Here is a 57,671-nt window from a genome sequence, read left to right on the forward strand (position 1 = left end):
ATACCGCATCGCTGAAACGGACATTTCCATTATAACTGACTCTGGCTTTACCCGCTTTCCCTTTCTTGGTTTGAATCAGAATAACACCAAAAGCAGCACGCGCTCCATAAATAGAGGCAGAAGCAGCGTCTTTCAAAACAGAAACCGTTTCTATATCATTCGGATTCAACGAATTAAGATTACCTTCGATACCGTCAATCAACACAAGTGGAGACGACCCGGAACCATCACCGATTGTTCCTGCACCACGAATATTAAAACTCATCGAACCATCCAAGGCTCCACCTTCACTTCCTACCGTGAAGTTCAATCCTGGCACTGTACCCTGTAGGGCCTGCGCCACATTGGTTACAGGACGTGCAGCCAACACTTTCGCATCGACCATACCTACCGCACCGGTTACATTTACTTTTTTTTGTGTTCCGTAGCCTACAACGACTACTTCGTCGAGCTGTTCCGAATCTTCTTTCATAACGATATTAAGGGGTGTCCCATCAGCTTTCACGGTAATAGTTTTATAACCAATAAACGAAAGTGAGAGAACTGCTCCTTTGGGGGAATCGATAGAGAAGCGTCCGTTGAGATCAGTAACAGTACCTGTGGCAGTACCTTGCACCTTTACAGAGACTCCAATAAGAGGTTCTCCGTTTTCATCCACTACAACACCTGTAGTCTTTACTTTTTGCTGCTGTATATCAGCAGTTTCCTGTGTTTCATTAGTATTAGCTACTGCTTGCATAGGTTGTGTGCACCATAACAATAAAGTAGCAACTGCTGCCATTTTCAGGCAACGTGTTCCCCGTCCTTCCATAAAGGCCGGGCATCGGTTAGTTTTTCTTGTCATACTTTAATTTATTCAGTTAGACATTAGTAAGTTAGAATTTCTAAGGTTTTGTGGTGCCTTCATATATTATTTGACACCATGTTTCAGGCAATTTGTGTGTTTAGTTTTCCATAGGCTTTTCTATTTTTATCTTAGGTTAATATTTGCCAGAGTTCTTGACGAACTTGGTTTTACCTATGCTTGGAAATACAACTTGGAAGGACATTTTAGATAAAACAATCATCCATACACTCGCACAGTTTTGAGTTCGATACTATTTGTATGTAAATTGCTATATAATAAATACTTATTTTGGTACCGAAGGCAAGTTGATAAAACTGTTATCACATTTTTGTTGCCAGAAAGCACAACGATCCAACTATTTTATTTTAAAATATTTTAGTAGATTCACTTGCGTAATACTTTATTTTATTCTACTTTTGTTTTACTATAATGATATTCTGAACGATTATTTTGTTGTTATTAAGAATTAAAAATAATAAGGCATTCGTTTTCATATCAAAATAAAACCAAGTTCGTCAAGAACTCGGTTTTCATTTCTCTCTTTCTCTAATCGATATTGCAATATACACTACCCATTTCCTTTGACTAAATAACACCTATCTATCAATATCATTAACTTTATGGATAGAGAACTGATGATAAGAAGCTATTTTAACAGGTACTTATTTATAAATAAAAAATGGAGAAGAGTGGAGAAAAGGGTAGAAAACTGGAACCTGGTTCATAGTTATAAACTCAACACTAGATTTCTGAAAACGAATATACAACTATTAAGAAGCATTTAGAAGGTTCACAGGTTTCATTTTCAGTTTAACAACTATGAATCAACGTTTTACAGTGACATAAAGCACAAAATACAGAAGATATCATCTTTCACCATTAGGGTCTTTCATATAGATTAAGGACATATAGATCCAATATACAGGGCATATATACGCAATGTGTTGGATATATATATCCAACACATTGCGTATATATACTCTACAAATCAGGTATTAATATCCTAGGGATAGAGTATTAGTGCCTGATTACTTAGGTGCTAATTTCCGGTTGACGGCAGTTTTATTTGTTTTAAACCTGCGAACAGTTTGTTTCATGCCTCGAAACAGATTGTTTACCGGCATGAACAAGGCTTTTGATGCATCGGTAATTATAATTCAATCGCAGCCTTTAAAGGTAATTGATTGGAAGCCGGACCGACAAGAATCTCAAATACACCCTTTTCTACTACAAAGCGATGTTGATTCATATCGTAATAAGAAAATGCGTCTTCATTCAATACAATAGAAAGGCGTTGTGTCTCTCCTTTCTTCAAGAACACCTTATCATAGCCTTTCAGTTCTTTCAAAGGACGGGGAACGGAAGATTCTACATCATGCACATATACCTGGGCTATTTCCGAAGCATCCATTTTTCCTGTATTCTTTATATCAAAGCTAACCGTCACCTGATGTTCACCGGTTTTCTCCACAGCTAAATTACTATAAGCGAAAGTAGAATAAGACAACCCATAGCCAAATGGATAAAAAGGTTCTTTGCCCGAACGGTCATATCCCCGATAGCCAACAAAAACACCCTCTGAATAATCGACACGCTTAATTTCCGCTTTCAGATTCTCATAATAGCTGTCATGCACCGGATTATCTTCCCATTTCTTTTCGATAGAAATCGGCAACTTACCACTCGGAGAAATCTTTCCAGTCAATATTTCGGCTATTGCCTGTCCACCCTCCTGTCCGGGATACCATGCCATCAAAATCGCTTTTGCAGCCTCATGCCAAGAGGTAAAGTCAACTCCACCGCCAGCATTTAACACTACTACCAGATTCGGATGCAGAGAAGCTACTTTCTGAATGAATAATTCCTGATAATGTAACAGAGCAAACGGGCGATCGAACCCCTCTCCTTCTGTATTACTATTGAAACCGGTACAGAATACAACATTATCCACCTTTGCCAATCCTTGACGAAGTTTCTCTTCATTCAGCCTGGATGCTTTAAAACGGATAATTGCTGAAGAGATATTATCAAAAAACTCGATTCGGAAACTGTATTCTTTACCTGCCTCAACCGGCAGTTCCACTTCACGGCTTGAATATGAATGATTACCCCAATCGCCTGTAATATGCTTATCATTCACAAACAGGCGATAACCATCATCGCCACCAATGGATAGTTTTAATAATCCATCCTTTTGAGACATATAACTGGCTGTCCAACGGACAGAAAATCCATCTTCCGGAAAACCTTCCAGTGGTGCTCCATATTGCCAGTCATAATCAACTGATGCTTCTGTACGAGTGACCTCCGGTTGTCCTGAAAGCGTTTTATTCTTAAAATATTCGGCTTTAAATCCTTTCGTCTGCCGAGCGGCATCCGCATAAAATTCATGAAGAATATCCTCATAAATCACATCGTCCGTCAACTGAACGAGGTTCTTTTTTTTCAGTTTTCCCAGTCCCTCACTAACAGATACCGTAGAAAATGGAGTTACAAAACCACTTCCACCACCTGTAGGAATGCGGTCGGCATTGGGCCCCATCACAGCAGTCTTTCCTTTTAAGGGGAGTAGATTTCCTTCATTCTTCAGTAAGACTACACCTTCGCGTGCCAGTTCTAAAGCAGCCTGGCGGGAAAAAGGATTATCCTGCGCGATGTTACTGTCTTTCTGTTCCTTATCCAGCATGCCGTAAGCAATCAAGGTCTGCAAGATATGCTGCACTTTCAGATTGATGGTTTCTTCTGTCACCGTACCGTTTTTGATAGCAGGTATAAGATTGTCGACATTCATAAAACGTCCTTTCGGCATTTCAAGATCAAGTCCGGCATTAGCGGCTCCTACGGCAGAATATACGGAAGTCCAGTCCGACATTAAGATACCTTTAAATCCCCAGAGATTACGCAAGATATCAATATTCAACCATTTATGTTCGGTAGCATGGACACCGTTCAGAAGATTATAGCTGTTCATAACAGCACTTACATTCGCTTCCTGTACAGCTTTCCGAAAGGCCGGAAAATAAATCTCGTGCAAAGTACGTTCGTCTATGTCCGAACTGGCATGATGACGGCTCCATTCCTGATTATTAGCTGCAAAGTGCTTGATGGTGGCAATAACTCCTTCCGATTGCACGCCCAGGATATATTGTTTAGCCGTTTCACCCGTTAAATAAGGGTCTTCGCCAAAGTATTCAAAGTTACGTCCACACATAGGAGCGCGGTAGATATTTACTCCCGGCCCGAGCAGTATATTCACTCCTCTAGCTTTGGCATCCTGTCCCAATCCTTGCCCCAGTTGATAAAGCAGACTCCGGTTCCAGGTAGAAGCGGAAAGTATTCCAGAAGGATAGAGAGTGCTCTTGGGGGCATGATTACGAATTCCCTGCGGTCCGTCCGCCAGTTTTATTTCAGGAATTCCCAAACGGGGGATTGCACGAAGCGAGAAGCTGGTATATCCGGAGATATACTCTATTTTCTCTTGCAAAGTCATTTTAGATACAATTTCCCTGGCACGTTGTTCGGCTTGGGGAGTGATTGTCTGCGCACAGGTTAATATGCTCCATGCAAGCATACATAAACCTATGCCTCCTATTTTCTTTTTCATGGTGATTTTGTATTAATATAGCATATGTCAAAAACCAACTTGGCTATCAGCTCTTGACACACTTTTGTTCTTTACATTTTTAGTCTATCAGTTCTATTTTAACGGTCTGTCCCTGTACCAAAATATGATATTCTCCGGCTTCAAGGAATCGTTTACCATCCTCATTGACAAAACCGAAATCACGTTCCAGGTCTATGTCAAAACGGAAAGTCTTCGTTTCTCCGGCTTTAATCAACTGTTTTTCAAAATGTTTCAGTTCTTTCACCGGGCGGGTAATCGAGCAATACGGATCGGATATAAACCAATGAACAGTCTCTGCTCCATCGCGAGCACCGACATTGGTAACAGTCACTTCTGCAGACAATCGATCGCCGCGCTTCACTTTAGTAGCAGAAGGGGTAACGGTGCCATACTTAAATTCAGTATAACTTAATCCATGCCCGAACGGATACAACGGATCGCTTGTTATATCTTTATAGAATCCTTGATGCCCACGTCCGCTCTTGCGGCGATTGTAATAAATAGGAATTTGTCCTGTGGAATAAGGGAACGTCATGGCAAGTTTACCGGATGGGGTGATACGTCCTGATAATATACCGGCCATCGGCAACGCTCCATTCACACCCGGTTGCCAGATTTCCAGTATAGCATCGGAAATCGGTTCCAGACGATTCAATTCCAACGGACGTCCATTCACCAATACCAGTACAATAGGCTTTCCGGCTTTCTTCAGTTCTGCGGCCAGCTCTTCCTGAATCTGCGGCAATGCGATAGAAGAACGGGAAGCATTCTCACCACTCCAGGTCATCATCTCACCCAAACAAAGAACAACTACATCAGACCAGCGTGCAGCTTCCAATGCTTCTGCAAATCCTTCTCTGTTATCTCCTTTCGTAGCACAGCCTGCTGCATAACGCAATTCAGCTTTTCCTGTAAATTCAGTAGCCAGTCCATTATAGAGCATGGCAACATCCGTATCTTTTCCATGACCACACCAAGAACCCAACAAGTCCCAACCATTTTTTGCCATTGGTCCTACCACGGCAATCTTCTTTTTATCAGTCAGCGGTAATGTTTTGTTTTCATTTTTCAGCAAGACCATGGATTCCGCCGCAAGCCGGGCTGCAATATCCATACTTTGCGGACGGAAGAAACGTTCTTTCTCACTTGTTGCGGGAGTATAAGGACGTTCGAACAGGCCGAGACGGAATTTCAAAAGTAGAACACGACGTACAGCCTCATCTACTTGAGCTACCGATACTCTGCCCTCTTCTACCAACTCTTGCAAATGGCGGTCGTAAGCATGAGACATCATATCCATTTCAAGACCGGCAGTAAACGCATGCCAGGCTGCTTCTTTTTTGGTCGCTGCCAATCCCTGATTTTTCAACTGTTCGATGGCTCCCCAATCGGAAACAATAAACCCATCATGCCCCCAACGTTTCTTTAATATCTCGGTCATTATGTAAGGATTGGCCGAACCCGGCACACCGCTGATATCATTAAAGGAACTCATCAGTGTTGCCGCACCTGCTTTCACACCCATCTCGTAAGGGAGCAGATAAGTATCCCAAAGAGTTTGTTTGGAGATCTCGGTATAGACATAGTCACGCCCAGCTTCGGATGCCCCGTAACCTACATAATGTTTCAGACAAGCTGCCATACGTTTTTCTGCTGACAAGTCATCTCCTTGATAACCTTTGACGGAAGCTGCACCGAATACCCCGTTTGTATAAGGATCTTCACCATAACCCTCTGCCACACGTCCCCAGCGAGGATCACGAGCCACGTCAATCATCGGTGAGAAAGTCCAGTCCACTCCCGACATACGCGCTTCCTGTGCAGATACAGCACACGCCTGCTCTACCAAATCCGGATTCCAGGAACAAGCCTGTGCCAACGAAATAGGATACACGGTACGGAAACCATGAATTGCATCGTAGCCGAAAATAATAGGAATACCCAGACGAGACTCTTCCATCGCTTTTTTCTGCATACTATTACGCAGTGCGGGATTTGTTTCGAAGTAAATCAGAGAACCGATTTCTGCGGGCACTTTCTTCACTTCTTCACCTACATTATTCACATTGTTATTCCGTCCCAGGGTATATTGATTAAGCTGCATCACTTTCTCTTCCAAAGTCATGCGGGATAGGAGATCATCTACGCGTTTCTCAATCGGAGCCTTTGCGTCTTTATATAGTGCAACATCTTTTTTATCTTTTGCCGAAAGGGTGCATATAGAACCTAGCAAACATAATCCGTAAACCAATACTTTCTTTCTCATCGATGTTTTCGTCGGTTAATTAGTATATAAATATAGCTTTATCAGACAGCCACAACATGGCTTCTTTTTATTGTCTTTCAGATAAATCAGTCACCCTATACGGATGCTTCACTGCTGCATGAGCAGCTTTCTGGGCAACAGCTTTTCGAGCCTCATCCAGGCTCTCCGGGCCATAAGGATTTCCGATTACATTGCGTTTGAAGATACGTTCGAACCAAGTGCAGGCAGCAGTATAACGTCCGACTTTCACATCCAGATGATATCCGTCACGGTTCATATGATCGCCGATGAAAGAGGTACGGGCATTCTGTATGGCAGTGCCCGTAGGGATAATCATCTTAATCTTATATGCCTTACCTGCTTTTTTCACTGCATCTACAATTGCGTGATACATCGTCAGCTGATCGCGGTTGTAGTTTTTAAATCCATCGTGATTGGAAGTGGATGCATAGGCCCAAGTCTGGTGCAGCATCAACTTTGTTTTCTTGGGAATACGTGCTTTTACATACTCTATGAGCTCGGGAAGAGAGGCTTCATACGTCTCATACATTCCCGAAAAAGTACTTGCCTGTTGCAGGCTGACATAATCCCAGTCTTCATCCGCCAGTACCATTTCCAAAGACATCTTGCCTTTTTCCCGTTTCTTTCCATCTGTACCGATTTTCCGGTAGGCATAGGCAGGAGCATTTTCACGGGCATTCTTCACATGGCGTTCTAAGGAACAGCCACCAATAAACATATTGCCGATTATGGTTGAAATACCTTCGGCTTCCGCAAGTTCATGCAGATATTGCTCCACGGCATCTTGGGAAAAGCTATTGCCGATAGCCAATATCTTAACTACCTTTTGTTGTCCATATACCCCCTCCGTCAGAAGGAGCAATATGAACATACAAATCGCAACAATTCTATATCTCTTCATCACAATCAAATATAGCTAAACCTATTAGTTATTTCTTTTTTTCATGTAATAATCTCTCATAAGATACCATGCCTTCTTGCGCATTCCCTGATCGGATATTAACCCTTTGCGGTTCCAGCCATCCTGATTAGTGGGGTGGAAACGGAACGGAGAACGGAAGTCGAACAGAATCCAGGGAGATACTCCACGCAGGTTAGGGATATTGTCGAACATACGAATATTGTCTCTATACAGACGTGCCTGATACTCTTCACTCCAGGAGCTGACTACATTCTCATCGCCAGACTGACCGTACAATGCTTCACCACCAAATTCAGAAATAATCAACGGTTTGTGCGTCACTACTTCCCAAATTGCATCTTTCGGTTCAACAGGCCATGGATGATACCAGCCCATATATTTATTGATTGCTACGACATCTAATTGGGAAGTAAAGGAATCTTCCATTACCAAACGCTGTTTCTCACTGTTAAAGCGCACAAGGTCAAAAGCGGCGACATACAGACGGGTAGTATCCAGCTGTTTGCCTGTTTCAAGCAGGGAAGTCAAAAAATCATTCCGTTCTTTGGAAGGCTGTGTTTCATTGGCAACACCCCAGTAACCTACTGCACAACGATTCTGATCGCGCTTTATCATTTCAGAAAGCATCTTCTGTGCTTTCTTACGGGTATCTTTGTCTGTAAAGTCAATGCCTTGCCAAATAGGAGTTTCCTGCCAGAGAAGGAAACCCATCTTTTCTGCCAAGCGTACCGTGTATTCATTCTGCGGATAATGTGCCAGACGAATCATGTTCACACCAAGCGCCTTAGCTTCATTCAGCAACATGGATGCATCGGCTTCCGAGAAAGCACGTCCCATGCGCTGCGGAATCTCTTCATGGAAAGAGATGCAACACATAAATGTCGGTTTCCCGTTCAGGTAAATATCCGTTCCTTTCACTGTGATGTTACGGAAGCCTATTTGTTCCTCCACGCGATCGGTACTTGAAGAAATGGCCACGCCATAGAGTTTCGGTTCTTCGGGCGACCAGCGTTGCAGTTTCTTTGCATTCAATACGGTTTCCGCTTTTCCTTCCGCATCAGTAGTAAGTTCCGCATTGATTTTAAGTTCGGGAATGGCGACTGTCACCTTTTCACCCGCCTTTTTATCAGAAAGACGTACACGGGCAATGATCCGGTCGGGAGCGTTTTTATCCAGTTGGATGAAGTAATCTTCTATAAATGTGCGGGGAGTTTTCACCAGCAACACATCTCTTGTGATGCCGCCATAATTCCACCAATCGAACGCCATAGCAGGAATGGCGTCCTTGGTACGACGATTGTTCACTTCTATTGCCAGGAAGTTATCGCCGTCTTTCAACAGGTCCGTCACTTCTACTTGGAAAGGGGTGAACCCGCCTTCATGTTCTGCTATTTCTTTTCCGTTCAGGTAGACTTTGCAACGATAGCTGACAGCACCAAAATAAAGAAACTGACGCTTGTCTGCCAGACGTTTGGCATCAAAATGACGCGCATACCATACAGTACCCTCATAATATTTCAGTTCGGACGACTGCGAGTTCCAGTCTCCCGGGACATTAAGACGCAAGCCGCCTTCGAATGCATATTCGTAGAAATCAGTATTTCCTTTCGGTTGCTGATTTTCATAGATTTTCATTCGTTGTCCCTGGTCGTACAGGTCGATAATGGCATTCCATTTACCATTCAGTGAATGAATGTCACGACCGTAGACATTCGTTATCAGTTCCTGTGCCGCAACGCTTCCTGCAAAAGCGATCAGCAACAACAGACATAGATTTAATTTCTTACCTATTTTCATTTATCTATTAGTTTGTGGTATTTATACATTATTCGTTTCTCGATTCATTCTTCAGGAAATTCATCACCCAGTTCCAGGCAGCACTCCACTGCTCTGCATAGGCATAATGGGCAGTCGTTTCGGCCACGAACAACTCTTTCGGAGCATTAATCATGTTGTAAGCCGAATAAGTGGTGGTAGGCGGACAGACCATATCATTATAACCGAAAGTATAGAATCCCGGTACTTTAACCTGCCGGGCAAAGTTGACTACATCAAAATACTGGATGGTTTTAATCTTCTCCGGTGTCCGGTTCCTTTCATCCTTAAACATGTGCGGCCAACCTCCTGCACGACCATGAGCATAACCTGCAATATCACACAAAGCCGGATAGAAAGAAACTAATCCTTTGACACGGTTATCCAGTCCGGCAATCACTATGGAAAGTGCTCCGCCCTGGCTTCCACCGAAAGTTGCCAGATTACCATTAAATTCGGGAAGTGTGTAAATGAAATCAATGGCTCTTACACAGCCTGTATAAACCCGTTTATAATAATACTTATCCCGATCGTCCGTGTTGAATGAATGGTAATTCTTCAAGGCCCCGTTATAAAGTCGGTGATATACATCTCCCGTCAGGTTGACCGGAATGCCGTGAATGCCGATCTCCAAAATGATAAAACCATTTCCGGCACGTTCAGGCTCTCCGTTATATGCGCGGATACCTGCACCCGGTACTTTCAAGATGGCCGGATATTTTCCAGGAGCTTTCGGCACACAAAGGATGCCATACATACGGGATGCATAGTCATTATTCGCAAAAGAAACATGATATACATTCACTTTGTCCGTACACTTTTCCGGCAATAAAGTCATTATAGGTTCCAGCGCCCACTTTTCAGCGGCTTCTTTGGTGCTCTTCCAGAATTCAAGAAAATCGGCGGGCAACGGAGTAGTCGGTTGTAGCTTCTCCGGATCAAAGCCGACGGTAGCTACACCTTCATATTCACGCCCTTGATAACTGACAAAAGCACGGCAACGCAGGAAACCCTCTTTTTTCATTGTACCTGCATTAATTTCGAGCTTTTCATTCTTCAAAGGTTGTTTACCTGTCTGATGAGGTTTCATCATATCTTCCGAAATCTCATAACGCACTTCCAGATGATCCTGTGGAATATTGCATTTCAGTACAGCTACTTTGAATTTCACTTTTTCTCCCGGTTGATACAACCAATTGGTGTGGTCGGGAGTGACCAGCACTTGAATCAGCCTTTCCGCCGGTTGCCCGTACACAACGAATTGCACGGCAACAAACAAAGCAAGAAAAACAGAACGCAAACTTTTTATCATAATTCCATTATTGTTTATAGTCTTTTCATGGTTTTACCTGATATTGATAAAGAGTGAAAGAATTCTTATCATTCAGCTCGAAACTTACTTTACCCTGTACACCAACTTCAGCAACAAACTTTTTGCCATTTCCCATCAAAGGAGTAAAAGTTACCTTCTTGCCTTCCGGAAGCCAAGTATCAATGGTTCTTTTGGCTATATCATTGTCTTCGCGGTAAATAATGAGATAACCTTGCGTGTCAGAGACTATTGATTGAAATCCTGTCCACGAGCGTCCCGAAGGTTCTTCACCAATGGGTAATATGATGCCTTGATGAAATTGAAGTTGCAAGGGTTGATATTCCTTGAGCAGAGTTGCCGTAGCATAAGCCTCTTCGGGCAGGTTCGAAGCCTCCATCCAAGCCAATGGCTGTGCCGCCAGGGTGATGGCAAAGAGGTAGTCGAAACTATAACGAGCGGGAGCAAATGGATCGGTAGTGCTGTACTTATCGGCATTACGCCATTTATTAAGGAATTCTATCTGCATCTTCTCGGCCGGTACATAGCGAGACAGCATCCAAAGATTACGCAAGGTGCGATAGGGATAATAGTTGCCCCAATCGGTATAACGGTTTTCCAGGAAGATATTGCCATACTCATTCATATAATGATATCCACCGCGACGACCGGCAGTGGCATCGAGGTTGAAAATCACCTCATGGTTGGTTTGTGCTAACACGGCATCAAACAACCGGCGCAAATTCTGTTCGGCTGTTTTAGTAGGTATTTGTAAGCCATCTATCTTGAAACAGCAGATGCCATACTCCTTGTAAAGCCCGATAATGACTTGCGCGTCTTTTTGCCAATCGGCAAAATCATTCTGTATACTAGGATTGAACCATAATCCGATACGAATACCCAATTTCTTTCCTTTCTCTACAATGCGTTTCAGTCCATGAGGGAATTTCGTGGGGTTGGGCGTCCAGTAATCGGCATTTTTCCAAATATCTTTAAAGCTGCCTCCGGCTGTCTTTGAGTTGGGACTTTTTCCGCTCTGCCAACCATCGTCCAGTTGAAAGAGGGTGACACCCAGACGTGCGGCACGATCCAGCTCAGCCAGACAGAAAGCCTCATCTATTTTGGCATCCTGACTACGGTCACCCCAGGTATTGAGCATAATCATCTCATCCTGTGCGGCAGTGTGGTGGCGCAGTTGTTTTTGATAAAGGCGCAATGCTGTTAGTGCTTCTTGTTCATCTCCGGTATAGACACCGGTAACGCATCCATAAACACGAGTCCAGCTATCCGGTTTCACATCATCAGATGCAATGCCCAGACCCACTACCATAAAATCGCTAAAGTCGGCCACGAAGTCGGAACCATTATAATGTAATTGGGTACTGCTGCAAGGAGCCTCTTTCAAGAAAAAGAAACCTTGCCGGGTAGCCACATCGTGAGCAAAAAGCAGATTACCACGATAGGTATTGCGACGGTAAGGAAGCCAGGTACGTTCTGTCACCAGATTGTCGTTCCAATCAGTATAGTCGAAGAACTCTACCGTACGGGCACGCCAATGATTACCGGAGAGTTGCAATCTGTCAATCGTCGGAGTTTTCACCCCCGTAGTCATATCGGCTGTGTGCTCTATATTTTTACGATCGGCATTAGAACGATTGTCATCTTTATTCTGGTAAAGTTCTACTTGTCCTTTCAGATAGGTATCGCAGGCAATGGCGGGACAGTCTGCATAAATGCGATAGCGACGTTCTATACTTAGAGAACCGATGGTGCAAGCCACAGTGGCTTGCAGATAGCTGGCATGTATACCATTCGTTGGAATCTCATTCACAGTGAAAGTAGCAGCTGTAGAGATGCCTTTCACAATCGAGAAGTCGGGCTCTTTGCCTTGAGCCGGGATTATTTTTCCACATAGCTTATCGGTGAGGCTAATGGTGACAGGTGTACCATTATTCCACAGCATGGTACGCTCCATGTAGTTATTGCCCATACGTAGTGTATCACCTTTCAGGAAAGCATAATAGTGTTGTCCCCCCCAAAGCGGCAATCCCAATATGGTTGAGAGAAATATCGTGATAATACTTTTTTTACTCATAGTTTGTCTGCGGTTTGATGTAAGCCGGAGCCTCCAACAATTTGTTGGGTTCGTTGAAACGTTGGTTATCGGGTACATTGTGTTTGCCCAAGCCTGCCTGCATAAGCTGCTTTAATTCGGGCAGATGATGATGATAGATATCACGCGGTTCTACGCCATGCTTATGACAGAGTCCGGCTGCCATACCTACTACTTCGCCCATCATACCAGTAGTACGCATCACACGCACCGTACCCAAGGCTACGTGTGTGCAACTCATATTACGACCTGCCATAAAGAGGTTATCCACATTGCGCGAATAAAGACAACGATAAGGGACAGCGTAAGGATGAATCCAACGATGCACCGTTGCCGACTTGAATTCATTATCAGGAAAACGCACACTGTTCACGCTATCGGGGAAGTGGAGGTCGATACTCCAAGTGGTAGTAAACGAAGCATCCTCGTGCGCCACATTTTTGTCTATATCGTCTTGTGCTAACACATAGTCGCCCAGAAGGCGGCGAGATTCACGTTTACCGGAAACATACGCCACCCAATCGAGTGAACGGTTGGCATACTTTTTACGATCCGCATAGTGATTCTTCAGATAGCTCCAATTGGAATATACCACCAAAAGTCCATAGTCGCGTATGCGTTCAGCCTCGGTGATTTGATTACGGTTCATTCCTGTTTCCCATTTCCATTCGCCCATAGTTACAGGCTCGCAATTATCAGCGCCAAAGCGCATACCATATTCGAAGCGGGGGAAAGAGGTCTTCTTCTTCATGTCCTTGCTATACCATTGTACCGATGCGCCCATCACTAGCGAGTCGGGCTGCTCGGGAGCGAGACTTTCGCCATATTCATCGCGGCCTTCACGTCCCATAGTCCAATCGGCACCGGCTAAGTAGCCTATGGTAGCATCGCCAGTGCAGTCACTAAAAAGAGGAGCGGTAAGTTCGGTTTGTTCACCCGTCTCAATATGTTGAATAGTGACTGATGCTATGCGATCACCCTGCATCTTTACGGCCACAGCACGTTGCGAAGCATAAAGGGTGATATTCTTTTCGGCAGCTATAAAGTCTTCCTTTTTCTGATCTTCATAATAGTCACCCGGTTGGGCATTACCGGAACGTTCATGACCGAATTCGCGTATCATACGGCCTAACCCCTCGTTGGGCCCCTTTTCGATGATACCACCCAGGTGTACACGTATCTCCGACGAATTATTACCACCCAGTACAGGACGATCGTTCACTAATGCCACCCTACAACCTAACCGGGCAGCAGCCGTAGCGGCACACATGCCGGCTACGCCTCCTCCCACTACCACAAAGTCGTACTGATGGGTGGGCACCGTTTGTTGTTGTTGCAAGCGGGCACGAAGTGCAGCTGTCTCTGCCTCGCCCCATGCAGTGGGTTGCGCATTCATATCAGTCGTGAGATAGATGGCATCACAACGACCATTAAAACCTGTAAGGTCTTTCAAAGCAAGGGTGATAGTACCCGCCTTCAATACGACCTTGCCGGCGGACTGCCATTGCCAGGAATTACCGGTGTGTCCCAACGTAGTTTTCAGTAACTTACCACCTAAAGCCAGACGAAACTTTCCGGGCCCTTCGGCATCGGTCCAAGGTGAAGTCCAGTTGTAGGTGCGGGCATATACATAGTAAGTGCCCGCCTGGGGAATATTGATTTCTGCCGTAGCATCGGCCACAGGAATACCCATGCCATGTGCCATGAGATAGGGTGAACCCATTTGATCCATGAACTGCTGGTCGAGCACCCAGCCGCCTCGCTGGCTGAAGCTTTCTGCTTCGATGAGCAGTTCTCCGGCTACAGCCACAAGGCTACAGGCTACGGCTATGCATGTCAGTAAGATTTTTTTCATCATAGCACAGCGTTTTTAATTATTGAATAGTTATATCACCCACTTTCACCCAACCTTTGGAGGTTTGATACTCATCGCGGGCTGAAATTAAGATACCAATGGCATTCTCTTTGGTAGTATCTACCAATCCTACTGCCCAAATGTAATTCCCTGCGGCTACATCAGTGAGTTTGATATTAGTAGTGTAAGTCTTGGGAGCTCCCTTCATCCAAGTGGCAATGTTTGCTTTGTCTTCTATATAGATGCGGACGGGCTCCTCTGTATTCTTATCGAGCAGAGCGATAGCAAGTTTGTACTTGTCACCATACTGCGGCAAATTGGTAGGACAGTAACCCCAACCCAAGTTCGACCAGCGGTGAGTAAGTGATACACTACTGCCACTACGAGCTATAGTAGGAATAGACAGACGGTCGGGATAGAGACGGTAACCACCTTCGGCAATAAACTCCTTCACCAAATGGAAAGCTGTATTGAACCAAGAATGAGTTTCACCTTTGTTCACGTTGGTATCAAAGCGGAGGTCCATCATGTTGACATAACCACCCTTGGCTTCATCATATTCTCCCTGGCGCACCTCGGCAAAATTCTTGTAACCATCGCCGGCAATAGAACCACCGTGTGATGATTCTACCCAACCACCTTCCATAGTAATAGGTACGATACCATGATAGGTAGTACTGATGCCACGCTCCCAATCCTTATAATATTGCTTCATGCCGAAAGCATCGTGACGCAAACAGAAGCCTTTAGCTACGGCACGTTTCACCATATCGGCAGCTACATCGGTATCGGTATCACTAAACTCTTTGCCACTAAGCAAACAGCGATGATAATTAATCATGATAGGCACTTTAGTGAAAAGGCGTGACATTACGTCTGTAATCCATTCAAATACTGCTTGTCTAGGAGCTTCATCACCTGTAGAGTATTTCAGGGTGTGAGTCTCGCCCCATTTGCCTAATCCAAAACCACTCACAAATTGAGTGACATCAGGATCATTGTATTTGGCTGCAAAAGCAGTAAGGAACTCTTCATACTCCCTCTGGAAAATGGGATCGTCCGGATAAGGTGTCCATACGTTTACACTACCGGTAGTAGTGGTAAATCCTTCAGCACCGGCCTCTTTTACATAATCGGGACAGGCATCTTCATGTTTGTCACGACTATCACACACAAAGGTAAAGGCGAGCTTCAAGTTTCGTTCTTTAGCTCCTTCCACCAGCATACGAAAACGCTTGGCAGGTTCGGTCTGTACACTTTCATCCCATACATATTTGCCTTTTTCAGGATTAAAGTTACTCCAAAGACCACGTACGTAGAGCGTATTGCCATAGTCAGATACCTTCACAGTACCTTCTGACGACTCGAAGTTATCATAAAGATCCCAGAAATCCATCATCATACCACTTCCAATACCCGCGTAAATGACCCATCCACTCATAGGGTTACGCTGCAGTTGGTAGCGTTCGGGCATGATATTGACGGTCGTGTTGCCTTCAATGTTCCAACTATAATCGGTTATAGGGGCATCATCGTCTGAACAAGCAGTGCCAATGAAAGGCGTAGTAGCCAGCAGACACATCGACAAGGTCTTGATGCTGTTTTTTATTATTTTGTTCATAAAATATATCTCGTTTATTGTTATCATTTAAAGGTAGAATAAGAAGTGAAGTGATAAAAGCTCCACCTCTTATTCTTTCATTTTGGATTTATTTAATATCAAAGAGTACAGTGTTGTTCTCCAGGTCCACTACCACATAGTTACAGCCCTCCGGGATGAGGAAATAAGCATAGCGGTTATTGCCCTGACCTGTTACGGCTCCTTCTATCTTACCTGCTGTTACTGTAGTGTATCCATTGTAGCTATTACGAACAGCATCAGCAGTAGAACCAACGAACCATCCGTTATTAGCATATCGCAGCGTGCTGAAGTTCACCCAACCGGCATTTGTCTTCCCATAATTATCCTTATATTCATTACGTGGCAATACATCACCTTTATAAACGAATACTTTTGGATTGGCAACACTCTGAATAAGGTTATACTTCACTTGACAGTACTTGAAGCTTTTTCCGGTTTCTTCATCAATACCCGAATCGTAAGCAAAACTATTGAAACCACCATACATGTGCAGTACATTGACTTCCTGACTCCATGGGTTTTTCCCCAGTTCGGTATTGTTGAACGATACGGTGAGTGGTTTCAGATCGGTAGCGGTCGAATAGATGGTAATAGATTTCTCCTCCTTATTCAATACAATGCGGTAAGTTCCATCGGCCGGAATTGTCCAATATTGTTTATCCACTTTGCTAATGAGTACTTGTCCGAATGTTGACAATTGACCATCTTCGATGTCATGACTATCAGCTATTTCCGGTACAATGGCCATCGCTTGTTCACCTTCGAAGGTGAGCGGGATGTAAAGGTTACCAGCTTTCAGTGCACCACGCCAAGCATAGATCTGGTCATTTTCGAGGGCTTGAGCCATCTCAATCTGTTCCCCACCTACGGCACTACCAGCCAGGAATATCTGGTCGGCTTCAACTACAGCACCAGCTTCTACTATCTTCACCGTCTGTTTACTCATATTCACAGTGATACGATAGGTAGCTGCAGATGGAATTACCCACGAATTGGCTTCAGCGCGATCGGATATGACGCCTGCCATTTCACCTGTGGTGATGGGGGCATCGGCGGTTTCCGGGCCAATGGCATTCAATTCGTCGGCATAGTCAACGGGGAAGTTTATCTTACCGGCAACCAAAGCTCCTTCGTAACTATAAATTCTGTTTGTCTCGTCTTTCAACGTCATCTTAATATTATCATCGCCTACGGCAGTACCTCCCACATAAAGGTTATCAGCTTTATACTGTTTGGGGCCATAAGTTTTGAACTTCACCGTTGCAGTAGCAATATCGGGCACCATAAGACGGGGACCTTCAAAGTTGGCTGTAACAGTAAAAAGAACTTCGCCAATGGTACTGGTGGTAAGACCGAAGTAATCGACCAATATATCCTGCATCTCTTTGTTGGTGTACGAGCGAAGAAATTCACCATCATCATCAAATTCCTTGATATTTGCAACATCGCTACCGATAAGCTGCATCTCGTATTTATAAGTTGTGATATAATCTTCACCAAAATTGTGAGCGGTGCTCCACTTCAGCGTAAAAGCTGTCTCGTTGGGTTTACTTTCATCGAGCTTAATATATTCGCCCGAAGGAGTCAACTCAATCTCCGACTGGTTGCGTGAGGCAGTATTGTCTATCTCCTCTTCGCACGAGGTGGCAAGCATGCTCATCATTCCCACAGCCACCATTCCAAGGTTTCTATATAAATGCATTGTTTTCATGTTCGTAATAGTTTATAGGATTAATAACCCGGATTGTTGGGTAACAAGTTGGGACACAACTCCACATCATGTGTAGGCAGCGGCCACAAATATTCGCGTTCGGGGAAGATGCGTTTAGCACCCTGCGAACAATAACCGGCATTAAAGAGAGCTGCAAAGTCTGCTAAACCATCTTCGTCGATTTGCGGAGTCATTCCCCAGAACCAGAGGTTCTTGTTCACGATATTGTTCAGCAATTCTGTGGGGTCGATAAGCATGATGTAATTGTAACCATTCAATGCTTTTCCTGCCAATTTCCAGCGCATCAAGTCTTGCAGGCGTTGGTTCTCCATGGCAAACTCCATGCGGCGCTCTATACGCAGGGCACGTCGCAGTTCGGTTTGGTTGGTAGTGGTCACGGCAGGATAACTATCAGTAGCTGTTACATTCACACCATAAGCACGAGCACGTACCATATTAATGGCTTTCAGCACGCTGTCGTCAATCAGGTTCTGTTCTATCATGGCTTCAGCATAAATCAACAGTACGTCAGCATAGCGCATTATGATATAGTCTTGTTCTACCTTTTGGTCTACTGTCCACGTAGCATCAATACCTTTCTTCCACAACAATCCTGTATATGAACTATATTGATTCACGATACGGGTATCTTGGTTGCTTTGTGTCTTACCTGTGGTATAGTTCATTACAGTTTTAGCTGCAGGACTGGGGTCGTATTCGAAACCACAGTGCTCGGTATTGAATTCAACGATGGTCATTGTACAACGCGGGTCACGGTTCTTGAAAGGCTTGCGAGGATCAAACAACGGTGATTCGTCAATAGGTAGCCCGTCAGTACAGAGATATGAAGCCAAGAGGTCCCATGAGGGATTGTATGAGCCATATCCTCCGGCATTACGGGGAAGGCCGTTCTTCACAATCCAGGAATCGAGCATCACTTCGTTTTCAATAGAGCGAGGTATCACGAACACTTTCTCGTCGTTTAGTTTGGTGCTCTGCTTGAAAAGTTTAGCATAGTCAGGTTCCAAAGAATAGAGTTTAAGATCCATACAAGCTTTGGCGGCTTGTGCAGCTATCTCATAATCACCCATATAGAGGGCAAAACGCGCTTTCATAGCCAGGGCTGCTCCTTTGGTAGGATGGATATTTTCGTCTTTTCCATAGCTTTCAGGCAAACCGGCAATGGCTTTATCGAAATCAGCATACACCAAAGGAATCACTTCCGCTTTAGGTCTGCGACCACGTTGCAAAGCTTCGGAAATGGTTATAGTCTCTTCCTGATAGGGCACATCACCATAAAAGAAGATCAGTTCAGCATATTTACAGGCACGACAGAAATAAGCCTCACCGGCATAACGATTGTAAACTTCCTCTGTCACAGCACCCTTTGACTTATGAATATTTTCGAGCATTGTGTTGGTGCGGGCAATAAGTTTGAATGATTGCTGCCACAAAGCATATACTTCATACTGCTGGCCGTTCAGGGTTCCATCAAGCACAGTTCCACCACTTCCAGGGTTACGATTCGTCTGACGATAGGTTGTGTTGTCCGACCACTGTTCGGATGAGCTAAGAGGTTCTTGCCAATAACCTAAAATGTAGAAATCATTGGAAGCCAAACGCAATTCTGTTTCGGATGTGTACCAAGATTCTGTATTACCTTGCGATTTGGGTACCAAGTCCATGCTCTCGCAAGCAGCAAGACTCAGGCACATTCCGGCTAATAATATCTTTGTTTTCATATTCTATTCCTATTTATTTAAAAGTTAACTTGTATGCCCATTACTAAAGAAGTGGTAATAGGATAATCCGATGTACCCATTTCAGGATCCCAACCACTAGGGAAATTGCTCAAACAGAAAAGGTCACTACCGCTCACATAGAAGCGGGCACGGTTTATACCGGCTTTTTGTGTCCAACTCTTAGGCAGGGTATAGCCTAATGTGATATTCTTCAAACGGAAGTATGAACCGTTGAACATCCAGAAGCTAGAGGTAGCATAGTTATTGCTCTTCGACACATTTGAAAGGCGGGGATACTTGGCTGCTAAATTCTCTTCAGTAGTATTGAAAGGACTCCAATATTTACCCTCGAGAATGGCTGGTACGTTACCATAGTTATCACGCAAAGGTTGCACCATAGAAGTAGAGAGGTAAGAATTTTGCTTGCCGATGCCTTGGAAAGCAAGACTGAAATCAATGCCTTTGTACGAAGCGTTAAGGCTACCACCATACTGGAAACGAGGCAGTGAGTTACCCAAAGGTACACGGTCGTATTCGGGACTGATTACGCCATCGGGCACACCATCGGGACCACTGATGTCGCGATACTTCAAGTCACCTACTGTAACGGTAGTACTAGTGCGAGCCGAGTTGTTCACTTCTTCTTGAGTTTGATAGATGCCCTCGCACACATAACCATAGAATTCATTGAAGAGCACGCCGGCACGTTTAATCTTACCACCGCTGATTTGCTCACCATCATTCATATAATCAATCTTCGAAAGGAAGTCGGAGAAATTCACATTTATACCATACTTAAAATCTCCTATCTGATCGTTCCATGCCACTTCAATATCATAACCATGAGTAGACATCTTACCTGCATTCGTACTAGGGTTGTTATATCCCATGAAGTAAGGGATTTCAATATTCAGCAACATGTCCTTGGTCTCTTTCCAATAGTAATCGAAATGAAACTGCAGACGGTTGTTCAAAAAATTGACATCCAGACCTAAGTCAGTACTGGTAGTCGTTTCCCAAGTAATATCTTCTACAGCCAACACAGCAGGACGAGCAGTTTTATCAGAAACTACACTTCCATCAGCCATATAGAAAAGTGAATTACCAAAACTCATCAAAGCAATGTAAGGGAAGTAGTTGCTGCCGATACGTTCGTTACCTAACATACCCCATGAACCACGCAACTTCAAGAATGAAAGCCAATCCCATTTGAGGTTCTTCATGAACTTCTCTTCACTCGCTACCCAACCAGCTGAAAATGAGGGGAAAGTCCCCCAACGATAACCTTTGGCAAAACGTGAACTACCATCGTGACGCACGTTAGCCTGGAACAGGTAACGATCGGCATACGAATAAATAACACGGCCAAAAACAGAGTTTGAAGTATACTCTGAACCTGTACCGCTATTGGTTTGGAAATCTTCCGAACCGATATTGAGGTAAGGATAACCGGTCAGTTCATATTTATCGCGCGCAGCACCGAGACTTTCGCTCTTCATATAGTAGTTTTCGAAACCGGCCATTACTGTGAGATTATGACTGCCAAAGGTTCCCATATAGTTAGCAATTGCCTGGCTAGTGACATTATAATCATCGTTACGAGTTTCTGTGAGCGAATTGGTAGTCCAAGTGCTCCCGGAGTCGAAATAACCACCAAAGGTTTCGGGATCATCGGGCAAGGTGTATCCACATGAGTTTTTAAACGCTTTCTTCTTTTGATAGTTGATAAAAGGAGATACGATACCCGAGATGCTTAGTCCCTTGATAGGCTTGAAGGTTAGCGAACCTTTACCTGCCACCTGCGTACTGTGAGCTACCGAATTACCACCGGCTACAAGCAATCCATAAGGATTTGCACCACTCTTACCCGAAGCTAAACGACCATCATCCCAGGTTGCGGGGTAAATGGCGGGCATTTTACGCATGGTATCAAAAGGGTCATAGTTTGTGGCAGTACTCTTAGCATGACGGATATTTACGTCTATTTGAGCACTAAGTTTATCATTGATATTAAAGTCGTTGTTCGAACGGAACATGTAGCGTTGGAAACCACGACCGTCATAAAGACCGTCTACTTCGTCATACGAAAGGGTAGCTACCGACTTTACCGCTTTGTTACCGCCTGATACAGAGAGAGTATGAGTCATACGGGGAGCACTTGACTTCAAAATCAGATCAGTCCAATCGGTAATGGGGTAGTTGTTCGGATCAGTAGCATTATACTTCACCCAATTCTTGGTTTTGTCAGCCGTATATTCTTGGAAAAAACCACCAGTAGGGTTATCGTTGTATTTCAACTCGTTGCTCATCTCCAAGTAGCGAGTGACTCCCACCATACTAGGTTGTTTGGTAGGAATTTCCCAACCAAATTCAGCATTATATTTCAGATTGATTTTACCGGTATCGTTACCACGCTTGGTAGTAACTAAGATAACACCAGCAGCAGCTTTCGAACCATAGATACTGGCAGCCGCAGCATCTTTCAATACTGATATGCTCTCTACATCATTAGAATTCACATAGTCGAGCGAACTCTGCACACCGTCTACAATCACTAACGGGCTCGATTCACCCATAGTGGTAATACCACGCACACGAATAGAGGCGGCTCCTGCACCGGGAGCAGAGCTATTACGCGTCACCATCACACCCGAGAGTGAACCTTGCAATGCATTGGAAAGCATGGCTGTACGCTTGTTCACCAGTTCTTCTCCCTTCACGGCTGCCACCGCACCGGTAAGGTCTTTCTTCTTTACCACACCGTAACCGATAACAACTACTTCGTTGAGCGCTCTGCTAGCTTCTTCCATTACTATGGCATACATATTTTTGCTATCTATCCGCACGATTTTGTCCACAAAGCCCACATAGCTAATGAGTAATTCGCTACCCTCGGGAACGTCTATCTGAAACTTACCATCAAGGTCGGTGATAGTAGCTGCATCACTACCTTTCACACGAACCGTAGCACCAATCATCGGAAGATCAGTTGCATCGACTACCTGACCAGAGATGCGCTTCGCCTTTTTCACTTGAGTAGTAGCCTTTTTAGAAGGATTAGCAGTGATGGTTACTTGACGGTTCTGAATGGTATATTTCAAATCGGCTAGCCGACATACTTCCGTCAAAATAGCATCGATTGACTTTCCTTTCAACTCGATGTTCACTTTGTTGTTGAGACGATCTTTTACAGGTTGATCATAGACAAAAACATATTGGCTATGTTTTTCAATGTAGTCGAATACTTGTTTCACTGTCGAATCTTCGGTTTTAAGGATATACATCCCATTTACCTTTTCGAACGAAACAGTCGACGCGCTAGAATAAGCGGGCACAGACAGTAGTCCAGCCAAACAGAAAGCTTTTGCTAAGCTTACCACCGTAGTTGTGATTGTTTTTCGATTCATAATATAAGATTAATAATTAATATTTATTGCATAACGATTTATGAGTGATCTACCAGTTAGTCGTTGATTTTAAGTTTACCGACTTTGCACCATCCCTCAAATAGAAGATTCTTGTCGACCGCCATTTTCAAGCCCGGCTGGCATGCTTTGGTTGTATCAACCAAACCAATAAGCCAAGTGTAGTTTCCCTTTTGAAGTCCATCCAAATTGACAGTTGTGGTATAATGACCATCACGCCCTTGTACCCAAGTTGAGAGATCAGCCTCATCTGCAAGCTGTTTTTTCACAATGTTATGATTGTCATCCATCAAAGCGATGCAGACTTTATATTTTCCTTTCCATTGAGGAATATTGGTAGGACAGTATCCCCAACCTAGATTGCGCCAATTGTGTTGCACGCTCACACGCTCGCCTGAACGGGCTTTATTTACAAAACTTACCTCAGTGGGATAGAGCCGGTATCCTCCCTCACGTTCGAAACGCTTCACCAAATCGAAAGAGCTATTAAACCACGAGGCTACTTCATCACCAATGCGAAGATCCATCATATTGACATGGGCATTACGGCTTTCTTCGTACTCGCCCCAGCGCACATCTTCCGAATGCCCCTGGCGATACTTGCCACTAGGATCAATCCAGTAACGGTGGTGCGCTCCGGTAATCCATCCTCCCTCCATAATGATGGGCAAGCGAAAGCGGTAAGCACGGGCAAAATCTTTTTCCCACTGTTCGTAGTAACCAGTCATGCCAAAAGCGTCGTGACGAATGGTGTATCCTTTGGCAATGGCTCTTTCGAGCAATCTTTTACTATCAGGGTGTGGTTCTGCCCAGCTGATGGTATCCCCCACCAAACGATGGTAGTTTATCACCAATGGCACACGTTTGAAAGCTTTTGCATAGGTATCGGTAATCCACTCGAATACTTCTACTTTATTTGAGTAGTTATTATACTTCACGCCATGTGCTTCTCCCCATTTACCAAGCCCATAAGCATCAATAAAATCTACTTTATCGGGATCGTCAAAAGCAACAGCAAAGGCTTGAAGGAACTTTTCGTATTTCTGTTGAAACACAGCATCGTCAGGATAAGGCGACCATATTTGGGGATTATTAGGAGCTTGAAAACCTTTCGCACCGGCTTCCTTTACATAAAGAGGTGTGTTCTGTCCTTGGTCGCGGCTGTCTACATTGATACGGAAAGCCAGTCGCATACCACGTTCACGCACCGAAGCAAGCAATTTATAGATACGTGAGTCCGGATCGTTCCATACATAATCTCCCTCTTTACTCTCAAGCATATTCCAATTGATGCGAATGTAACATGTACCGGCGTAATCGCTCACGCGAACAGTGGAATCCCCACCATTTACGGGCATAGCATCATAATCGTGAGTTTGCCAAAAGTTTTCATCCCATGCACGTCCCAAATACATCACCCAACCTGTTAGGGGATTTTTGAGTACAGAAGTAGTATCAGGCTCGAAACAGACTGTTTGATCAAGCATCTTCACACCTTTAGTTATAGCTGATTTTGTATGTACAGAAGTCCATCTGCAGAGTGCTGGAACCGATATAAAAAGCATAAATGTGCATAACAAAGTGTATCTTCTCATCTTTCTCAATAGTATTAATGAGGTACAACATCTCCTTTCGAAAAAGGGGTGTAAATCTCCTCTGCCTTGCTATGAAGGCATTATAAATTGGTTAATAATAAGTTCCTATGTAATTATTTAATCCGGGAAAAACCGATAAAAAAAGCAGTTATTCCTTCACTAAGTAGATCGTATCACCATGAATTTCCATACGAGTTTGGGTCATGGTTTCAATGGCATGTAAGGTTTCATTCACATGATCACTAAGCACTAACCTGCCGTAAAATCTATCTGCCGACATCCCGTCGTCAAACATAATTGTCACCCCATAATAATGGCTGAGTCGTTGAGCCACGGACTCTACACTTTCGCCATCAAGGTTAATCATACCCTGCATCCAGCAAGTGTATTCATCAGTATTCACTGTTCGTTTTTCGGCGAAACTCCCCTCTTGCAAATTCACCAATTCATTTGGTTTCATACGAACCCGATCATTGTTTGCCGTTTTCAATTCTACCGATCCTTGAACCAATACCACTTGCGAATCCGAAGCATCGTAATTGTTCACATTAAACTTTGTTCCGAGTACCTTCACCCTAAAATTATCCGAATAAACCAAAAATGGATGTTCTGCATCGTGTGCCACATCAAAGTAGGCTTCACCCTTCACGTATATCTCACGGCAATCGCCCTCAAAACGTTTGGGATAACGAACAATAGTACGGGAATTGGCTATAATCTTAGTGCCGTCAGCTAACATCAACGTCATTTTTTCACCAGTAGGCACTTCCACCTCCTCATCGTATACATCAGCCATTAATTCCATAACTTCCGCACGGGGTAAACCGTCCATTGCATCCTCTGCAACTATATATCTAACACCTATTAAAAGAAGCAACATAGCAGCCGTCGAGGCAACATACATCAAAATGCGTCGCCGTTTGCGTTTACGTTCTTGTTGATGTATTTTCAGGAAAGCCTTTTTCTTAATAGCAGAAATATCTATCTCTACCGGAGTACTATGCTCCATAAACGACTTCAACTTGAGGTCACCCGGCAAATCCCCATATGTATAATCATTAATATCTTTATCCATTTTCAATTCTTTTTATCCTTTCAAAATCTTTTCCCTTTTACAATCTTTACCTTAGAAGTTCCTTTCTACTTATAAAGACGCAGAGGTTAGATTTATCTATAGGTTTAAATTCAACTTTTTTCTTTCAGGGCTCTTTTTTTTCAAATCACCCATTCACAAGTTTCTTTTTCAAGGCATTCATAGCATATCCTATATGATAATTCACAGTAGGAAGCGAAATTTGCAACATATGCGCAATCTCTGCATAAGGTATTTGTTCTAGTTTTGCCAAAAAGAATACGTGCTTACATTTAGGCGGTAAACTTTTAATCGCTTCATTCAAACATTGCATTTCTTCACGTGAAAGCATGTCGTCCATTGGACTCTGCATATCAGGGAAAGAGAAATCTTGGAGTTCCTCAAAAGATATTTCTTGATTACTTTTGATCTCTTTCCGTAAATAAGAAATTGATTTTCGATAAACAATCGTATTCAACCAGCTCGACATGCTAACAATTTCCAAAAGTGTCCTACGTAGTCTCCACACTTCAAGGAAGACATCACTCACCACCTCTTCAGCCATTTCTTTCTTACTAAGAATACCAAAGGCATGATAGTATAGTCTTCTCGAGTATCGATTCATGAAACTATTAAAGGCCAGTTCATCCCCTTTCGATATCAACAAAAGTTCTCTTTCCAGGTCTTCCATTTAAGATATATTAGATTACTACTTTATATATTGACACCTAAACTTCATGTATTATATAGGTATCGTTATACTAAATTAACATTTTCAATCGATTAATGCACATTTTAAAACGACTTATCTTTCAACAAATATTAAAATTAATGTGGAGTTACCTGACCATTCCCTAAAAAGCTTATTTCATCAAGATTCTATCCATTAAGCTATCGCGATATTTTTTCAATTACACAGGTATGATGAAATAAATTCATGCATGCCGCAAATGTATTGAAAATAAGGAAACACAGAAATATTTATGCCACGAAAATATTCGTTTTACTGATTATTTCTAATTTTAGTATGTTTTCTATGAGATTATTCTTTTCCAACAATAAGAAGAACCATATCAACACTCAAAAACAGGGTTTGATATGGTTCTTCTATACTCAATAATTACAATCTGAACTTTATAGAGTGGGTATTTTCAGTTTTGATACAATTTCCTTTTTATATAGAAATAAATCATTTCGCCATCTTGTAAATTTCATTACCTGCCATCAAGAAAGCACCTACTCCATAAACCTCCGTCATGTCACGGGTTACTTTCTTTGGATCAGCACCAATTTGCTGCACATAACCTAACTTTCCATTGGGTTCCACTGCTGAAATAAGAGCTTTCCATCCTTTTATCATCACTGGAAGATAAGTTTCTCTATCCAATAGCCCTTCATTAATACCATAAGCAATAGCATAAACTATAAATGTTGTACAACTTGTCTCCGGTGAAGGATAAGAAGCAGGATCTAACAAACTTGCATGCCAAAAGCCATCAGGATGTTGCAGCCCCCCAACTCGTGTAGCCAGTTTCACAAACAATTCCTCATAAAATTTACGGTTCTTATCCTTCTTAGGAAGCTCTTTCAGTATTTCAACTAAACCACCAAGTACCCAGCCGTTACCACGCCCCCAAAAGACTTTCTTCCCATTGGCCTCGCGTTTCCCAAAATACCGCCAGTCACGATAAAACAGGTTTTCCTCTTTGTCGAACAGATAATCATAAGTCGCTTTATACTCGCGATTCATAAACTTGATATACTTCTTATCACCAGTCAACATATACAGCTTGGCATATACAGGAGGAGCCATAAAGAGGGCATCGCACCAAGTCCAGCGTTCCAAAGTCTTCAAGTCGCCATCCACCAATTTGAAACTACCATTAGATGGATGATCAATAATCCATTCCGTGCGAGCCAGCGTAGGGATAATCATTGATTCATTTTTGTATTTGCGATATAGATCCAAAAAAGACTGTGATACAGCAACGTCATCAGCATGATAAAACCGTTTATCCGGCTGCCAGCAATTCCGGCGGCCAATATGAGTCAGCCATTTATAATAACTGTCATCATTGTCTTCTTTTTCGGCCAATTCAGCCCAATCGATCATGCCGACATAAAGAGCACCTTGCGGCCAGTTCAGGTCTTCATGCTCAGGGGCAGGATGTGGATTGGCAATCTGCCAATCTGCAACCTTTCGCATGATAGATTTGATCTCTGCTTTTTGAAAAGGAACTTCTGCTGCCATTATCAAAGCAACACATATCAGAGAAGTTCCCAATAAAAAAAATTTCTTCATTATATATTCATTAGTTTATGATTCAGTAGCTACTTCTACCTTTACTTTCTTATCCTTCACTTGTATGTAATATGTACCCGATTCAAAAAAACGTCTGCCATCTCCATCCACAAAACCCAGATCGTGCAACAAATCCACTTCGAACTTGAATATTCCAGTCTCACCTGCCTTCAGCATTCGCTTCTCAAAGTATTTCAATTCTTTCACCGGACGAGTAATTGTAGAATAAGGATCCGTAATGAACCAATGAACAGTCTCCATACCGTCTCTATCACCAGTATTGGTCACTAGTACTTCTACAGTTAGCTTATCTCCCGGACATAGTTGAGTAGCAGAGGCTTTGAGATCACCATACTCAAAGGTAGTGTAACTCAATCCATGCCCAAACTCATAAAGCGGTTCAATTGTAACATCCTGATATTTGCCTTGGTGAGGACGGGCACTCTGACGCCGATTATAATAAATAGGAATCTGCCCAGCAGTATAAGGGAAAGTAATAGGCAACTTACCGGAAGGATTGATTCTCCCCATAAGAATACCCGCAAGCGGTCTACCGCCAGCAATGCCCGGTTGCCAGATTTCGATAATAGCATCGCAAACCGGATCCAGACGGCAGAGTTCCAAAGGACGTCCGCTCGACAGAAGCAGTACAATCGGTTTGCCTGTCTTCTTCAGCTCCATGGCCAACTTTTCCTGTATTTTCGGCAAGGCAATAGAGGCACGCGAAGCATTCTCTCCGCTCCAGTTCCGCTTTTCACCTAAACAGAGCAGGATTACATCCGCCTCCTTTGCCGTAGCGACAGCTTCGGCAAAGCCGGATTCATCATTGCCTTCAAATTCACATCCTTTGGCATACAGCAATTGCGATTTATCCTTTAATTCTAATTCTAGTCCATCATAAATTCCTATCACATCACCATCTTTACCGTGAGCCGTCCAAGACCCCAATAAGTTCCAGCGATTTTTACCCAAGGGGCCAATCACCGCAACCCTCGTATCCACCGGCAATGGCAACCGATTCTCCCTATTCTTGAGCAATACAAAAGACTCTTCTGCCAGTTTCTCCGCCAACCTTATGTCTTCCGGCTGTAAAAAGCGCTCTTTCTCTGTAGTCTCTCTGATATAAGGGTTTTCAAACAAACCCAATCTGAACTTCAGACGGAGTATACGGCGAACGGCATCATTCACCACCTCTACCGGCACCTTGCCTTCCTTCACCAATTCAATCAGGTATTTGTCATATCCACGAGACATCATGTCCATATCCACACCTGCCATTATTGCTTTTTCACTAGCTTCTTTCAGATTAGCGGCAGCTCCTTGAGAAATCAGCTGAACAACGGATCCCCAGTCTGAAACTACAAATCCGTCATAATTCCAACGACCTTTCAACACCTCTCGCATCGTATAATGATTGGCAGAGGCAGGTACACCACTGATATCGTGGAAGCCACTCATCAGGGTAGCAGCCCCCGCCTTTACTCCCATTTCATAGGGAAGCATGTAGGTATCCCAAAGAGTCTGCGAAGAGATTTCCGTGTACACATAGTCACGCCCCGCCTCCGAAGCTCCATAACCGATATAGTGCTTCAGGCAAGCAGCAATATGCTCTCCATCTGCCAAGTCATCGCCCTGATACCCTTTCACGGAAGCTACAGCAAAGACCCCGTTCGTATACGGATCTTCCCCATATCCCTCGGAAACACGTCCCCAACGAGGATCACGTGCCACATCAATCATCGGTGAAAACGTCCAATCCAATCCAGCCAGGCGTGCTTCTTTGGCAGCCATAGCACAAGCCTTCTCCACCAAAGCCGGATTCCACGAACAAGCCTGTGCAATGGAAATCGGATAAACCGTACGGAATCCATGAATCACATCATGCCCAAACAGGACAGGTATACCTAATCGAGATTCTTCCATCGCCTTTTTCTGTATATCGTTACGCAGACGGGGGCTGGTACTATAATAAAGAAGTGCACCGATTTCCGCCGGAATATTCTTCACTTCTTCACCAATGTTGTTCGCATTCGTATTCCGTCCCGCAACGTACTGACTTAGTTGAAGTACCTTCTCCTCCATTGTCATGCGCAAGAGTAAATCCTCCACACGCTTCTCTGTCGGAGCATTTGCATTCTTATATACAGGAGACTTTTCTTTCTTTGCTTCAAGTGTACAAAGCATTATACAAAGGCACAACCCGCACACTACAAACCTTTTTGTCATCATTACTTCTTTCATTTAATTAAATATGGCTTTATCAGACAAGCGCATAATGCGTTTGCCGTTACTTTTCAGTTCAAAAACGATCAAAGAGTTTGTTCCCTTTTGCAATATATCTGCCGGTAGTTGTATGGATTGCTGCGCATTCTGTTCCCAGTAAGAACCCGCATAATGCCCATTCACCCATACTTCCCCCATTCCCCAGCCAGAAACATCCAAATATGTTTCTGCAGGCGTCTCTACCGTAAATAATCCTTTATAGAAACAAGGGATACCACCGTTCGCCTGTGGAGTGAAAGTCAGTTCACCGACCGAACATTCACGTACCGCCAAAGGAATCATTTTCCAATTCTCGATTTCCGTGCCTGACAAAGTTATGCTGCCAAAAAGCCCTTTGGAGTTATCCAGTATCTCCGGTCCATAGGTAATACGACCGATATTTTCCGCATACAACTGCAAGGTGTGTTCACCTGCAGACATTTGTAGGGCGATTGTTTTTTTCTCTTCGGTTATCCATCCCTGCAACCTTCCGTCTACATACACAGAAGCATAGTCCCTTACATTTTCCAATGCTAACACGGGATTCTTCTCTCCTGCCGTGACCGTTGTTTCATAAAGAGCGTATCCAAACTCTATCCCCAATTCATTCATTGGCAACAATTCCTGTGCTTCCTGCACTTCTCCGTAAATTTGTTCCAAAGAAGCCGTCTCCGACATCTGTATTTCCTGTGCTGATACAGATGTCATAAATAACAGACCTAGAATTAAACTAAAACTTTTCATCCTTTCTCTATTTTCTTAAGAATGATTCTATAAATGATTCCTCTACCTTCACCTGCGGGCTGAAGCGATCACTCTTTACATAACGATCGATACTAACCAACAGCTGTTGAGTAGCGGGACGTTTCTCCATTTCTTTCTTCGTATCTAACGCCAATACCACTAGCTTTCCGTTTCCTACTTTAGCCTCAAAACCAATTCCCAATTTGTGGTTGGTCTCATAACTATCTATCACTTGAATAAACGGACGTAACTGGCGTGGTGCCTCGTCCATCTCAATTACTTTAGCATGTGCCAGGATATCCCACCACTGCCAATCGAGATGTTTTTCCGTGACGAAATCATCAAACATGCCCTTGTCTGTATGAATCAGACAACCCAATGTCATCGGTTTCCACTTGAACATGATAGGATTCCAGAAATGATTATGAAAATTAGAACTACGCCCTTTCACTTTGGCCGGCATCGGACATAAAACAACTTTCTTCCCTTCTTCAAGGAACCGTTTAGCCTTAGCATCAAAAACCGTTGTATAGAGAACATCTGCTGTAGATTGCATCAATTCTTTCAGGTCCCGGCGAGGATATACCCAAATGTCCCAGCTATTATTTATTGTATGATTAACTGACAAATGGACAGTCAACTTTTGAGGAGCAGCGATGCCATTTAGTGCATAACGAAATTCTCCTGCAGGAAAAACACCATTATTACCGATATTCTGTGTCTTTAGTTTTCCGCTTTTCAATACTTTTCCATCTTTATCTGTCACCCACCATTTAAACTTGGCATTTTTTAGAGTAGAAAGGCTATAATTATAGATTTCCGCTTTTCCCGTGAACACTTCGTCATTGTAATACGAACGTTGCGGAAAACGTAGCAAAGCAACAGTCGGCGCACAGAATTCCCTGAATTTCTCTGGCGTAATTAATCCTTTGGAATTCCAGAAAGGATCGAGAATACCAACAGGAGCATACCCCTGCCCTGTAAAATCATTAATTGACAAAAGTTGGAAACCTGACTTCAACCAGGTACGTAGCTGGGCTTCAATCACATCTTTATATTCAAGTACGGTTTGCGCACCGGAAACCTGATAGAAATCATCAGCCTGATCCAGCATCCCATGTGCCTCCAACGAGTCACGATACACTTCAAAATTACGCGCCTGCACAGGACCTGTAAAATTAGGTATTTCTTTAAAATTAGGATAGATGCAACGTTGTCCCGACTCATGGGAAATCACAGGTACATCAATACCTAATTCTTTATTTTTGTCCCAATCAGTATATGGTCTTCCTTCATAAATAGCCATATGCCCTTTAGTTGTCTGATGAGTAATATAGAATTGGTCGGACTTGACGCGGGTACGGGCTGTCGAACCGCTGTATAATCTGCGGCTGTCATTTGTCCGTCCATAATGAGTAAGTTCCTCAATAAAGTCAAAGTTTCCGGTAATCTCATTACCATTACAATAAAGTACAAAAGAAGGGTGATTGCCATACTCCTTCAGTATGGCTTTCTGCTCACGACGAAAGAAATTGTAACGGGCCTCATCCGGTTCAGCATCTTTTCCCCACATCGGCATTTCTACTTCCAGGTAAACTCCCAATTTATCAGCTACCCTGAAGGCAGCCGCAGGCGGACACCAGGAATGAAAACGCATGTGGTTCATTCCATAGTCCTTCAAAATAGTCAATACACGTTCCCAGGAAGCATCATCTACCGGGGCATACCCAGTTTTAGGAAATACAGCGTTCTCTACCGTACCGCGTAAATGTATCCGGTGACCGTTGAGATAAATTTTATCTTTATCCACCGCTATCTCACGCATACCAAAAATGGTGGATTTACAATGCTGATAGTTTTCATTATCGGCAGTCGTAGCCAACTTGCACTGCAAGGTATAAAGATTGGGGGTAAATTCATCCCACAACTGAATATTTTTCCCTAATGCAATCACATCTTCCACATAAAAAACAGAATCATTACCACTGACTGCCATCTCTTTATTCAAATCATACTGATTGCCGGAGATTGTAAAAGTAGCTTTCCCGGTAACCGGTTTATGAGTATGATTCAATATCTTCATTTTTACTTTCACCGAACAGTCTGCTACATTCGGATATAACTGCATATCTTCAATATATACAGGGTCTATAGCCATCAACTTCATTTCACCCAGTATGCCATTCCAGTTAATTTGCGTAAATTCGGAATGGGCATGATCCCATTTGTGCGTATCGTACTGATAACGATTATCAATACATACTGTAAAAAGGTGCGCCTTACCCGGTTTCACAAAATCCGTCAATTCATGATTGTGAGGTACACTGACATAATCAATCTTACTAACTTCCTTCGTGTCTACATAAATGGAACTTAACCAATGTGTCCGTTCAAAGTACATGAAAATACGTTTCCCTTTCCATTCTTCCGGAATAATGATTTCACGTTGATACCAAGCCGGCCCCATATACTCATACACACGTGTCAAACGATCGATATGGCGATAAGGAGATTTGTAACCTATCTTATAATCATCCGTGATCCCCGGCAATACAATTGATTCTTGCAAACGATGCATATAACGAACATCCAGCGAGCCACGCCGGAAATCCATCACATCTGTCTGAAATCCCCACTTACCGGATAAGTCTATCTCTTGCGTCTGCGCCTTCATCGGTAATAATTGAACTACCATCGCAAATGCAATAAAAGCTAATTCTATCAACTTGTTTCTCATATAAATATCTATTAATGGTCTTTTTCCAAATGTTGGTGAGCAATATGATAGCCAGTACCTGATAACACGACTAGTTACCAGCCGACATCATAACTAGTTTTCTACTCACCAGCTTTTGTTTTATAATAATCCTTCATCAAGTACCACGCTTTCTTGCGCATCCCCTGATCCGAGATTAAGCCTTTCCGATTCCAACCATCCTGATTGGTCGGATGGAAACGGAACGGAGAGCGGAAATCAAATAAAATCCAGGGTGATACGCCTCGAAGATTTGGTATATTATCAAACATACGGATGTTGTCTCTATAAAGCCGGGCCTGATATTCTTCACTCCATGAACTTGCCACATTCTCATCTCCCGACTGCCCGTATAATGCTTCGCCACCAAATTCGGATATAATCAGCGGTTTGTCCGGTATCACTTTCCAGGCAGCATTTTCCGGCTCAATTGGCCAAGGATGATACCAACCCATATATTTATTGACTGCCACAACATCCAACTGTGAAGTAAATGAATCTTCCATCACGAAACATTTTTTTTCACGGTTAAAGCGCACCAAGTCGAAAGCTGCTACATACAAACGGGTTGTATCCAATTTCTTACCTGTCTCCAAAAGTGAGGTAAGGAATTCATTCCTTTCTTTAGATGGCTGTGTCTCATTTGCAATCCCCCAATATCCGACAGCACACCTGTTCTGATCGCGTTTAATCATTTCCGTCAGCATCCTTTGAGCTTTCTTGCGAGTATTATTATCAATAAAATCAATTCCTTGCCAAATAGGTATTTCTTGCCAGAGGATAAAACCCATTTTTTCGGCCAACCGAACCGTGTATTCATTCTGCGGGTAGTGTGCAAGACGGATCATATTCACACCAAGTGCTTTCGCCTCATCAAGCAGCATAGCTGCATCAGCTTCGGAAAATGCACGTCCCATACGTTGGGGGATTTCTTCATGAAAAGAAATGCTGCACATGAATGCCGGCTTACCATTCAAATAAATATCTGTTCCTTTCACCGTGATATTGCGAAAACCGATCTGCTCTTTTACACAATCACCAGCAGAGGAAATTATTACTTCATAGAGTTTGGGATTCTCCGGTGACCAACGTTGTAACTTCTTCACGTTGAACTTTCCTTCTGCCTTTCCTTCTGCATCAGTCTGCATATCAATGCTTGTTTTCAGTTCTGGAATAGCAATGGTAATCTTCTCACCCGGCTTCTTATCTGAAAGATGTACTTTAGCAATAATCTGATTGGGAGATTCCTTATCCAATTGGATGAAATAATCTTCCAGATATGTTTGTGGAGTAGTAACCAATAATACATCACGTGTGACACCACCATAGTTCCACCAGTCAAATGACATGGCGGGAATGGCATCTTTTGTACGACGATTATTCACCTCAACCACAATGAAATTATCGCCTTCATTCAGCAGGTCTGTCACTTCTATCTGAAAAGGTGTAAATCCCCCTTCATGACTACCGATTTCCGTTCCATTCAGATAAACGCGGCAACGATAGCTGACAGCTCCAAAATAAAGGAACTGACGCTTATCCACCAACCGTTTAGCATCAAAATGGCGTGCATACCACACGGTTCCTTCGTAGTATTTAAGTTCCGGCATTTGTGAATTCCAATCTCCGGGAACATTCAACCGCAATCCTCCTTTAAAAGAATATTCATAGAAATCAGTGGCACCCTTAGGCCTTTGATTCCTATATACCTTCATTCCCCGCCCCTGGTCATATAAATCAATGATGGCATTCCATTTACCATTTAAGGAACGAATATCCCGGCCATATACATTAGTCATCAAATTTTGAGCTACCATATTCCCTGCAAAAAGAATAAATAGCAACATACATACGATTGTCTTTTTACTGATTTGCATTAATTTATCTGTTTATGAAGTTAACATTTATTTTCGTAGCTATTAGCTATTTGTACCCGACTTATTGGATCTATATGCCCAGCGTGTTGGATATATAGATCCAACGTGTTGAATATATATGCCCAATACGCTAGATCTATAGATACAGCGAACAGGATAACTATCTTATCTCATACCGATACATCATAAAGTCATTACTCTCTGGTAGAGAGACTTTGATGGCTCCTTTCCTATCCACAGTAGTTGCTATCCTCTTCCCATTCCCCAACACCGGAGTGCATACCACTTCAGCACCTTCAGGCAACCAGGTTTCTATCCATGTCTCCTCCCGGTCATTATTTTCCCTGTAAATAAGAAGATAACCATTCTTTGGCTGACAAATAGATTGAAATCCAGTCCAAGATCGACCTGAAGGTTCATCGCCAATTGGCAAAATGGTTCCTTGATGGAAATCATATTGCACAGTTTTGTACTTCTCGATTAAATCTTTAATGCCCAATGCTTCTTCCGGCAAGTTTGAAGCCTCAAACCAAGCCAATGGTTGCCCTGCCATAGTGGTTGCAAACAAATATTCGAAAGAATATCGACCAGGAGCAAATGGATCATCTCCGTATTTTTTGATATTTCTCCAGTTGTTCAAAAACTCAATTTGAAGTTTCTCTGCCGGAACATATTTAGACAGCATCCACAGATTACGAAGCGTCCAGTAAGGATAGTAATTCTGCCAATCCGTATAACGGTTCTCCAAAAAGATATTTCCATATTCATTGAACATATGATAACCTCCCCGCCGACTGGCCGTTACATCCAGATTGAACATGACTTTATTATCGGTTTGTGCCAAGACTTTATCGAACAGGTTGCGGAGATTAATCTCTGCCTTTTTGGTAGGAATAGTCAATCCGTCAATCTTAAAAATACGAATACCATATTCATGATACAAACCTATCAATGTTTCAGCATCTTTCTCCCAATCAGCAAAGTCATTCTGCACACTTGGGTTAAACCACAAGCCAATCTCAATACCTAGTTTTTTTCCTTTCTTTACGATAGGAACCAGCCCGTGAGGATACTTCACAGGGTCTGGTTTCCAATAGTCCTTGTTATCCCAAATATTATTAAAGGAACCTTTGGCCACCGCAGAGTTCGGACTTTTGCCCACCTGCCATCCATCATCTATCTGAAAATGAGTGATTCCCAATTTAGCTGCACGCTCTAACTCTTGCAGACAAAACGCCTCATTGACTTTAGTATCCTGACTACGGTCTCCCCAAGTATTCATCATAATCATTTCATCACGATCCCGAAAGTGACGGCGAATATTCTTCTGATAATTGCGAAGAGCTGTCAGTGCCTGCAATTCACCTTCACCATATACCCCTGTAACACAACTGTATGTTTTTGTCCATTCCTCTTTCTGAATATCCTTTTCGGTAATTCCTAGTCCTGTAACCATGAACTTTCCAAATTCTGCTATAAAATCAACGTTTTTATAGGCCAACTGAACACTCGAACAAGGAGATTCCTTCAGAAAGAAAAAGCCGTTACCGTCTTCTCCGTTTCGCACAAAAAGCAAATTTCCACGGTAATTATTCTTACGATAAGCAATAATATCTCTTTCAGCCAACAGATTATTATTCCAGTCCGTCACATCCCAAAACTCAACAGCTTTAGCATGCCAGTGCTGTCCTTTGAGATACAATTGGTCGAGAATAGCCGTAACGGATTTGGATTTCATGTCTTCAACGAACTCAATGTTTTTCCGGTCAGCCGCATTTTCTTCCCGTCCGCCCAAAAGACTGTTAACAGTCCCTCGCAGATAAGTGTCGCATGCTATAGCCGGACAACCGTCATATATGCGATAAATCCTTTGTATATCCAATCCTCCCAAAGAAAATGTTACTGTCGTCTTCAAGTAAGCCGGATGAATATCGGTCGCAGCAACCTTTTCTACACAATAAGCCCCGTTGGAAACTTTCCGGATATCCCTGGAAATAAAAAAGTCCGGTGCTTGCTTTACTGTAAAAGTTGTTTTCCGGTTTACCTTATCGCTCAAACTATAGGTGATAAGATTACCGTCATTCCAAATAAATTTTCGTTCGATACACTCATTTCCAATCGCTAATGTATCTCCCTTCAACTCGCTATAACAAGTCTCCCGTGCGTAGAGCGAATATATAGTAGAGGCAACAACCAAAGTTGCAAATAGTCTTTTCATGGTTCATTAAGTTATTAGTATTTCTTTAAGGCACGCGGGACGGACAAGTGCTCATGTGCCTCATTAAATAGATCAGTAACATATATAGTGAGGTATAACCAATAACAGAATAGTCATTAGTTTCTTCATGATATCATTCGTTGTTATTGTGTTTGAACTGAAGAAGCCGAAGAAAAGATACACTTATAGAAAGTGTAACTTTCTTCCATTGACTTCTTAAAAATTAAAGATGTAAGATTGACTATACGGATGAATTACCTCACGGTAACTTCTTGCAACTTAGCCCACCCGGCACTTAATAAGTTTTCCGGCACAGCCATTTCCAAGCCAATCGTATTATCCTTGGTCGTATCGACAAGTCCCACTGCCCAATAATAGTTTCCTGGGACTACCCCCTTGAGACACAAGTCAAAAGTGTATACCGCAGGAATGCCCTGCATCCATTTAGACAGGTCTGTCTGTTTGTCAACAAACACTTTCTGCACTCTGTTTTGACTGTCCATCAGTGCAAAAGCCACTTTATATTTCTGGTTCCACTGCGGGATATTGGTAGGGCAATATCCCCAGCCAAGGTTGTTCCAGCGATGTATAATCCGAAGTTTCTGATTCTTCACTACATCTGTAGGTACGGAAATCATATCCGGATAGAGGCGATAACCACCTTCCGAAATAAACTGCTGCACAAGCGGGAATGTATTGTGAAACCATGATTCCGTTTCACCTACACGGAAGTCCATCATATTGACACGCGCCTCTTTACTATCATCAAATTCTCCCTGACGCACATCTTCAGGGTGTCCTTTCCGATAATTGCGGGGGTCAACCCAAAAACTGTGGATTTTGCCTGTAATCCATCCGCCTTCCATTAGTATGGGGCGAACACCAAAATATTTCTTGGCAAAGTCACGTTCCCATTCACCATAATACAACCCCATACCGAAAGCGTCATGACGCAAAGAATATCCTTTTTCAACTACATCATCAAGCAGAAACTCACTGTCAAGGTCATACTTGTTATCATCCCAGTCCTTACCGGCACCTACAAAGCGGTGGTAATTGATGACAACCGGAACATTCTTGAATGCTTTCAGATACAGATCCGACAACCAGTCGAGTACAGGTTTCCGGGGCATTTCATCTCCCGTAGAATAAAGTGTAGTGTGATATTCGCCCCATTTACCTAAACCCGTTCCATCAATGAAGTCTACTTCCTCCGGATTGCCGAAATCTTTAGCCAGTGCCCAGACAAACTTTTCATAATATTTCTGGAAGATAGGATCATCGGGATAAGGTGACCATCTTCCTCTCCACACAAAACCCTTTGTACCGGCTTTCCGTACGAAATCGGGAGTAAAATCGTAACCTTTGTCACGACTGTCTACAACTACCCGGAAAGCAAGACGCATATTTCTTGCACGTGCTCCCTCAATCAACATTTTCAACATGGGATCCGTATTCCATCCGTAAACATTCTCTTTAGGATTCAATTTCTTCCAACTGGTACGGATATAAAGGGTATGGGCATAATCGGACACCTTTACCGTTCCCACACCGGGCACCTGCATATGGTCGCACTTCTCCCAGAAGTCTTCTTTCACACCGGGGGTAGCATAGAGCACCCATCCGGTCTGCGGATTGCGCAACAGGCGTTGCCTATCAGGTTCTATTCTTATGATCTTGTTATCCCTCGCTAAGTTTTCTTTCAAAGCACTGGCAGGCTTCCCATCACCCAAATTGGCGGCTTGAAGCGCCATCGAGCCAAGAAATATAGATACAAGAAATCCAACTTTCATTTTACCTTTCATCATACTTTTCTTCTACATGTTTTACTTAATTCACCGTAATGGTCTTCAACTTCAACCAGCCGGAATTCAACAGATTATCATCCTGATTCACTGCCATTTCAAGTCCGATCTCATTGTCCTTGGTTACGTCTACCAGACCTACAGCCCATGAATAAGCACCTACGGAAACGCCTTTCATACTCAATTTGGTAGTATAGGTGGTCGGAGCTTCCTTCAGCCAAGTAGACAAGTCGCTTTGCTCGTCCACAAATATCTTTTTCACTTCATTATTATCATTCAGCAATGCAAAAGCCACTTTATACTTCTGATTCCAAGCCTTGATATTAGTAGGACAATATCCCCAGCCCATGTTGCGCCAGCGATGAACAATAGTGACATCCTGACCACCATTTACCGAGACAGGCAAAGAAACCATATCCGGATAGAGGCGATATCCCCCTTCCGCTATAAAGCGCTGCACATAAGAGAAAGCTTTTTCAAACCATGATTCTGTTTCTCCCAAACGGAAGTCCATCGTATTGACACATTCCAGCATGGAATCTTCAAACTCTCCTTTGCGGACATCTTCAGGATGACCTTCCCGATAACGATAGGCATCATCAAAATACCAATAACGATGCGTGTCGGTAACCCATCCACCTTCCATTATAATAGGAAGCTTATATCTCCATTTTCGAGCAATGCTTTTCTCCCAATCCTTGTAATAACCGCTCATTCCAAAAGCGTCGTGACGCAGGATGTATCCGTTATTGATGGCTATATTCAGTAACGGTTCTGCATCAGGCGGCACTGTCTCTTGCCATGAATCCTGGTAGGTATCCCCCAGCATACGATGATAGTTAATCACCAAGGGCACTTTCGTGAAACAACGTGCATACAATGCAGTAATCCATTCCATTACCGGAAACTTGTTCTCATTGTTGGCATAAACCATAGCATGCGACTCTCCCCATTTACCCAATCCGTAACCATCAATAAAGTCCACCTTATCGGGGTCATCATATTGGCTTCCAAAAGCTTCGACAAAATCTTCATAGTGTTTCTGAAATACTTTATCATCAGGATACGGACACTTATTATTTTCGTTATTATACCATTTGCAACCATCGTCGAACACAAATTCTGGTGTGTTCTGCGTCTGGTCACGTCCATCTACCAGTACACGAAAAGCAATACGTAACCCCCTATCATGTACACTTTTAATGATGCGTGAGATATCAGAGTTAGGATCGTCCCAGGCATATTTTCCCTTTTGGGGTTCCAGTGTCTTCCAATTCGTACGCAAGTAGCAGGAGGAGGCGTAATCAGAGACCTTCACGTATTTTGCCAAATCGGGCACATACATATGGTCGTAGCCTCTTTCTTCCCAAAATGTCTCGTTTTTCTCACGAGCCAAATACAGCACCCAGCCATTCAAAGGATTCCGAAGAACACGTGTCTTATTAGGGTTAATCCGCACCGTGACATTCTCAGCAAGCAAATCTCCATCACCAGTATTTTCCGTCTCACTTTCGCTATTCGAGCAAGCAATTGCTACCATAGCCCCGAAAAGCAACACGCCCAAAGGCATCATTATTCGTTTACAGTTCATTCTCATATAGTTATTCTTTAAAAAGGAGGATATGCCGCCCTAAAAACAGGGCAAGCACACCCTCTTCAATAAATGACTTTAATATTCGCTCATGTATATTCGCATATTTCTTAAGTCGACGATAGTCAGCAATGGTCTCATATACCATGTGAACATAGCCTCACGATACTGCTCACGGGCCTCACTTTCCGCATGGATAGGTGTCCAAGTGTTCAGCTTCAGTTCTTGCTTGTATTTCCATCGGCTATCACTCTGATCCAATGCAAGTATATCATCAGGAATTACAGGAACAAGACACCATGAGAAATGAGGACCACCGGGGTAACCGCCTTCGAAATGCGGGACATCAAGAACGAACTTACCGTTTTCTTTTTTATCCGAACCGCCTCCCCAGGCAGAAGTCCATGAAATCTTGCCGACAAGCAGTTGCGGATCGGCCAAACTCGGTTTGAAGCCGCCGCCCTTTAGGTCATTACCCCACATAGTAATGTCACCATATGCCCAAAGATTAGTAACCTCCACATCATGCCATCCATCCAGTTTATCCACAAAGTGCGCCTTATATGGTTCCAGCTTCTTATCCGGTGAGTAGATTTTCAGTTTCCGGGTTTCTGTATTCAATATTACACGATATTCTCCATCCTTAGGCAAGTTCAACATCGCAGGCTCATCTCCCAATACAACATCTACCTCTTCACCGTCTACCCAATTATCAACACCTTCTGCCAACTGAATATAAGTATCACCTTGCTCAGTTTCTAAAGTGATCCCTATCTCACCTTGTACCAAATCTTGTACAAATGCATACTGGAATTCATTCTCTACTGTCTTACTCATTACCAACTTGTCATTGTCGGTAGAAGTACCGGAGAGAACAATACGATCAGCTTCCCACACCAACGGACGATAAGGACGTACATTTACAGTAACAGTACGCACTTCGGGCATTGCATAACGAGGACCACCCTCCCACTTTGCAATGACACGGAACTGCACAGGCACTACTTTGGAGTAATTCTGCCCCCACTTATCCACCAGCAACATTTGCAGTTCTTCAGTGGTATAACTCTTATTGAACACCCCATAGTCCTCATCAACACGCACACAACTCTCAAACTCATGTCCTTCGATATCTATCTTGGTCACATAAGAGAGAACATATTCTTCGGGCATCTCACGAGCAGGCGTCCACTCAAAACTCAGTGCCACATTATTCGGCTTGTCTCTGTCCAGTTCTATATCCGTAGCCGAAACAGTCAGTTCCATTTTCTCACCAGGGTTGATGAGCCACGTCAAGTCTGCTTCCTTCTCCTCCTTACATCCGCCAAGGATAAACAGTACTACCAATGACAGATATTTATAAAATAATTTGTTTCTCATATTTCTTATTGATTTTATAGTGTTAATCAATTCATCCAGCCCGGCATCTGTTTTAGATTCGGATTCTTGTCTATCTCATCTTGGGGTATTGGCCACCAATAGCTGATAAACTTACGAGTCTGATAAGATACCCGTTTATAAAAGTCATCTCTATTGTCCTTTTCTGCCAACATATTCATACCATAGAAGTTGCCATTCAGCACATTCTCCGCCTCTTTCCAACGACGTAAATCGAACCAACGCAAACCTCCCTCACAATTCATCTCAACTCTTCTCTCGCGACGAATCAGTTTCCGCATCTCCTCCTCGTCGGCAGGAATTCCAAGACCAGATGTCCCATACTGAGGAATACCGGCCCTTTCACGAATCTTGTTGACGTATTTTACAATATCTTCTTTCTCCGAATTGTAAGTACCTTTGGCAATACTATACTCGAGTGCTGATTCCGCATAACTCAAATAAGCCTCGGCGAGGCGGTAAAGGATTCCCTGGCGTGACTTATAAGTACCCGTATTTGTTGAGTGAACAAAAGTTGGGTCCACGTGCTTACGAATCAAATAACCAGCCGACGGATTATCATGTGACGGCTGTCCGTCTTCCCCATTAAAGAAAAAATTTGTCGCTTTCCCTTTTCCCCAATGGTATTGTTCGTTGTAGACTACCGATATATAAAAACGAGGTTCACGATTGCAGTACATATTAAATGTATTCTTCGGGGCAACCACATGAGAATCACCACTAGCGCTGGCACCTGCCACAGCATAATGCCAGTTGGTGGCACGTACATCATCTTCGGTAGAGTAACCAGTTTCACTGTATTCAGTTTCTGCATTAATGACAGCTGTTTGTGTATTGCCACTATTGTTGTATCCTAAAATAGGCATTTTACCATCCTTCATAAAAAAGTCATCCACCAGTAACTGAGTAACACCTAGCGAACCTAAACCACCAGCACCACGAGGAAGAGCACAATCATCAAACCAACCTGCGTTATCTTTGGTACGCGGAAAGATAATTTCCGTATTGCCTTCTTTGTAAGTTTTCATCATCATGTTCTGATACGAAAGAAACGGATCTATGGTGACCCCATCAGACAGATATTCTTTATATAGAGTGTGCCCTGCTTTCTCTGCCTCTTCTATCAGCAATTTATTAGCATCTTTCGCCCTTTTCCAATGATTCGATTCGGGAGTTGCACTAAAGATTTTCACACCATCCACATTGGTCATCGCTTGCATTTCCGGATCAGGATTACCATTCACCAAATCGCTGGCGGCAAACGTCAGCAGGCGGGCACGAATAGCCAGGCAAATCAACGAGGTGATACGACCGTATTTATTGGCTTCATCATAAGAAGCAGGCAACTGGCGGGAAGCTTCCAATAACTCATTGGCAGCCCAGTCCACCACATCATAAAAAGGCTCTTGCTTCAACAACAAAGATTCACCGGATATCTCTTCTGCTGCCTCACGGATAATAGGCACTCCACCATAGGTCATCGCCATCATAGCGTGATAGTAAGCGATAAAGAAACGGCACTCTGCCTTCATGTAATTAATTTCCTTTTCAGATACATCAGGCAAAGGATGTGCATATTTAATGAGAGTATACGCCTGACGAATAGCCTGTGGGTACGTTGACCAATAAGTCACCACACCCGGATTAATAGGTGTCCAGTTTCCATTCTGATACTGAATTGCCTTAAAACCCTGTGATTCCCATCCTGTAGAAGGAGCCAATTCATCACCAATAGCATCCGGTCCGTCGTAAATATAAAATTCAGGCATTACAATGTAGAGATAGGATAACCAACGTTCCAAATTAGTTTTATTAGCAAATACATTCTCCAACGTCAGTTGATCGTCCGGTTGCTTATCCAAATAATCAGAACAGGACGCTAAAGGTAATATCCCCAAAACACCCAATAAAATATATGCAATAATTCTATTTTTCATATCATATTAATTTTAGAAAGTAATATCAAAACCTACCGACACAGATTTCATGGCTGGATATTTAGCACCGTCACCGGTTGCGAGCTCCGGATCCCACAAATCAAACTTGGAAAAAGTCAGCAAATTCGTTCCACGCACGAAAACACGAGCATTGGAAATCACAAATCCCTGTAACCATTTCTTCGGACAAGAATATCCCAATTCCACATTTTTCAGGCGCAGGAAACTCATATTACGCAGCCACCAGGTAGATTTCTGACTATTATTGGCATTCGGCCCGTAATCGGCACGCGGATAAAATACATCCTGACTTTGGTTATCCACTGTCCAACGATCCTGATAGTTGTCAAAGATATTATACATAGATCCCTTATTGGATGCTGGCATAATATTCGAAGAAAGAATACGCCAAGTACGTCCGATACCTTGAAACATAGCTCCAAAATCAAGATCTTTCCAACGTAAATTCACTCCGAATCCATAAACAATTTCCGGATTTTCAGTACCTCCGATAGCCATTTGGTCATAAGTGTCGATAACTCCGTTCTGATCCAAATCCACATACTTAATATCGCCCGGACGGACTTTTGCCGTAAAGGTCTGTGTAGGGATACCCTCTTTTAGCACCTGTTCTCCCGCAGCATTGGTAGTAAAATCATCTTCCGTAAACAGACGGTCGTGTACATACCCAAAGAGCTGTCCCACCGGATGACCAGTTTCAGCACGTGTCGTTCCGATTGTACCCAAAGGTTCGTCTTTATCAATAATTTCATTGTGAGCATAAGTGAAACTTCCCATCAAACCGAGGAAGAAATCTTTGCCAATTTGCTTGTTGAAGTTCAGCGTCACTTCCGCTCCTTGATTTTTCACCTTACCACGATTACTCCACGGTTTTCTATAAAAACCTGATGTAGCAGGAATTGAATTCAACTCTACAAGAATGTTATTACGGCGCTCATCAAACAAATCGACCTGCAAATCTACCATACCATTAAACAATCCCAATTCCAAACCAACGTTAGCCTTGTTCACAATTTCCCAAGTTAAATCAGGAATTCCGAAATCGCCTTCTACCATACCATTGCGTCCGTAATCCCCATCCAATCCCCAACGGTACAAATAAGGAACATCATCCCATTGATCAAGAATTGTGGAAATGTAAGCAAAACGACGCCCTTGCAGATTAGCGTTACCTACCTGACCGTAAGAAGCACGTAACTTCAATTTAGATATCGTATTGCGAAGCGGTTGCATAAATGATTCTTCTGAAACAATCCAACCAACAGCAGCTGAGGGGAAGAATCCGTAGCGTTTTCCTTTGGCAAAATTTTCAGTACCGTTATATCCAAAATTGAATTCGGCTACATACCTACCATTATACGTATAGGAAGTACGTCCTGCCAACCCCTGATTGCGATAAGGCAATGCAGCCCCATCATCATAATGACGGCGATTAAACAACAACATAGCCGAAACCGCATGCTTATTGACAAATGTACGATCGTAATTTAAGCTTGCTTCCATATAGATACTCTTGTTACCATACTCTGCCGATGTAGAGGTACCCAAGAAGTTACTTCCTTGTTGTTTTAGGGCTAGAATCAATTCTCCCTCTTCATTTCTACCGCTAGCGGCATTCCAATATTCTATAGTTTTAGAGCGAGTCACTTTACCTGTAGAATAACGATCGAACGAGAATGTTCCTCTCAGTTTCAAGCCAGGAGTTAAAAACTTCAAATCCTGCTCTAAAGAAAACAGTGTCTCAATTTTACTAGCACTAGAACGTGCGAAGCCTCTCTGAGTAGCCATTGCCCAAGGATTACCTTCTTCTTGCCATGCAGGAATTTCACCAGATGAATAGCGAGTGGGGAACATAAACGGAGTAAAACGGAACGCCCGACTGAAAATTTGATCTGTACTTTCAGGCGAGGAATTACGGTCCTGAAGATAACCACCGATGTTAAAACGAACTTGAGTAGTGGGAGAAAGTTTCAAATCTACATTGGAACGTACGTTGTAACGTTGTAGCTTGATAGTAGGGTCCCAGTCCAGACTCTTGTCACGTGTCAGAATACCACGTTCGTTATAAACTGCGGCCACAAACGAATAGCGTAAATTCTCCGAACCACCGGATACGTCTACTGTAACACGCTGGTTGGCAGCGTGATCTCTAGAAATAGCGTCAATCCAATTAACGTCCGGGTACAAGTCAGGATCATATCCTGCACGGGTTTTGGCAATCCGATCGGCATACATCGGAGACTGTCCGGTATCCACTAGTACATCATCCAGCAACTGCATATAATCGGCAGCACCAATATAATTAGGTAGCTTTATCGGCTGTGTGAATGCAAACTCCGACTTCACCACCACACGAGGTTTACCTACATGTCCGCGCTTAGTATTAATCAAAATTACGCCATTGGCACCACGTACACCGTACACTGCGCTGGCAGCTGCATCTTTCAATACGGAGAAAGATTCGATTTCCTCCACGTCAATGTTATCCAAACTACGTTCGATGCCATCTACCAGCACCAACGGGTCCTTACCTACATCCTGAAAGGTACTGATACCACGAATCCAGAATGAAGAGTTATCGTATCCCGGTTCTCCAGAACGTTGTACACCAATTACACCAGTCACTGTACCAGCCAAATTATTACTCAATGATCGTGAAGTAGAAACATTCAACTTTGCAGGCTCAATAGTCGTAATAGAACCGACTACAGATTCTTTCTTCTGCGCACCGTAAGCTACAACAACAACTTCGTCCAACTGACCGACATCTTCTACCATTATTACATTCAACACCCTACGATTATCGACCTTTTCGTTCTTCGGCACAAAGCCTATATAACGGAAAGAAAGTTCAGCATATTTATCCGGCACAGCAATACTATATGCACCATTCATATCTGTTATCGCATTTACCGTAGAATCTGTTTTCATGAAAATTGAAACACCAATTAAGGGTTCACCCTTCTCATCAGTAACGTTACCTACAACCTTAAAACCTTTAACCTGCTTTATCGCAGGAGCTTGTTCTGGCACTGAAATTGTAATCTGTCTTCCCGACATTTTATAATTTAGTCCTGTCTTTGAAAACAACTCATTGAGTATAGCATCTATTTTCTTATTGGAAACTGAAATGGAGACTTTATTATTCAGATTCTTCTGAACAACTTCTGAATATATAAAAATATATTTACTGTGTTTTTCGATATAATCTAAGATATCTTTAACTGTAGTATTCTCATATTGGACTGAGAATAAATCTTCTTCAGAGTTCCAACTAATAAAGCTTACTCCGAATGAAGATGTTGGAATCATAAAAAAGACATTTATTATGCAAAAAAGCTTAAGCCTTTTCTTTAGATGTAAAAAAATAGTTTTCTTTACCATAAAAATTTCTTTTTAGGTTAACAATTTTGGATTTATTGATTTAACTAAGGAATTAATATCGGATAAATACGCCAATATTTATCCGATTTTTTTTTGTGCGTCATAATATTCATTTGTTTCTCATAGGCAAGCGTATTTAAAAGATTAATTAAAAAAATATTATTTATTCAAGTATATACTAGTACTACTCTTTTCTACTTTAAATGGAAGTGTTTGTTGAATACATTCAATCACTTCATCTATATCATCTTTCAAGTCAAGTTTTCCGTAGACCTTCTCTTTACCAACAAGAGGATCACATTGAATAGACAGACCATAATAAATACTCAATCTTTGAATAATTTGAGACAAATCATTTCCATTCAATAGCATAATACCATCTACCCAACTTATATATTCTGCTACATCTACTTTCTTTTGAGAAGTTATTGTACCATTAGCTATATTCAACAAGTCATTAGGAGTCAGCTGTGCCTTTCTCTCATTTTTATCAGTTACTTCCACAGCACCTTCTACTAGCACGATATTAGTTGTTCCTCCTTTATAATTGGAAATATTAAATTTGGTGCCTAACACTCGCAAGCTAAAGTCTTCAGATTCAACAACAAAAGGATGTTTTTTATCATGAGCAACCTCTAAAAACACCTCTCCCTGAGCATATATTTTACGAATATCACCTTTGAAACGACGAGGATAAATTACTTTTGATTGAGAATTTACAATCAGGTGGGTACCATCCGATAATTCGATTCGTGCTCTCTTACCCGGCGGAACAAGCAATTGATTATATTCCTGTTCATCCTTAACTTTTTCCTCTTCCTCTTTGATTATTTGAGAATTGACTGCAACTTTCCCTTCTTTTGAATATTTGATAAAGGCATCTTCATCTAAATTTAATTGTTCTTTAGCAGTTATAAGAGTTACCTCATCAACAGTCTGACTATCCATCTCTGTTGCAATAGCCTGCAAATCAACATCAGCAGTTGTTGTTTGATTCAGAAAATAAATGGTTGATATACAAATCAAAACTGAAGCAGCAATAGAAGCAGAAGTTATCAAGAAATAGTTCCGTCTGCGCTTCATTGCGTCTTTTCGCATTCTTATGCACGTTCTTTCTATTATGGAAGAAGCATCAATTTTCTCTTGTTTGCAGCTTTCCCAAAAGAATCTCAACTTCTCACCTTCAGGTATAGTAGTAAAATCATCCTCAAGTTCCTCCTGAGAATTCAATTTACCAAATAAATTTGCAAGGCGAAAGTATTCTTTCAAGTTCATAATCTTTTTAGTGTTGTTCTATAATTAAAGACGCAATTTAAAAAAGAATCTCCTAGTTAAAATGAACTTTTTTTCATTTCCTCCCCAAAAAGCACTTAAAAACAAAGTCTTTTTTGGATTAGCAAATGATATACAGAGAAATAGAGAAGAAATAAAAAGATTATTTTCGAAAGTGGATATTTAGTTTTTTAGCAATTTCTTCCAATGCAAAAGCTATATGATTATTTATAGTCTTCACAGATATATCTAATAACGCCGCAATATCTTTATAAGGTAAGCCTTCTATTTTTGCCAGAAAAAAAACATGTTTACATTTAGGTGGTAGTTGTTGAATAGCATCGTTTATTTTCTCCATTTCCTCTTTACTAATCATCTCCTCATCTGGTGATTGAATTGGATCAAATATAAAATCCCCTATATCATCAAGCAACAAATCTGTTTTAGCCGTTCCTTTCCTCAAATAAGAAATAGCTTTTCTATAAGTTATAGTCTGTATCCAAGCATTCATATTTTCTATATCAGCCAAAGTTTTTCTATTTTTCCAAACTTCATAAAAAACATCACTCACAATTTCTTCAGCTGGTTCCTTTTGGCCAATCAAAGCATATACATAATGATATAAACGCGAAGAATAATGCTCCATAAAACGGCAAAAAGCCGTTTCATCACCGTTTACTATTCTGTCTATGTCGTTACTTTCAGGTTTCACGGAAGTGTTTTACAGATTATTCTTAATTAACAAAATTGAGCCAAATATAATGGTATATTAGGAAATATAAAAATAAAAGACGAATTAAAAGTTATCAATTATAGAAAATTTTATACAACAAATACTACAAAAGCCTTTTACTTAAATAACGCACTGGATACCATACAGAAAGGAAACCGACAGCTAAGACTGTCACAAAGATTAGTACTACATCCCATACATGAACACTGACAGGATAAGCATCTACAACAAAAGTACCACCACCGCCTCCCAATGAAATTATGCCGAATTTCTGTTGGATAAAACATAGGATTAATCCTAAAACAATACCAGAAATAGCACCGAAAAGAGAAATTAAACGACCTTCAAAAAGGAATATCCGGGAAATAAGTTTATCGCTAGCTCCAAGACTTCGCAAAGTCACCACATCATCCTTCTTATCCAGAATTAGCATAGAAAGGGAACCAATTACATTGAAACAGGCTATCATTAAAATAAAAGTGAGGAACAAATAAGAAATTAATTTCTCTATCTCCATAATACGGAAAACATCCGCCTGCTGCTGATAACGGTTTTGAACTACAAAATCATCGCCTAATATATTTTCAATTTTGGATTGTACAGATGAAGTATTTACATTAGGTTTCAATTTCAATTCCATCGCAGAGACTTCTGTGGTATAATCCAGAAGCTGACGAAGAAAATCAAGAGAAGTCAGAATATATTTTCCATCATATTCTTGCTGATTCACCACAAATACGACACCTGGAGAATACAGATAATCACGGTTAAAAGAAGCGCCGGGATTTGCCATGTTCACTTTGGCATTTCGCTTGGGAAGATATACCTGAAGAGGATCGACAAACTCCAAACCAGTTCCCAAGGTCGCAACCAATTCCACTCCCATGACGCCATAATTCACGATCGAATCATGAAGAACAAATTCTCCCGCGCCATAAAGTATGCTGTCTATGGCTGTCAGTTCTTCAAAATTATCCTCCACCCCTTTTAGTACAACCATAGCCTGACGGTCCTTGTATTGCACCATTGCATTCTCTTCGAGCGTCTCTGTAAACACCTCCACTTCAGGAAGCGCACAAACGGCACGAATCCGTTCATCTTGTGCATCAAAAACCTTTCCTTCACGGACCGTAATTTTCAACTGCGGATCAAAAGCCGTAAAAAAGCTGGCCACCATATCCTGAAAACCATTAAAAACAGAAAGAGTGCAAACCAAAGCAAGTGTAGCAAGAGCCACCCCACATACGGAAATGCCGGATATGATATTAATAGCATTATGCTTTTTCTTTGAAAAAAGATAACGCCTGGCTATATAAAAAGGAAAGTTCACCTCTGCAATGAGTTATTTCACTTCAGCAATGAATCTATTTTCTCAATATAATCCAATGAATCATCCACGAAGAATTTCAGTTCAGGAATGATACGCAATTGGTGACGTACACGAGTTCCAAGCTCATAACGAATGGATTTCATATTGTTATTGATATTCTTCACCATCTCTTCTGCTTTCTCTGAAGGGAAAACACTGAGGTAGACACGGGCAATACTCATATCAGGACTAATGCGAACTGCGCTAACAGAGACCAGTGTACCCGGCATGGACTTTGTTTGAAGCAGGAATATCTCACTTAGTTCTTTTTGCAATAGGCGAGATATCTTATTCTGTCTGGTTGTTTCCATAAAGTTATTTACTATTTTACGATTTACTACTTACTATTTTCTTCCTTATGATCGTTAATCCGTCACGTAAAGGCAATATCACTTTTTCCACTCGCACATCTTCCGCTACCAAATCATTGAAGGCTTTAATACCAATCGTCTGTGCATCCGTGTTGCGAGGCTGTTCGAGAACATGACCGTCCCACAAAGTATTATCAGCAATGATATATCCGCCTGCAGATAGATGCGCTAACGTCATCTCGTAATATTCAATGTACTTACGCTTATCACCATCAATAAAAGCCATATCAAAGGTAACACCTAAACGCGGAACAAGTTCTAAAGCATCACCGATATAAAAACGAATTTTATCGGCAAATGGTGATTTTTCCAACCATGGACGGGTAAAGTCCTCTTGTTCATCATTGATCTCAAACGTATGCAACAGTCCACCTTCCGGCAGACCTTCCGCCAAACAAAGGGCGGAGTAGCCGCTATACGTTCCGATTTCCAATATCTGACGAGGCTGAATCATTGCTACAAACATCTTCAGCATCCGTCCCTGCAAATGCCCGGAAGCCATACGAGGACGAAGGAGCTTTACATGCGTATCCCGATAGAGCGATTTCAAGTAATCGCTCTCGGGATCAATATGCTGCAAAATATATTCATCTATCGATTCGGTTTCCTGCATAAAACTTACCTCTTTAAAAATTAAAGATAACGGTTGTTGTTAGGTAATACAGTCTCCTCTGCATGCTTCAAAGCATCTTCCACTACATTGATTTCGAGGAATGAGGTCTTTGTTCCTGCCTTACCACTACTTAAATAACCTACCATATCGGAAGGCTGCAAACGGCCTTCTTTCAACAGACGGCGCAATGCCGCAAAGTAATATTGCTGTCCGTTAGCCAATTCCGGCATATAGATAGCTTCCACACCATAAGACAAAGCCAAATGACGCATCGTCTTTTCTTTATAACAGATAGCCAACACCGGATACTTTCCACGGAAAGCTGCCAGGTTACGGGCAGTGCGTCCGCTATAGCTATCAGTAATAATGGCACGTATTTTTAGTTTAGAGGTAGCTTTCACTGCCTGTTTAGCAAGGAATGCCGTAACATCATTACTATTCTCATCCAATGGAATACGGATATCATTTTCCTCCAATTTATCTTTTTCAGCCTGGGCAGCAATCTTAGTCATTGTTCTCACAGCCTCTACCGGATACTTACCATAAGCAGTTTCCCCACTCAACATCAATGCATCTGTACGATAGTAGATTGCATTAGCAATATCAGTCACTTCCGCACGAGTCGGACGAGGGTTATTTATCATCGTATGGAGCATCTGAGTAGCAACGATTACCGGCTTCTTTGCCAAAATACATTTGCGAATCAGTACACGCTGGATCCCCGGAATACGTTCCTGAGGCACTTCGATACCCAAGTCACCACGGGCCACCATTACACCATCTGCCACTTCCAGAATTTCATCGATATTATCTACCCCTTCCTGATTCTCAATCTTAGCAATAATCTTGATATCACTATTATGAGCATCCAGAATTTCACGAATATCAAGCACATCCTGACGATTGCGTACAAAAGAATGAGCGATAAAATCAATATCCTTTTCAATAGCGTAAAGGATATTGTTACGGTCTTTTTCCGTTAATGAAGGAAGATTAATGCGAACACCCGGAACATTTACGCTCTTACGGCTTCCCAAAGTAGCATCGTTCTTGACTTCACACAACAAATAATCGTTAGTCTTATCAATAACTTCCAGTTCCAGATCACCATCATCAATCAGGATCGTACCACCGATATTCAGATCGGACACAAAGTTCGGGTATGAAACAGCAATACATTCACGGGTTGTCTCCAAATCCGGATTACCTACAATCTTTACTTTATCACCTGTCTTATATGGAATTGGTTCTGCATTAGCCGTCGTACGAACTTCCGGACCTTTTGTATCCATCAAGATCGCAATACGGTTGGACACAGCACGCACATTTGCAATCAAAGCTTCAAAACCTTCACGGCTAGCGTGCGCTGTATTCATACGCACCACATTCATCCCAGCTTCAAACAACTGTTTTATAAAATCCACATCGCAACGTCTATCCGAGATGGAAGCCACAATTTTAGTCTGTTTCAATAACATAGTCTTTCTACCTATTATATATTATATTACCTTATTTATTATCTATCTAACAAAGCTTCCAAGGCCAAACGGTACGAATTCAACCCAAAGCCACAAATCACTCCCTTGCAGGCACAAGCAATCATCGATACGTGTCGGAAAGACTCCCGACTATGCACATTGGAAATATGTACCTCAATCACCGGAGACGTCACAGAGCGAATAGCATCCTGCAAGGCTATGGAAGTATGTGTATACGCACCTGCATTCAGAATAATGCCATCCACATCAAATCCCACCTGCTGTATGCAGTCTATCATTTCACCCTCAATATTCGATTGAAAATAGTCGATCTCCACGTCAACGTATCTTTTGCGAAGATCAGCCAAGTAATCTTCAAATGTAACGCTTCCGTAAATGGAAGGTTCACGCTTACCCAACAGATTAATATTCGGGCCATTAATAATTTGTATCTTCATCGCGCAATCCTGTTTTTTATATACCTTTGTATCCAAAGAACAATATTTCAAGGTGCAAAGGTAGAAAAAAGAAATGGAAATCAACGAAAAAAAGAGGAAGAAGGAACAACAAGACGTGATAATCAGGAAGTATCAGCAGTATCTCAAACTGGAAAAGTCTTTATCTCCTAATACGCTGGATGCCTATCTTACGGATTTGGACAAACTGATAAACTTTTTAGAGCAGGAAAAGATAGATATATTAGACGTATGTTTATCTGATCTTCAACATTTTGCAGCCGGATTACACGACATTGGCATTCACCCTCGTTCACAGGCCCGCATCTTATCAGGAATCAAATCATTCTTCCGTTTTCTCATCATTGAAGACTACTTGGAAGCAGACCCCAGTGAGTTGTTAGAAGGACCTAAAATAGGCTTTAAACTTCCTGAAGTACTGACTGTGGAGGAAATTGACCGGATCATCTCTGCCGTTGACCGCAGCAAAACCGAAGGACAGCGAAACAGAGCTATTTTAGAGACATTATACAGTTGCGGACTTCGCGTATCGGAGCTTGTCACTCTCAAGCTGTCCGACCTTTATTTTGATGAAGGTTTTATCAAAGTAGAAGGAAAAGGAAGCAAACAGCGCCTCGTCCCCATCTCTCCGCGAGCCATTAATGAAATAAAACTTTACATACCAGACCGCAATCAAATTGAAGTTAAAAAAGGGCATGAGGATTTCGTTTTCGTCAGCCAACGGAGAGGCAAAGGACTTTCCCGGATTATGATCTTTCACATGATAAAAGAATTAGCGGAAAAAGCAGGTATTACCAAAAACATCAGTCCGCACACTTTCCGGCATTCCTTCGCCACTCATTTACTGGAAGGTGGAGCCAATTTGCGAGCTATTCAATGCATGCTCGGACATGAATCTATTGCGACAACGGAAATCTATACACATATCGACCGCAACATGCTTCGTAGTGAGATTATTGAGCATCACCCGCGAAATATCAAGTACCGGAAAGAAAAAGAGGAGTTATTTCATTAAATTATGATAAAATCAGCCCCTTATCTATATATTTATATTAAGAATTAATATCTTTGCGTTACTTTTTCTGTGCGAGCAGAAGGAGGTTGACAAATAGACGATATTTCAATTACAAACATTTAATTTATACCTAAAATGACTAAGAAGTTGTACTTGCCTTTACTCATGGCAATGGTTGTTGCATTATTCTCTTCTTGCAGCAAAAAAATGGGTGAATTATCAGCTGATTACTTCACTGTTACTCCGCAAGTGCTGGAGGCAGTAGGTGGTAAAGTTCCTGCGACCATCAATGGTAAATTTCCTGAAAAGTATTTCAACAAGAAAGCGGTTGTAGAAGTTACTCCGGTTTTGAAATGGAATGGCGGCGAAGCTAAAGGCCAACCAGCTACTTTCCAAGGTGAAAAAGTGGAAGGTAACGACCAGTCTATCTCTTACAAGATGGGCGGTAGCTACACTATGAAAACTTCTTTCGACTATGTTCCGGAAATGGCTAAGTCTGAATTGTACCTGGAATTCAAAGCTACTATCGGTAAGAAAGTAGTTACTATTCCTGCTGTGAAAATTGCTGATGGTGTAATTTCTACTTCTGAATTAGTAAACAATACATTAGGTAACGCTAACCCTGCATTGGGCGAAGACGCTTTCCAACGTATCATTAAAGAAAAACACGATGCTAACATCATGTTCTTGATCCAACAGGCTAACATTCGTTCCAGCGAATTGAAGACTGCTAAGGAATTCAACAAAGAAGTAGCTAACGTAAACGAAGCTGCTAACAAGAAGATCAGCAACATCGAAGTTTCTGCATACGCTTCTCCTGATGGTGGTGTAAGCTTGAATACAACTCTTGCTGAAAACCGCGAAGACAACACAACTAAGCTGTTGAGCAAAGACCTGAAGAAAGCAAAAATCGACGCTCCGATCGATGCTAAATATACTGCACAGGACTGGGAAGGTTTCCAAGAATTAGTTTCTAAATCTAACATCCAAGACAAAGAGTTGATCCTCCGCGTTATTGCAATGTACCAAGATCCTGCTCAAAGAGAAAGCGAAATCAAAAACATCTCTGCTGTATACAAAGAATTGGCTAACACTATTCTTCCTCAGTTGCGTCGTTCTCGTTTGACTTTGAACTATGAAATCATCGGTAAGTCTGACGAAGAAATCACTAAACTGGCTTCTTCTAATCCTTCTGAACTGAATGTAGAAGAATTGCTGTATGCTGCTACACTGACTAGCGATCCTGCTAAACAAGAAGCTATCTATACTCAAGCTACCAAACAATTCCCGAACGATTACCGTGGTTACAACAACTTGGGTAAATTAGCTTACCAGGCTGGTAACATTGACAAAGCTGAATCTTACTTCAAGAAAGCTGCCAGCGTTAATGCTACTCCTGAAGTTAACATGAACTTAGGTTTGATCTCTTTGATGAAGGGTGACAAAACAGCTGCAGAAGCATACTTCGGTAAAGCTGCCGGAACAAAAGAACTTGGCGAATCTATGGGTAACCTGTACATCGCTCAAGGTCAATATGAAAGAGCAGTTAACTCATTCGGTGACTCTAAGACTAACAGTGCTGCTTTGGCTCAAATCCTTGCTAAGGACTACAACAAAGCTAAAAATACATTGGCTAACGTAACAAGACCGGATGCTTACACTGACTACCTGATGGCAGTTTTAGGTGCTAGAACTAACAATTCTTCTATGGTAACAAGCAGCTTGAAGAGCGCAGTTGCTAAAGATTCTTCATTAGCTAAGAAAGCAGCTACTGATCTGGAATTTGCAAAATACTTCACAAATGCAGATTTCATGAGCATCATTAAATAAGAGAATTACCACTCTATTTTAAATATTAGGAATTGCCTGTCATTATAAATGACGGGCAATTCTTTTTTTTTATCCATAAAAACCGTACTTTCGCAGAAAAGAATTCAAAGCAATGAAAAAGAGCAGCATTTTAATCCTCATAATCATCTGTCTGTGCGGTTGTGGCAAATCGTCTAAGAAAACAAGCATAACCGGAGAAATCAAGGGACTGGGTACAGATACGCTCTACTTGTACGGAATGGACGAATCCTTTGACCGGA

Annotated in this window: 36 protein-coding genes (2 of these 36 cut by a window edge); 3 read left to right on the plus strand and 33 right to left on the minus strand. The window is 42.2% G+C overall.

The window, feature by feature from the left end; genetic code table 11:
• From I2I13_RS09590 to aroQ, 33 genes are all read right to left on the minus strand, one after another.
• On the minus strand, window positions 1-844 hold the 5' end (the start) of the coding sequence (locus I2I13_RS09590; RefSeq protein ID WP_195649340.1) for a TonB-dependent receptor. 2,423 nt of this gene lie to the left of the window's left edge; 844 of the gene's 3,267 nt are visible here — the first part of the coding sequence; the start codon lies at window positions 842-844; the stop codon falls past the left edge of the window.
• A gap of 1,153 nt (window positions 845-1,997) precedes the next feature.
• Window positions 1,998-4,451 (minus strand): glycoside hydrolase family 3 protein, encoded by a 2,454-nt coding sequence (locus I2I13_RS09595; RefSeq protein WP_195649341.1) that lies wholly within the window; start codon window positions 4,449-4,451, stop codon window positions 1,998-2,000.
• Window positions 4,452-4,530: 79 nt separating this feature from the next.
• A complete protein-coding gene (locus I2I13_RS09600) occupies window positions 4,531-6,738 on the minus strand; it encodes a glycoside hydrolase family 3 N-terminal domain-containing protein (RefSeq protein WP_195649342.1) in 2,208 nt (735 codons plus the stop codon).
• 67 nt (window positions 6,739-6,805) lie between these two features.
• The gene (locus I2I13_RS09605; RefSeq protein ID WP_195649343.1) at window positions 6,806-7,660 is read right to left on the minus strand and encodes a DUF4886 domain-containing protein; all 855 of its coding nucleotides are present in this window, start codon (window positions 7,658-7,660) and stop codon (window positions 6,806-6,808) included.
• 24 nt (window positions 7,661-7,684) lie between these two features.
• Window positions 7,685-9,478 carry a glycoside hydrolase family 2 protein gene (locus I2I13_RS09610; RefSeq protein WP_195649344.1) on the minus strand — a complete coding sequence of 598 codons (1,794 nt, stop codon included), beginning with the start codon at window positions 9,476-9,478 and terminating at the stop codon, window positions 7,685-7,687.
• 28 nt (window positions 9,479-9,506) lie between these two features.
• Window positions 9,507-10,808 (minus strand): acetylxylan esterase, encoded by a 1,302-nt coding sequence (locus I2I13_RS09615; RefSeq protein WP_004311196.1) that lies wholly within the window; start codon window positions 10,806-10,808, stop codon window positions 9,507-9,509.
• Window positions 10,809-10,833: 25 nt separating this feature from the next.
• Entirely contained in the window at window positions 10,834-12,900 is a 2,067-nt protein-coding gene (locus I2I13_RS09620; protein ID WP_004302512.1) for an alpha-galactosidase, read from the minus strand.
• A complete protein-coding gene (locus I2I13_RS09625) occupies window positions 12,893-14,773 on the minus strand; it encodes an FAD-dependent oxidoreductase (protein WP_008646516.1) in 1,881 nt (626 codons plus the stop codon). The genes I2I13_RS09620 and I2I13_RS09625 overlap by 8 nt, the downstream gene beginning before the upstream one ends.
• A 19-nt stretch (window positions 14,774-14,792) precedes the next feature.
• Window positions 14,793-16,394 carry a hypothetical protein gene (locus tag I2I13_RS09630; protein ID WP_004302514.1) on the minus strand — a complete coding sequence of 534 codons (1,602 nt, stop codon included), beginning with the start codon at window positions 16,392-16,394 and terminating at the stop codon, window positions 14,793-14,795.
• 88 nt (window positions 16,395-16,482) lie between these two features.
• Window positions 16,483-18,126, minus strand: a complete 1,644-nt coding sequence (locus I2I13_RS09635) for a SusE domain-containing protein (RefSeq protein WP_195649345.1) — start codon at window positions 18,124-18,126, stop codon at window positions 16,483-16,485.
• A 20-nt stretch (window positions 18,127-18,146) separates the two neighbouring features.
• On the minus strand, window positions 18,147-19,868 hold the full coding sequence (locus I2I13_RS09640) for a RagB/SusD family nutrient uptake outer membrane protein (RefSeq protein WP_195649346.1): 1,722 nt from the start codon (window positions 19,866-19,868) through the stop codon (window positions 18,147-18,149).
• 17 nt (window positions 19,869-19,885) lie between these two features.
• On the minus strand, window positions 19,886-23,275 hold the full coding sequence (locus I2I13_RS09645) for a TonB-dependent receptor (protein WP_195649347.1): 3,390 nt from the start codon (window positions 23,273-23,275) through the stop codon (window positions 19,886-19,888).
• Between the two features lie 56 nt (window positions 23,276-23,331).
• Window positions 23,332-24,888, minus strand: a complete 1,557-nt coding sequence (locus I2I13_RS09650; RefSeq protein ID WP_195649348.1) for a DUF4832 domain-containing protein — start codon at window positions 24,886-24,888, stop codon at window positions 23,332-23,334.
• A 148-nt stretch (window positions 24,889-25,036) separates the two neighbouring features.
• The gene (locus I2I13_RS09655; protein ID WP_195649349.1) at window positions 25,037-25,963 is read right to left on the minus strand and encodes a FecR family protein; all 927 of its coding nucleotides are present in this window, start codon (window positions 25,961-25,963) and stop codon (window positions 25,037-25,039) included.
• Window positions 25,964-26,108: 145 nt separating this feature from the next.
• Window positions 26,109-26,651, minus strand: a complete 543-nt coding sequence (locus I2I13_RS09660; protein ID WP_195649350.1) for an RNA polymerase sigma factor — start codon at window positions 26,649-26,651, stop codon at window positions 26,109-26,111.
• 498 nt (window positions 26,652-27,149) lie between these two features.
• Window positions 27,150-28,262: a glycoside hydrolase family 105 protein gene (locus I2I13_RS09665; protein WP_195649351.1), complete on the minus strand. Its 1,113-nt coding sequence runs from the start codon at window positions 28,260-28,262 to the stop codon at window positions 27,150-27,152.
• 15 nt (window positions 28,263-28,277) lie between these two features.
• The gene (locus tag I2I13_RS09670) at window positions 28,278-30,488 is read right to left on the minus strand and encodes a glycoside hydrolase family 3 N-terminal domain-containing protein (protein ID WP_195649404.1); all 2,211 of its coding nucleotides are present in this window, start codon (window positions 30,486-30,488) and stop codon (window positions 28,278-28,280) included.
• A gap of 15 nt (window positions 30,489-30,503) precedes the next feature.
• Window positions 30,504-31,268 carry a hypothetical protein gene (locus I2I13_RS09675; RefSeq protein ID WP_229128605.1) on the minus strand — a complete coding sequence of 255 codons (765 nt, stop codon included), beginning with the start codon at window positions 31,266-31,268 and terminating at the stop codon, window positions 30,504-30,506.
• Window positions 31,269-31,275: 7 nt separating this feature from the next.
• Window positions 31,276-34,005 (minus strand): sugar-binding domain-containing protein, encoded by a 2,730-nt coding sequence (locus I2I13_RS09680; RefSeq protein ID WP_195649352.1) that lies wholly within the window; start codon window positions 34,003-34,005, stop codon window positions 31,276-31,278.
• Between the two features lie 101 nt (window positions 34,006-34,106).
• The gene (locus tag I2I13_RS09685) at window positions 34,107-35,900 is read right to left on the minus strand and encodes a glycoside hydrolase family 2 protein (protein ID WP_195649353.1); all 1,794 of its coding nucleotides are present in this window, start codon (window positions 35,898-35,900) and stop codon (window positions 34,107-34,109) included.
• 160 nt (window positions 35,901-36,060) lie between these two features.
• Window positions 36,061-38,118: an alpha-galactosidase gene (locus tag I2I13_RS09690; RefSeq protein ID WP_195649354.1), complete on the minus strand. Its 2,058-nt coding sequence runs from the start codon at window positions 38,116-38,118 to the stop codon at window positions 36,061-36,063.
• A 254-nt stretch (window positions 38,119-38,372) separates the two neighbouring features.
• The gene (locus tag I2I13_RS09695; RefSeq protein WP_229128606.1) at window positions 38,373-39,926 is read right to left on the minus strand and encodes a DUF4832 domain-containing protein; all 1,554 of its coding nucleotides are present in this window, start codon (window positions 39,924-39,926) and stop codon (window positions 38,373-38,375) included.
• 22 nt (window positions 39,927-39,948) lie between these two features.
• Window positions 39,949-41,520, minus strand: coding sequence for a DUF4832 domain-containing protein (locus I2I13_RS09700; protein WP_195649355.1), 1,572 nt, complete (start codon window positions 41,518-41,520; stop codon window positions 39,949-39,951).
• A gap of 72 nt (window positions 41,521-41,592) precedes the next feature.
• Window positions 41,593-42,894, minus strand: coding sequence for a SusE domain-containing protein (locus tag I2I13_RS09705; protein ID WP_229128607.1), 1,302 nt, complete (start codon window positions 42,892-42,894; stop codon window positions 41,593-41,595).
• A 26-nt stretch (window positions 42,895-42,920) separates the two neighbouring features.
• Entirely contained in the window at window positions 42,921-44,849 is a 1,929-nt protein-coding gene (locus tag I2I13_RS09710; RefSeq protein ID WP_195649356.1) for a RagB/SusD family nutrient uptake outer membrane protein, read from the minus strand.
• 12 nt (window positions 44,850-44,861) lie between these two features.
• Window positions 44,862-48,254 (minus strand): TonB-dependent receptor, encoded by a 3,393-nt coding sequence (locus I2I13_RS09715; protein WP_195649357.1) that lies wholly within the window; start codon window positions 48,252-48,254, stop codon window positions 44,862-44,864.
• Between the two features lie 159 nt (window positions 48,255-48,413).
• Entirely contained in the window at window positions 48,414-49,529 is a 1,116-nt protein-coding gene (locus I2I13_RS09720) for a FecR family protein (RefSeq protein ID WP_195649358.1), read from the minus strand.
• A gap of 160 nt (window positions 49,530-49,689) precedes the next feature.
• On the minus strand, window positions 49,690-50,238 hold the full coding sequence (locus I2I13_RS09725) for an RNA polymerase sigma factor (protein WP_195649359.1): 549 nt from the start codon (window positions 50,236-50,238) through the stop codon (window positions 49,690-49,692).
• A gap of 124 nt (window positions 50,239-50,362) precedes the next feature.
• Entirely contained in the window at window positions 50,363-51,589 is a 1,227-nt protein-coding gene (locus I2I13_RS09730; protein WP_195649360.1) for an FtsX-like permease family protein, read from the minus strand.
• A gap of 17 nt (window positions 51,590-51,606) precedes the next feature.
• Window positions 51,607-51,939, minus strand: a complete 333-nt coding sequence (gene rbfA / locus I2I13_RS09735) for a 30S ribosome-binding factor RbfA (RefSeq protein ID WP_004296522.1) — start codon at window positions 51,937-51,939, stop codon at window positions 51,607-51,609.
• Between the two features lie 16 nt (window positions 51,940-51,955).
• Entirely contained in the window at window positions 51,956-52,612 is a 657-nt protein-coding gene (locus I2I13_RS09740) for an O-methyltransferase (RefSeq protein ID WP_074558041.1), read from the minus strand.
• A gap of 20 nt (window positions 52,613-52,632) precedes the next feature.
• Entirely contained in the window at window positions 52,633-54,090 is a 1,458-nt protein-coding gene (pyk, locus tag I2I13_RS09745; protein WP_074558043.1) for a pyruvate kinase, read from the minus strand.
• 38 nt (window positions 54,091-54,128) lie between these two features.
• Window positions 54,129-54,548, minus strand: a complete 420-nt coding sequence (gene aroQ / locus I2I13_RS09750) for a type II 3-dehydroquinate dehydratase (protein ID WP_004311171.1) — start codon at window positions 54,546-54,548, stop codon at window positions 54,129-54,131.
• 73 nt (window positions 54,549-54,621) lie between these two features.
• Between aroQ and xerD the strand changes: the two genes are divergently transcribed.
• From xerD to I2I13_RS09765, 3 genes are all read left to right on the plus strand, one after another.
• Window positions 54,622-55,581 (plus strand): site-specific tyrosine recombinase XerD, encoded by a 960-nt coding sequence (xerD, locus tag I2I13_RS09755; RefSeq protein WP_148365626.1) that lies wholly within the window; start codon window positions 54,622-54,624, stop codon window positions 55,579-55,581.
• A gap of 135 nt (window positions 55,582-55,716) precedes the next feature.
• Window positions 55,717-57,411 (plus strand): tetratricopeptide repeat protein, encoded by a 1,695-nt coding sequence (locus I2I13_RS09760; RefSeq protein WP_167511802.1) that lies wholly within the window; start codon window positions 55,717-55,719, stop codon window positions 57,409-57,411.
• A 112-nt stretch (window positions 57,412-57,523) separates the two neighbouring features.
• Window positions 57,524-57,671, plus strand: the 5' end (the start) of a protein-coding gene (locus I2I13_RS09765; RefSeq protein ID WP_195649361.1) for a TlpA disulfide reductase family protein. Its footprint extends 923 nt past the window's final position; 148 of the gene's 1,071 nt are visible here — the first part of the coding sequence; its start codon is at window positions 57,524-57,526; its stop codon lies off the right edge, out of view.

This window comes from Bacteroides sp. D55t1_190419_B8 (assembly GCF_015558905.1).
GTDB classification, from domain to species: domain Bacteria; phylum Bacteroidota; class Bacteroidia; order Bacteroidales; family Bacteroidaceae; genus Bacteroides; species Bacteroides vicugnae.

Coding starts and splice junctions, on each gene's coding strand:
- I2I13_RS09595 (WP_195649341.1), bottom strand. CDS start 4,451: ATGAAAAAGAAAATAGGAGGCATAGGTTTATGTATGCTTGCATGGAGC.
- I2I13_RS09600 (WP_195649342.1), bottom strand. CDS start 6,738: ATGAGAAAGAAAGTATTGGTTTACGGATTATGTTTGCTAGGTTCTATA.
- I2I13_RS09605 (WP_195649343.1), bottom strand. CDS start 7,660: ATGAAGAGATATAGAATTGTTGCGATTTGTATGTTCATATTGCTCCTT.
- I2I13_RS09610 (WP_195649344.1), bottom strand. CDS start 9,478: ATGAAAATAGGTAAGAAATTAAATCTATGTCTGTTGTTGCTGATCGCT.
- I2I13_RS09615 (WP_004311196.1), bottom strand. CDS start 10,808: ATGATAAAAAGTTTGCGTTCTGTTTTTCTTGCTTTGTTTGTTGCCGTG.
- I2I13_RS09620 (WP_004302512.1), bottom strand. CDS start 12,900: ATGAGTAAAAAAAGTATTATCACGATATTTCTCTCAACCATATTGGGA.
- I2I13_RS09625 (WP_008646516.1), bottom strand. CDS start 14,773: ATGAAAAAAATCTTACTGACATGCATAGCCGTAGCCTGTAGCCTTGTG.
- I2I13_RS09630 (WP_004302514.1), bottom strand. CDS start 16,394: ATGAACAAAATAATAAAAAACAGCATCAAGACCTTGTCGATGTGTCTG.
- I2I13_RS09635 (WP_195649345.1), bottom strand. CDS start 18,126: ATGAAAACAATGCATTTATATAGAAACCTTGGAATGGTGGCTGTGGGA.
- I2I13_RS09640 (WP_195649346.1), bottom strand. CDS start 19,868: ATGAAAACAAAGATATTATTAGCCGGAATGTGCCTGAGTCTTGCTGCT.
- I2I13_RS09645 (WP_195649347.1), bottom strand. CDS start 23,275: ATGAATCGAAAAACAATCACAACTACGGTGGTAAGCTTAGCAAAAGCT.
- I2I13_RS09650 (WP_195649348.1), bottom strand. CDS start 24,888: ATGAGAAGATACACTTTGTTATGCACATTTATGCTTTTTATATCGGTT.
- I2I13_RS09655 (WP_195649349.1), bottom strand. CDS start 25,963: ATGGATAAAGATATTAATGATTATACATATGGGGATTTGCCGGGTGAC.
- I2I13_RS09660 (WP_195649350.1), bottom strand. CDS start 26,651: ATGGAAGACCTGGAAAGAGAACTTTTGTTGATATCGAAAGGGGATGAA.
- I2I13_RS09665 (WP_195649351.1), bottom strand. CDS start 28,262: ATGAAGAAATTTTTTTTATTGGGAACTTCTCTGATATGTGTTGCTTTG.
- I2I13_RS09670 (WP_195649404.1), bottom strand. CDS start 30,488: ATGACAAAAAGGTTTGTAGTGTGCGGGTTGTGCCTTTGTATAATGCTT.
- I2I13_RS09675 (WP_229128605.1), bottom strand. CDS start 31,268: ATGAAAAGTTTTAGTTTAATTCTAGGTCTGTTATTTATGACATCTGTA.
- I2I13_RS09680 (WP_195649352.1), bottom strand. CDS start 34,005: ATGAGAAACAAGTTGATAGAATTAGCTTTTATTGCATTTGCGATGGTA.
- I2I13_RS09685 (WP_195649353.1), bottom strand. CDS start 35,900: ATGCAAATCAGTAAAAAGACAATCGTATGTATGTTGCTATTTATTCTT.
- I2I13_RS09690 (WP_195649354.1), bottom strand. CDS start 38,118: ATGAAAAGACTATTTGCAACTTTGGTTGTTGCCTCTACTATATATTCG.
- I2I13_RS09695 (WP_229128606.1), bottom strand. CDS start 39,926: ATGATGAAAGGTAAAATGAAAGTTGGATTTCTTGTATCTATATTTCTT.
- I2I13_RS09700 (WP_195649355.1), bottom strand. CDS start 41,520: ATGAGAATGAACTGTAAACGAATAATGATGCCTTTGGGCGTGTTGCTT.
- I2I13_RS09705 (WP_229128607.1), bottom strand. CDS start 42,894: ATGAGAAACAAATTATTTTATAAATATCTGTCATTGGTAGTACTGTTT.
- I2I13_RS09710 (WP_195649356.1), bottom strand. CDS start 44,849: ATGAAAAATAGAATTATTGCATATATTTTATTGGGTGTTTTGGGGATA.
- I2I13_RS09715 (WP_195649357.1), bottom strand. CDS start 48,254: ATGGTAAAGAAAACTATTTTTTTACATCTAAAGAAAAGGCTTAAGCTT.
- I2I13_RS09720 (WP_195649358.1), bottom strand. CDS start 49,529: ATGAACTTGAAAGAATACTTTCGCCTTGCAAATTTATTTGGTAAATTG.
- rbfA (WP_004296522.1), bottom strand. CDS start 51,939: ATGGAAACAACCAGACAGAATAAGATATCTCGCCTATTGCAAAAAGAA.
- I2I13_RS09740 (WP_074558041.1), bottom strand. CDS start 52,612: ATGCAGGAAACCGAATCGATAGATGAATATATTTTGCAGCATATTGAT.
- pyk (WP_074558043.1), bottom strand. CDS start 54,090: ATGTTATTGAAACAGACTAAAATTGTGGCTTCCATCTCGGATAGACGT.
- aroQ (WP_004311171.1), bottom strand. CDS start 54,548: ATGAAGATACAAATTATTAATGGCCCGAATATTAATCTGTTGGGTAAG.
- xerD (WP_148365626.1), top strand. CDS start 54,622: ATGGAAATCAACGAAAAAAAGAGGAAGAAGGAACAACAAGACGTGATA.
- I2I13_RS09760 (WP_167511802.1), top strand. CDS start 55,717: ATGACTAAGAAGTTGTACTTGCCTTTACTCATGGCAATGGTTGTTGCA.